We start from the raw sequence: 57,671 nt of genomic DNA on the forward strand, positions 1-57,671 counted from the left end.
AGGAGCCTTAGACAGTAAAACAGGTTATGAAATAGTAGAACTTTTAGCGGATCTTAATAGACAAGGGAAAACAGTTATTATGGTTACGCATGATGAGGATCTTAAAAGATATGCTTCACATCTTGTGTTCTTAAAAGATGGTGTGTTTATCCGAGAGGAGGAAATGTAACCTATGAATTTTAATATGCTTTTTAAAAGCGCTTTACTTTGCCTAAAGGCAAACAAGATGAGAGTGTTTTTAACTATGATAGGTATAATAATAGGTATAAGTACAGAGGTAGTTATACTTTCACTAGGAGCTGGAATAAAAGAAAATGTATCTAAGTCTATGGAAACTACAGATGTTAGCACTATGACTATACAGTTTCAAAACAAAAAAATGGTAAATCAAGGGAGTAGCCCCGTTGCCCCACCTTTTAATAAAAATGATTTAAAGAATTTAAAATCAGTAGATGGTGTCGAAAATGTAGATACAGACAAAGGCTCAGGGGGATTTGGAATTATAGGATTTGGAAATGCAAGTTATTTTGATAAAAGTGCAATGCTTGTGCTTAGAGAGGCTAAAGATGCTAAAGTTAATTTAGAGCTTGGAAGGAATATAACTGCTGAAGATAATGAACTTAAGAATAAAGTAATAATATTAACTAATAAAAATGCCAAGGATATATTTGGTGATGATTACGAAGATGGTATAGGTAAAGCAATAAAATATAATGGAGACTTTTATAATGTAATAGGGATACAAAAAGATCCTGGTGATTCTATATTTAATATAGATGCTTCTTTTGTACCAAGTTTTGTAAAGGATGAAAAAGCAGACAATGAGGATATCTATTCTATAAAGGTTAAAGTTAAACAAGGCTATAAGCTTGATGAGGTGTTTAAAGATGTTAAAGATGAATTGCAAAGACTTCATCCAGATGCTACAGGGGAATATATTAAGGTAGATTCTGATGCAATGCTGAAAGGATTTAAAACTGTTATAGATGGTATAACTGTATTTATAGCTTTAGTGTCTGGAATATCCTTATTTGTTTCAGGTGTTGGTGTTATGAATATAATGTATGTATCAGTAACTGAAAGAAAGAGGGAAATAGGTATAAGAAGAGCAATAGGTGCAAAATCTAGGGCTATACTTTCACAATTCTTAATAGAATCAGTATTGATAACTTTAATGGGGGGATTAATCGGAATACTTATAGGTTATGGATTATCTCAAATAGTAGCAGCAATATCGCCAGTTAAACCTATATTTACACTTCAAATATTTATAGGTTCATCAATAACAGCTATATTAATAGGAATAGTTTTTGGGATAGTACCAGCTTTAAAGGCTTCAAAACTAGACCCAATAAAAGCAATTTATAGATAATTTAAAAGTTCAAGAAAAGATAAGAGATTATTTTTTCTTGGACTTTTTTACATTTGGGATTTGGTATAAAAAGTTAAAAAATAAGTTGACAAAAAATACCTGAGAGAATATACTGTGCATATAAGATATATACAGTATATATAATATTAACGGGAGGTGAAATTTTGGATATAATTATTTCAAATTCATCTGGAGTAGCTATATATGAGCAAATAGTAAGACAAATAGAGACGCAAATAATCTCAGGCGATTTAAAGGAGGGAGAACCTCTTCCGTCTATAAGAAACTTAGCTCAGCAACTGAGAATAAGTGTGATAACTACTAAAAGAGCTTATGAAGAGTTAGAAAGAAGTGGCTTCATAGAAACAGTTAAAGGTAAAGGTTCCTTTGTAGCTATAAAAAATAAAGATATGATAAGAGAAATGAGAATGAAAAAGGTTGAAGAATATATTACAAAGGCTATTGATGAAGGGAAATCTATAGGACTTTCGAAGGAAGAGATTAAGGAGTTTGTAGATGTAATATATGAGGAGTTTTAGCTAGAAATGGACAATTTACAGGTGACAATGGACAATTATTTGGAAGTAGTAGAGAGTTGAAAGCTTATAAAAAGTTATAGTTGGTAATAGAAATTAATTAGAAGATAGTGATGGGGAGTAATGGAGGATTTTTGTATGGAAAATATATTAGAAATTAATGATTTAACTAGAAAGTTTAAGCATTTTGAACTTAAAAATATAAGCTTTAAGCTTCCAAAAGGCTTTGTTATGGGACTTATAGGGCCAAATGGTGCAGGTAAAACAACAACACTTAAGCTTATAATGAATTTTATGTGTAAAAATGATGGTGAGATTAAGGTGTTTGGTCTTGATAATATTGAAAATGAAAGAGAAATTAAGGATAAGATAGGTTTTATATATGGTGAAGGAATGTTTAATCCTTATGATACTGCAAAAAGTATAGGTAAAACAGCTAAAATGCTTTATTCTAGCTGGGAACAAGAAAAATACTCAAATTACTTAACAAAATTCAATATACCACAAAAGACTAAGGTAGGAGAAATGTCTAAAGGGACTCAAATGAAGCTTTCCATTGCAGTTGCATTAAGTCACAATGCGGAGCTTTTACTTATGGATGAACCTACAGCAGGCTTGGATCCTATATCAAGAAGAGAATTTTTAGATATGATATATGATTTTATGCAGGATGAGAATAAAGGGGTAATATTTTCAACACATATAACTAGTGACTTAGAAAGAATAGCAGACTATCTAACATGCATAAATAATGGAGAAATAGTATTCTCAGAATCAAGAGATGTTATCTTAGAGAAGTATGGTGTTGTTAAGTGTAGAAAAGGATTGTTAAAAGAAGAACATAGAGAGCTATTTGTAGATATACAAGAAAACAGATTTGGAGTTGAAGCTTTAACTACAAATAAGGAATTAATAAGAGAATTTTATGGTGAGGATGTAGTAATAGATGAACCTAGTATTGAAGATGTAATGTGCCATATGGTTAAAAAATAGATAAGAGGTATGAGGATATGAGAGTAGTTTTAAAAAGATTTTTTAAAAAATATGTTTATCATATAATAGTTATTTTTTTGCTTACTTTATTAAGTATATATATGGATAGTTCTGATATTTATTCAAGTATGAAGTTACAATTACAAGAAAATAAGATGTTAACTTCAACAGATATTGGTTCTTTTCCCAATTTAGCCTTTTCTTTGTTGATACTAATTTATGTAATTAAATATTTTTTAAAGGATAATACTTTAAGTATTATGCCTATTAAAAAGAATGATATATTGAATTCATCATTTCTAATTATCTTTGGGTATGTAACTTTTAACATTATTGTAGAAAGCATCATCATTGATATTATTTTAGTGAATAAAGATATAAACACTGTAGCATTTATAAGTATTTTGTTTTATTGTTGTAAGCGTGTAGCTTTAACGAGTATAATAATATCTTCATTTATTCCACTTCAGATATATCACGAAATAAATCAAGATTCTGATAGTCTTGTATATGGTAGTTTGATAGTAATATTAGAAGTTAGTTTAATAGGATACTTTTCTAAGAATATAAAAGCTATCTTAGAAATAAATAGTTATGCAATAGGGCTATGTTTAATAGCATTAGTGATTGGAGTTATATCTTATAAGGCATCAAGTATTGTCTTTAGTAGATGCTCAGTAATAAAGTGACTTTACTATAATTTAAAATGGTGGTGATAAAGTGTTTACGCTTTGCAAAATATTATATGAGAAGAATAAAGCTTTAGTAGTAATGGGAGTAATAGGTATTTTAATAATAGCTATTGTTGAGGCTACAACTAATAAATATAAAATAGATAGTATGTATACTTCATTCTATATGTACTATTGGATTCTATACTTGTGGGTTCTTATAATTGCAGAATTTAGAAAAGAGACAAGTATATTTTTTATGCCAATTAGAAAGCAAGATATAATAAAAGGATACTATATATTTTCATTATTATATTTTATAATTTTCACATTGCTAAATATATGTGTTCGTATGGTGGTATTTAAACTGTACAATGCAAGTGAAATTCCTTTTGAAAGATTAAGCATATTGGGAGTTCAGGAATTGTTATTTCTTATAAATATAGTTTGGATGATATTGCCGTTAGGAATATTGTGTAAAAGATGGATTGGGCTTATGAGTTTGTTCTTATTTTATGTTCCAATAAATTGGTTTTTAGATAATGAATTTTCAATTTTAAAAAATAACATGCTAATAAGTATAAGCTTGACAATGTTTGTTGGGTATATTTCATATAAGATAGTATTAATATTGTTTGAAAGAAAGGTTTGCATTGAATAAGCATATAGTGTTTTTTAAAGTAAAGTTTGTAGTGAAAAAATGGTGGTGATAAAATGTTTACTCTTTGTAAAGTAGTATGGGAAAAGAATAAAACCTCTAAACTTATTATGTTAATGGGACCAATAATTATTTTGACGGTCTCCCTTTTAGAGACTATAGGTAATAAAGGCAAAGTAGATAGTATATATAATGCTAGTGAATTGTTTATTTATCAGCAAATTATATTTTTTTGGATGCTTATAATCACAGAATTTAGTAGAGAGACAAGTATATTTTCTATGCCAGTTAGAAAGAAAGACATAATAAAAGAATATTATATATGTTCATTAATATATTTTGTATTTTATACATTTATAAATATGTGTGTACGTATTGTTGTATTTAAACTTTATAACGCAAATGCAGTCCAGTTTGAAAGGTTAAGTATATTAGGAATTCAAGAATTTTTATTTCTTACACTTACAGTTTTGATAATCTTGCCATTAATAATACTGTATAAAAATTGGGGGATGATATTGGCAGCTGTATTATTTTATATAGAACATCGTATTAAAATTATTAGCGTGGATTATGTATGGCTTATTGTTAAAAATAATTTATTAATAAGTATAGGACTTACAATGCTTTTAAGTTATATTTCTTATAAAATAGTATTACTATTATTTAATAAAAAGCCGTGTGTTTAATAGCTTTATGGAGGGATTTACATGGGGAAATTAATAAAAGTTTCTATTGATAGATATAAATATTCAATGATAGTTGTACCTTTAATTATAAGTATTATTACAACTATATGTTTAATTTTAATAGAGAAAAATGAATATTTTTATTTTTATATTTTTATAGAAAAATAATTATTATTTCGGGACTTGCTTATATCACTATATTTATAGGAAAGCGTAGTATGATAAGTATTAATATGCCAGTGTCAAAAATGGATAGGATAAATGCTTCATATTTAATGGGTTTTGTAAATATAGTAGTGTTTTTTATTACTGTGTTTATAGTTAGTTATTTTACTTTTAAATATAAAACAGGTGTTTATGATTTTAGAAATATCAGTTTTAATTTGTTAAAATCCACTATAGAAGGCGGAATCTTATTAAGTGTACTTAATGTTATTTATATTTTTACTAGTATTAGGATTAACTATAATTTGGGTAATGGAATAATATATTTTTTTGTAATTGTTTTTAGTAGTTATTTTAATTTTAAAATAGATGATGGTACAAGTTTAATATTATATGGTGTGTTAGCAGGTATAGGTTTAATTTTGTCATATATAATTTCGTTTAAAATATTTGATAGATATTCAGTAGTAAAATAATTTAAGATAGGAATGATTTTTATGAAAGGTCTTATTTTTAGAGATTTACAAAGATATAAAAGAGATATTTATATAATAATAGTTTTAGGTGTTTTATTTAATATTCCACTTACAGAAATGACAGCTTACTTAAGTGGAACCGACAGAGAAATTATTACTAGTTTGATTTTCTTTCAGTGGGGTATATTTTTCAATATAGGTGTAACATTTATTATTGCAAACTCACATATATCAAATGTAGAAAAAATATACTTAAATCAATATCCAGTAACTAGAGGCGATGTAATCTTAAGTAAGTTAATAAGTTGTATTATGTTTTATATAATCTTATGTGTTTCAAATTTTGTTGGAGCATATATAATTAATTTTATAGTACCTAATTATAATGTTATAATGCTAGGCTTTAACCATATATTATTTTTAGTAGGACTAGTTATTATGCTACCTATTTTTGTATATGTTTTTGGGTTAGTTTTTAAGTTTAATAAAAAAGGATTTTATTTTGTAGTCTTTTCATATCTAATATCTCCTATTATAGTGAACTTTATTTCAAGAATAACTGGCTTAAATATAAAAGAATCAGGTTATAACTTTATAGTGAATGTATTACAGAGATTATTCAATGAACAAATTTTAGCTATAACAGGTTTAATTATAGTTATTTTGGTAGGTGGATTTTTAGTATTTATAATATTAAAAAAGATATATGAGAGTGTAGATTTAGAGTGGTTATAAAATAACAGGCTTTTAAAAGTTGTTACTTAGGTAGCAACTTTTTTTATATGAAAAATTTATTTAACTATTACAATATAGTATACTTTACATTGTAAGGGTGCAGTGATATCCTAATATTAGGAGGTAGTATATGGAAATAAATAAAGAGCAATTAAAAGGTTATATTGAGAGCATAATTTTAAATTGTATTTCTACTCAAGATAGATATGGGTATGAAATTATGAAAAAAATAAAAGAATCGAGTAATGATACGTTTGAAATGAAGGAAGGAACACTTTATGTGGTGTTAAAAAGATTAGAAGTAAAGGGGTTAGTAACTTCATATTGGAATGACGATACTAATGGTGGTCGGAGAAAGTATTATAATATAACAGAAGAGGGAAAAGAACAGCTTAATATAAAAAAATCTGAGTGGAGCTTCTTCAAGGAAGTAATAGATAAGTTGATGGTTTAAAAGGGGAGAGTTTATTATGAAAAGTGTAGAAAAATACATAAATTCTATATGTAATAATTTTAGTTTGGAAGATAATGAATTAGAGGATTTTAAAGCAGAGATAAGAAATCATTTAATGGAAAATATAAAGGATTTACAAGCTAAGGGACATTCAGAAGAAGAAAGTATAAAAATAGCTGTAGACAGGTTTGGAGAAGAAAAGATTATTGGAGAATTTTCAGAAGTACTAACAGTTAGAAGGGACAGATTTATAAAGATATTAGTTTTAGCATTAACTATAATTCCTTCAATTTTAATATTTAGAGAATTAGTTCATTTAGATGGACTAAATAGACCATTTGCTTTTTTAATTTTACTTCCAATATATTTTATATATCAAGGAACTGATATATATTTAAAACATAAAAGAAATATAAAGATTGATAAGAAGATTGAAATTATAAAAGGATTGTTTATAATTTGTTTTATAAATATTTTAGGTAGAATAATATTTCCTTTAGATTGTTATGCTGACCTTAGTAAGTCAAAATATCCTTATATAAACCTAGTTCCATTTTCTAACCTAGTAGAATGTATAAAAACTCAAGATTATTATTTTTTACAGTTTGTACTTTTAGGGTTGGTAAGAACCATATTATGTTTTATACCATTAGGATTATTAACGCCTATGCTTTTTAATGAATTTAAATCAATTAAGAAAATTAGTATATTACCAATAGGAATATTTATATTTCAGGCTATATTTGAAACCTTTAAAGCTTATACTGGAAGATTTGGTGGATTCATATACACAGAGAGTCTAATTAAATATATTTTAGGTACTATTATAGGTTATGGATTATATTGTATTTTAAATAAGAAGCAGACTAATTATTTTAAAGTTAGGTAAATATTGCTTATAATATTTAAATATGATATTATGAAATTGTAAAAATAAATATTTAGGACACAGGGGGGCTGGATTTGGCCAGCTGAGATTAAGAACCGATATTCTTTGACCCTATAACCTGAACTGGGTAATGCCAGCGTAGGAAGTTGTTTGCTACTAATCTAGTATTTTGTTTTAGTAACGTAAAGTACGAATCCTATGGGTTCGTACTTTTTTTGTGGCAAAAATTCCTTAAGTGAAAAGTCAAATCTTAAGATAGAGTTAAAATTTTAATTTTACAGCATGAATTTATCTACTTGTTAATTTTGTATTTTGAATTTAAGTAGTTATGATTTGGCTATCACAGTAAAATCTTAATTGTTATTTTTACAAGTAACAAAAGGAGGAATTGTTTATGAAAACAAAAAAATTAACACTCTCGGGTTTGTTGATTGCTTTGGGGGTAATTACAGGAAATCTTATTTTCATACCGGTAGGAGGAGCAAAATGTTTTCCAGTACAGCATATAATTAATGTTTTAGCAGCTGTGATTTTAGGTCCAGGCTATGCTTTATGTGTTGCTTTTAGCATTTCATTATTAAGAAATATATTAGGTGTAGGAACTATTTTGGCTTTTCCAGGAAGTATGATAGGAGCTTTTTTAGCAGGAATTATTTATAAGAAGACTAAGAAAAATATACTAGCTGTTTTAGGTGAGGTTTTTGGAACAGGAATTTTAGGTGGGTGGGTTGCATGTTTAATGGCTAAATTAATTATGGGTAAAAGTGTAGGAGCATTATATTTTATACCACCATTTTTGATAAGTACAGTTGGAGGAAGCTTAATAGCTTATTTATTACTTAAAGCGTTAGAAGCATCTAAAGTTTTAAATATAGTTGGTTTTAGAGGAGAGATAAAATAATGATAAAAAAAGTATTAACAATAGCAGGTTCAGATAGTTCAGGTGGAGCAGGAATTCAAGCAGATCTTAAGAGCTTTAGTGCAAATTATGTATATGGAATGAGTGTCATAACTGCAGTGACTGCACAAAATACACAAGGTGTTTTTATGGTTCAAGATATAGATAAAGAGGTTGTAAAAGCACAGCTTGATGCAGTATTTACAGATATTGAAGTAGATGGAGTAAAGGTTGGTATGGTTTCAAAGATAGATACTATAGTTGCTATAAGTGAAGCTCTTAAGACTTATAAAGCTAAAAATGTAGTAATAGATCCAGTTATGGTATCTAAAAGTGGGTATTCTCTTTTAAAAGAAAGTTCTAAGCAAACTTTAATTAAAGAACTTATACCACTTGCAGATGTATTGACTCCTAATATTCCAGAAGCAGAAGAAATATTAAGTGAAGTTAAAGGTGAGAAAATTACTATAGAAACTATAAAGGATATGGAAGAGGCTGCAAGAGCATTATGTGAATTAGGCAGTAGAACTGTATTAGTAAAAGGAGGACATAGTGTAGGAGAAGCTACAGATGTTCTTTTTGATGGTAAAGATATAAGTTATTTTAAATCTGAAAGAATAAATACAAAAAATACTCATGGTACAGGTTGTACTTTATCTTCAGCAATAGCTGCAAATTTAGCTAAGGGTATGGAAGTAAAAGAAGCTATAGGGAAGGCAAAAGAGTATATAACTATAGCTATAAAACATTCTTTAGATATTGGACATGGAGTAGGTCCTACAAATCATTTTTATGAACTATACAAGAAGGGCGGAAAAAGTTGTGAATAAAACTAATGATAAACTTGGATTTTTTACTTTTGTGTTTTTATGGTTTGGAGCAGCTGTATCCATTGCAGAAATACTTACAGGAGGGCTTATAGCTCCACTTGGATTTAAAATAGGGTTAGCTACTATATTAATAGGACATCTTATAGGAACTACAATTTTTGCTTTAGGTGGAATAATAGGATATAGAGAAAAAATAACAGCTATGGAATCTACTAAAATAGCTTTTGGAAGTTATGGAAGTTATTTGTTTTCGGTATTAAATATACTTCAATTAATTGGGTGGACAGCAGTTATGATAAAGTCTTCTGCTACTTCAATAAATTTAATAACTAAAAGCCTTTGGAATGTTGATAACTTTATAGTTTGTGCTTTATTTATTGGTTTACTTACAGCCTTATGGATAGCCTTTGGTAAAGTTGGAATTGAGAAAATAAATAATATAGCTGTAATGCTTCTATTTATATTAACATTAATTTTAGGATTTGTAATATTTAAGGATGGAAGCTTGCTTAACAAAACAGTAGAAGGTCAAATGACAATAGGAGGAGCTATAGAGCTTAGTGTAGTTATGCCTCTTTCATGGTTACCTTTAATAGCAGACTATACAAGATTTGCAAAAAATGAAAAATCAGCTGGGGTAGGTAGCTTCTTAGGATATTTTATAGGTAGTGCTTGGATGTTTATTATAGGGCTTGCTTCAGCTATAATATCTCAAAATTCAGATCCTTCAGCTATTATGTTAGCTGTAAACTTAGGAGTTACTGCACTTTTAATAGTGGTTTTATCAACTGTAACTACAACTTTTATGGATGTGTATTCTGCGGGGATATCTTTTAGAAATATAACAAAGAAGTTAGATGAAAAAACTATAGGGCTTATTATGGCCGGAATAGGAACAGTTTTAGCGATTGTAGTTCAAATGGAGAATTATGAAAGCTTTTTATATGCTATAGGTTCGGTTTTTGCGCCATTATTTGCAGTACTTATAACAGAATACTTTATTATAAAATCGGATATTAAAGCTAAAATTAATATGAAGATAAATTTAGGAGCATTTTTAGTTTGGGTAATGGGTGTTGTTTTATATTATGTGTTTATAAAATTTGATTTGATAATAGGTGCTACATTGCCAGTAATGATTATAACAGGAGTACTATATAAAATTTCTTGGGAGGTTGTGAATAAATGGAAGCTTGTAAGAGAATAGCTCAGTTACTTGAGAAAGTAAGAAATGAAAAACCACTAGTACATCAGATAACAAATTATGTTACGGTAAATGATTGTGCAAATATAACATTAGCATTAGGTGCTTCACCAGTTATGGCAGATGATATTTTAGAAGTTTCAGATATGGTAAGTATAGCAAAAGCTTTAGTTATAAACATAGGAACTTTAAATAGCAATACTATAGCTTCTATGATACTTGCAGGTAAGACAGCTAATAAATTAAATATACCTGTAGTTTTAGATCCAGTAGGAGTAGGAGCTACTAAATATAGAACTGATACTGCTAAGAGAATTTTAGATGAAGTTAAGATATCAGTAATCAGAGGAAATTTATCAGAAATTAAAATTCTTAATGGAATAGAAGGAAAGACAAAAGGTGTGGATAGCACAGAAGAAATATTTTTAGAAAGTAATAATATTGAAGATATAAAACTTATGGCAAAAAGCTTTGCAAAAAATATTAAAGCCGCAATAGCTATAACAGGAGCAGTAGATATTATAACTGATGGAGAAACTTTATATACTGTAGAAAATGGACATAGTACAATGGCAAAAGTTACTGGTACAGGTTGCATGTGTACAGCTCTTATAGGTTCATTTATGGCAGCAACTAACAATAGTTTACTAGCTAGTTTGTCAGGTGTTACAGTTATGGGACTTGCAGGAGAAATAGCTTTTGAAAATTTAGATAAGGTTAATGGTGGTACTGGTAGTTTAAAGGTTGGGATTTTAGATGCAATATGCAATTTAAATGAAGAAATAATTTTAAGGAGAGTTAAGATTAATGAAGGATAATGTAGACTATAGTCTTTATTTAGTTACAGATAGAAAAATATTAAAGGATAGAGATTTAAACAAATCAGTAACTGAGGCAATAGAAGGTGGAGTAAGATTAGTTCAACTTAGAGAAAAAGATATAGATACAAGGGATTTTTATAATGTAGCAAAAGAGCTAAAGGCTATTACAGATAGTAAAAATGTACCGCTTATAATAAATGATAGATTAGATATAGCTTTAGCTATAGATACAGCAGGAGTTCATTTAGGGCAAAAGGATATGCCGCTTTTAAAGGCAAGAGAGATCTTAGGGAATGAAAAAATAATAGGGATTTCAGTAGCTACACTTGAAGAGGCTATAATAGCTGAAAAGAATGGAGCCGATTATCTAGGAGTAGGAGCTATGTTTGCAACTAATAGTAAGCTAGATACAAGAAGTGTAACTTTAGATACTTTAAAAAATATAAAGAAAAGCGTAAAAATACCAGTGGTAGCTATTGGTGGTATAAATGAAACCAATATTGAGAAATTAAAAGAAACTAATATAGATGGAGTAGCTATAATATCAGCTATACTTGGAAAAAGGGATATAATTAAAGCAAGTAAAGAACTTATGGATATATTAAAGCATAAGCTATTTTCTAAACAGTGAGTATGTTTAGAAAATAGTTAATTATATACATTATATTGTAGTTGATAGTATAATTATCATTAACAATATAATGTGTGTATATGATTCGGATTATATGAATAAGTTTAAATCTATTTACAGTGTGAACGAAAAATTTATAAATAATAATCAAACAGTTATAAGTCTACAGTCTAAAGAGTTTTATGTAAAAATGGGGGCAACTCCATGTGGAGAAGTTGAATCCCTTCTTAGAAAAGGACTAAAGTTAGCATCTAAAATTCCTATAAAACTTTAAAGTCACTTCATATTAAATTTGTATGAAGTGACTTTTTTCTGTAAGTATCATAAAAAATATTTATGGTATAATATTAAAAAATTGTAATCAATTCATATGAAGTTTCGTTTTATTAAGTGAAGATATCTTTAAATACAGAATATAAGGAGCACAAAATATGTTTTCTAGAAAAAAAGGATGTGTAGCAGAACTTAGAAAAAGAAATCCTAAAGCTATAAATTACGTTATAGATGAATATGGGAATTTATTATATAAGGTAATTTATTCAGTTCTAAAATCTTTTAAGGATGAAGGATACATTGAAGAATGTATGAATGATGTTTTACTTTCCATATGGAACAATATAGATAAGTTTAGTGGAGAAGAGGATAAGTTTAAAAGCTGGATTTGTGCTATAGCAAGATTTAAGGCTATAGATTTTATGAGAAAAAAACATAATGAAGTTAGTTTTGAAGAGGTTGAAAATGTAACTTTATTTTCTAAGGAGGATGTAGAAGATAGAATTTTGCTTAAAGAAAACAGAAGTGAATTAATAGAAACTATAAATTCTTTAGGTGAACCGGATAAGACTATATTTCTTAAAAAGTACTTTTTAGGTTATTCTTCTGAAGAGATAGCCACTGAACTTAATATAACAAAGGGCAATGTAAATACTAGACTTTGTAGAGGTCGTAAGGTTCTAAAGGACAAGCTAAAAAGTGATTTAGTGGAGGGGCTATAAAATGAAAGATATATATGAATTATTAAATGATATTGATATAGATACAAGTAAGTATGAAAAGATGGACATAAATATGCCAGAGACAACTAAAAAGAGAATTAAAAATAAACTTAGTAGTAAAATACAAAAGGATAATTTTAAAATTAAATCTTTAAAAACAATAGGTAAAACAGCAGGAGTAGCTATTTTGATTTTTGGTGTTGTAGGAATAGCAAATCCAACTTTTGCTAAAGCAATTACGGATACTATAAAATATTTTGAAGGTAGTAGAATATATAATTCAGAATTCAAAAGGTATTCTAAGGGCGTTGATTTAACTACAACAGATAATAAAATTTCAATAAAATTAAATTCAGTTGTTTATGATGGTTCTAATTTATATTTAGCTTATGAACTCGATACCGAAACACCTTTAGAATATGGCGTGAAAATATGGTCTACTGATATTACTGTAAATGGTAAAAAAATAAATGGAAATGAAAAAAGAAAACTAGAAGGTCATGAATTTGATAATGATATTTATAGCAGTTATGATAAAAGGATAGAAAAAAATGATAATAAGGAAAAGTATATAGGTACAACAAGTTGGGATTTGACAGATTATAAATTAGAGGATAATAAGGGTGAAGATATTAACATTGAGTGGAATATTAATAATATACATGGGATAGATGGTAAATGGTCTTTTAAATTCAAAGAATCTAAAAAAGAATTAATGGATAATAGTAAGACTTTTAGAGATTTAGGAGAAATAAGTTTTAATGATATTCAAAGATATAAGATAGATAAATTTACAGTAAACCCTATAGAGTCTAAAATGGAGGTAACACAAATTACAAATAAAGATAAACTTAATAAATATTTAGAAAATAATAAAGTATCTGATATAACAACTGAAAATAACTTCTCGGATAACAGGTTGATATTAGCGAACGATGAAGAGCTATTTGCATTAGGTGGTTCAGGATATGGAGTTGATAATAAGAATGGCGAAGATTTAGTTAAATCCAAACAAATTTTTTATGGATTAAAGACTATACCTACAGAGTTGAAAATAATACCTGTAAAAGCAAAGATGGGTCCAAATGAAGCTGCCAAATTTAGATTTATAAAAATAAAAGATTTAAAGACTAATATGGAACTTATGGAAGGTAAAGATAAATCTATAGTTATAAATTCTTTAGAAAATAAAGAAAATAATTTGAAAATTAATATAAGCTTTAAAGGTATGGATATTGGTAGGAGAATGGATTTAGTTATAGTAGATGATAAAGATAAATATTTAACCGCAGTAAAAAATAAAGAATTTGAAAACATAAAAATAAAGCAACCAATAGACGAATATACAGATATAAAAAATTATAATATAAAAGGTAATTTAGATTTAAATTTTGAAAATGTTAATGAAGAAGACTATTTAATGTATTTAGATTATGATAATAGTTATAGTTTAGATATGGAAAATGCAAAGAATATAAAATTAAATTAAAGAATAATTATTAAGTGATATTCTATAAAAGAATATCACTTAAATTTTATGAAGATTTTAGTTTAAGCTTTTTTCACTGGAATTTGAATTTCTGTAATGTAATCATCTGGGTTAGATTTTGACCATTCACCTTCAATATATATTTCTCTATTAGGGCCAGTAATTGTATAGCTGTTTTCTTCAATCCACTTAAGGATAGCTGTATAGGCTAAAGAAAAGTTCTCATAGCTTCCTTTATGAATTGTACAAGCCATAGTTTCAACTTCTGGCATGTCATACACTTTAACCTTATCATTTTCAGGTGTTGATGTTAGAACTTCTTTAACCACCTCAATATCAACATCTTTTTCTTTATAACCAGTATCGTGATAAATTGAAGCACATCTAGTACCTAACTTTGCGTTACAAGAATTTAAATAGTTATTAAGTTCAAACCATAAAGAATGTTGCTTACTATAATCATCTATAACATTTCTTACTGAAGCAACCTTAAAAGAATCTATATTTTTTATAACGATATCATATTTTAACATAATTGAATCATCCTCCTGAATTTGTTTCATTAATAAATTGAGCCCGGAAATCTTTGCTTTTTCCTTTTCTATGTTTTCTTCAATTTCTAATCTCTTTGAATTTAACATTGAAATTACTATATCAGAAGATAAGTCATTAGAGATTATTTCAGTAATTTCATTTAAGGAAAAACCTAAACTTTTTAATGCTACTATTTTATTAAGCCTTAAGATCTGATTTGCAGAATAGTATCTATATCCACTTTCTGTATCAATTTTTGTAGGCTTTAATAGACCTATTTCATCATAGTATCTAAGAGTCTTAATAGAAATTTTATTTAGTTTAGAAAAATCACCTATTTTAAACATTATATCTCTCCTATGTGCACATGGATTTTTTATTAAGATTGGTATACCTTACTTACAATTTAATCATAATATCTCCAGTAACGGGAGAGTCAATAAAAAATTTTATTTTACAATTTGGTAACAACTTTATTAATTTAAGTAATAACTAAATTGTAAAATAGAATTAAAGAATAGGGGGATGGATTTAAATGAATAAACTTTTTAAGAATATTATAGCTATAGTGGTAAGTTCAACTTTAATTTGCGGGTGTAGTATGAATAAAACTGTTACTTTAAGTGAAGATGTTAAGGTAGAGCAATTAGCTATTAATAATAATACAGTAAAAGTAGAAGAAAAACTTCTAGATTTAAATTTAAAAAAAGATGAAAGATTTTTTAGTACTTTTTATGATGGAGATATGTTATTAGGAACTATAGGATTAAATGATGCAGAAATAATTTATAATGGAACAAAAGAGTATGGTTTTTTAGGAGTAGCAAAACCTAATATTTATAGTTTAGATAAAAACGGAGTATTTAAAGAAACTAACAAAAAGGTAGAAAGTTTAGTAGAAGAAAATAATGGGAAACTAGTATATTCTGGTATGCTTAAAAATTACAATGAAGATAACGGAAATTCATATTTAAATTATATAGATTATGAAAAAAGTAATGAGAAAAAGCAAGTTGTTAAATTTAAGGACTTGTACAAAGAACTTTTTAACTTAAATGGAAGTTATGGAACTAGTAATTTTGAGGAAATAGTAGAGGGAAGAGAAAATTTCATTGCTGCATATAGCTTTACAGAATTTATAAAGCAAGGGAATGATAATGAAATTATTTCAAAGTTTACAGATAAAGGGAATAATAATAAAATTTTTATAAAGCTTTTGGATATGGAAAAAAATAAATTATATGAATCAGATAACATAAATACAGAGATTATAAAAATTATATATATTAAGTCTATAGATAGCTTTATAGCTATAGATAAAAATGCAAATTGTTATAAGTTAGATATAAATGATAATAAAATAGAATTTAAGAAGTTTTCTAATATAGATATTGGAGATATTGGTGAGATTAGAAGAGAACAAGTAGTTATTGTAGATGAGGATACTATAGCAATAACAAGTTTAAAGTATTCTGAAAATCAAATAATAAACTATAGTTTTAAAAATAATAAGAGTACAGTTTTAATGAAGGTTAATAAGGATGAGAACGTAACGATACAAGCTTATTATCCTAAAGAAAACTTAATAGTGTTATCAAAAAGTTATAAGATGAAAATAAAAGCTAGAGATAATAGGGAAGAGAGCAGTTACAAGGATGTGTATTTAGCACAAATGAAAAATAATAAGATAGAGATATTTCATAAACTAAAAAATATGGATAAGGAGAATGAATTATATATATGGAATAAGATCACTGTTAATAGAAAAGGAGATGAGCTATTTATAGCCAGATATTTGGCTGTTCCTGAAATAAATAGTTTAGAGAACTGGCGTACAACCTATGAATTTGTAAACATTAAAAGATAAATATACTTTCTAATTTGATTTTAAATAGAAAGAATAGTAAAATCCTATTGAAAAGAAATAATAGAAATACAAACTAATCTATTATTTTTTTATAAGGTTTGTTTGGGAGAAGTTTATGAATAATAATAAAAAGATTTTAGTTGTAGAAGATGAATATTCTATAAATGATATATTAACTATAACGTTAAATAAAGAAGGATATGAAGTTAAAAGTGTTTTTTATGGCAGAGAGGCTTTAGAGATAATTGATGATTTTAAACCAGATTTAGTTTTATTAGATTTAATGCTACCTGATATTGATGGTTTTTCAGTTTGCAAACAGATTTCGGACAAGTATTTAGTAATTATGATTACTGCCAGAGGAGATGTTATGGATAGAATATTAGGAATGGAACTTGGAGCAGATGATTATATAATAAAGCCCTTTGATATTAGAGAGGTAATTGTTAGGGTAAAGGCTATGTTTAGAAGAGGTCAAAAAAGCACTTCAATGATAGAGGATGGCTTTGAAAAGGTAACTGATAATATAAAAGTAAATGAGAAAAGTAGAATAATAATAAAAGACAATAGAGCGTTGGATTTAAAACGAAAAGAGTTTGATTTGTTTTTATACTTGTATAAAAATAGAAATGTTGTACATTCTAGAGAAGCTTTATTAGACAAGGTATGGGGATTTGAATTTGCAGGAGATACTAGAACTGTGGATGTTCATATAAGAAGGCTTAGAGCTAAATTAGAAGAGAATGAAGACAAGATTATAGAGACTGTCTTTGGAATAGGATATGTTATGAGATGATAAAAAGAGGTTTCAAATCTTTAAAAGGTAAAATAATATTTTTTAGTTTAATAGTAATAACTATTTTTCTAATAGCTTTAAATTTTATTCTTGCAGATATTTTAAATAAAAGCTTAGAAAATAGTATTAAAAAGGAATTAGAAAGTATTAAGGCTATTTTTGTAAATAATATAAATAATAAGCTTCTATTAGAAGAAAATTCAGAGTTTAGTTATGATGAAGTATGGAGATATGAAAATGATATTATTAGTAATTTTAATATTTACATTAAGTTTTCTAATAATAAATTTAAAGAAGTTAGAGGAGAAGAACTTGATAGACAAACTACTGAAGCTTTAGAAAAAGAAAGCTTTGGGAAAAAGGTTTTATTAAATTTTAAGATGAAAGATAGTAAGGCTATAGCGAGTTATATATATCCTGTTTATACTGGTGAAAAATATATTGGAAGTTTAATATTACAAAAAAGTTATGATGAAGAATATAAAAAAAATATAGATATAATAAAGAGAATTATTTATATAGAATTACTACTATTTATAATATTGATAGCCGTATTATATATTTTTTTAAATAAATCAATTAAGCCTCTGGAAAGGCTTTCTAAAAACATGGAAAAGCTTGCAATAGGGGTTTATCCAGAGGATATTATAATAAACAGTAATGATGAGATACAAAGTCTTTCTAAAAGTTTTGATTTTATGAAAAAGGAAATAGAAAGAAAAATAGATAGTATAAATACTGAAAAAGAAAAGGTTTATAACATGCAAAAGGTTACAAGAGATTTTTTCAATAATGCAACTCATGAAATGAAAACACCTCTTGCCGCAATTATAGGTTATTCAGAACTTTTAAAAGAAGATGATTTAGATTATGAAACTAAGAAAAGGGTATTAGATAGAGTTTTAATTGAAAGTAAAAGAATGAATTCTTTAGTTTCAAATGTTTTAGATATATCACGAAATGAGATAAAGCGGGAAAGAGATTTTAGTAACTTTTATATAAATAACATTATAGAGGATATTATAAATCAGATGGATATAAGAATAAAAGAAAAAAATATATCTGTGATTAAAGATCTTAAAAAAGTGATATGTTATGGTGTTGAAGAAGAAATAGTTAAGGTTATAATAAATCTAATTGATAATGCTATTAAGTATACTAGTGATAGTATTATACGGATAAGTTGTTATAAAGAAAAGAAATATGTTGTTGCGAAAATTAAAAACTCCTGTGGTATTATTCCAGAAAATATCAAAGAGAACGTATTCAGTCCCTTTATAAAGTATAATTATAATAATATAAATATAAGCAGTTCTGGTTTAGGACTTTATATATGTAAAGAACTAATAGAAAGTAACAATGGTGAAATAGGTTTTGAATTAATAGATGGAAGTATAGAATTTGTAATCAAAGTTTTTAATAAAATTAATTGATGTTTTAAATAGATAGTCAAGAGCATATTTCTAATTATCTATTTTTAAATTAATAGCAATATTTGCGGGATTTATCGGTGAAAACTTACTAAATAATGAAAAATTAAATAAAAGAATAAATATAGGAAAAGGAATTATTTTTACGTTAATAGGAATGAAAATAGCACTTTTAGAAAAGTAGTATAAACACTAGTTGAAAGTTATTAATCTTTCAATTAGTGTAATTTTTTTATTTAAAATTGAAAGAATTTCTTAAGAATTTAGTTAAAGAGTTTGAAAGAATTATGATTTATTATAAAAGCATACAAAATAATTGAACTTAATTAATTTCATGTGAGGTGATATAATAGGAGAGAAAAAAAGGTTATTTTGTTAGTAGGGGGAAAATTATGAAGTACAATGTTTTAGTAGTAGATGATGAAAGGGAGATAACTGATGCAATAGAAATTTATTTAAGTAATGAAGGGATAAATGTGTATAAAGCATATGATGGCTTAGAAGCTTTAGATTTGTTAAACACTTATGAGATTCATTTAATACTTATGGATATAATGATGCCAAAGATGGATGGGCTTAGAACTACTCTTAAAATAAGGGAAGAAAAAAATATTCCTATTATAATGCTTTCTGCAAAGTCAGAAGACACAGATAAGATATTAGGACTTAACATGGGAGCAGATGACTATATAACAAAACCATTTAATCCGTTAGAACTTATAGCAAGAGTTAAGTCCAATTTAAGAAGATATATAAGGCTTGGTAATTTTAAAAATATTGATGAAGAAAAAGAGAAGGATAGATTGATTTGCAATGGATTAGTATTAAATAAATTAACAAAAGAAGTTACTGTAGATGATGAAGCTATAAAAGTTACACCTAGTGAATATAAGATTTTAGAACTTCTTATGAGTAACTGGGGGAGAGTATTTTCGTCAGATGAAATTTATGAAAGAATATGGGGAGACGTTGGTTATAACTGTGAAAACACAGTGGCAGTTCATGTAAGAAGAATACGAGAAAAAATAGAAATAAATCCAAAAGATCCGAAATATTTAAAGGTGGTGTGGGGTGTTGGTTACAAAATTGAGAAGTAGCAAATTGGTTCGCTTCATAGGAATATTTATGGTTGCAATAAGTATTTCTACAATGTTAGCGTACGTAGCTATTTTATCAACATATAATTACGCAGATGCAAAAAGTTTTTATGAAACATCTGATTTTTATCGTCTTTTAGGTAGTGAGCAAAATTTTATGCTTAATACTTTAGACTTTTATAAAGGAAAAGAAAAGGTAATTTCTTTAGATAATATTAAGTCAACGGATTTGTTTACTGACTATGAGGTTAAAAGTGCTTTTAAAGATTATAATAAAGATTATGAAATCCATGCTTCAAATGTTAATAGGGCATATGATAGCTTAAAAAAAGAGGCTATAGAGAAAAAATATACAGATAGAATCGTAGAAATAGAAAAAGAAAGAGAAGAAGAATTAAATGATGTAAAGAAACATTATTATACTTCAGAAGAAGATGTAAGAAAAAATTTAGAAAAGTCAAAAGAAGATAACTTTAAAAGTAGTATTAGGCGTTATCATGAAACACCTGTAAAATATATAATGATAACTGAAGATGGTAGAACGTTTACTAATATTAAAGAAGCAGATGCTGATTATATAATAGATAAAACTAAATATGAATATAAAAAAAGTAATGACTTCTTTATTGTATTAAGAAAAGAAAATTTAGATGATAGTACTAAGATTAATGAAAGCAGTTATGATAAAAAAGCATTTGATAAATTCTTAAATTATTATAGTGATGATATAAATGCTCTTAAAGAAAATAAAATAAAGTTGATGGGTATATTTGTTAAAGAGGATGATTTAGCTAGAAGTGGATATGCTTCTAACAAAGATAAATATGATCTATATACTAAAAATAGTAAAGTAATAGGATATGCTGTTAAAGGAGCAGTTTTAGCATGTATACTTGGTTTAGCTATTTTGGTATTTAGTAAAGTTAAAGAAGAGAGTAAACTTCAAAAGATATACAAGTGGTTATATTTTGAGCTTGATATAGGATTGCAGTGCGGTGGAATTTATATCGGATTAATGTTTACAGAAATACTTTATAGCTTTTTTGGTTGGCGTTCAAATTGGATTCATTATGAAGTTTTAATAGCTTTAAGTTTATATATAATTTTTGAATATTATTTATTAGTATTCTTTATAAATTCACTTAAAGATATTATGAAAAGTAAAAAGTTCAAACAAAAGATATTATTATATGTCTTATTTAAGAAATGTAGAAAATTTATTAAAGATATTTTAGATTATAAAGATACAAGGTTTAAATTTATAATTTTTGCTGTATTTACTTTTATATTTATATTAATATCTTTAGTAGTTGCAAGCGAGTTATATATGTGGGGCTGGCATGATACATTGATAATTGTTTTTATACTTTATACTTTGTCATATTTTGGATGTTTGTTTCTTTATGGATTTAAGTTCATGAAACATTTAAATAAGATATTAGATGGAACTAATAAGATTTCAGAAGGTGATTTGAATTATACTATTGAAGAAAAAGGAGTAAACATTTTAGGAAAGCTTGCTAAGAATATAAACAATTTAAAATCAGGGCTTAAAGATGCGTTAGGAAAAGAAATGAAGAGTGAGAGAATGAAGAGTGAACTTATAACCAATGTATCTCATGATTTAAAAACTCCGTTAACATCTATAATTAACTATGTAGATTTATTAAAGAAGGAAGAGTTAGAATCACAAAAAGCTAATGATTATATTGCTATTTTAGATAGAAAGTCTCAAAGACTTAAGGCGCTTATCGAGGATTTGTTTGAAGCATCAAAGGCTACTAGTGGTGCTTTAGATATGAATATAGAAAAGATTGAAATAACAGAGCTTCTAAAGCAAACTTTAGCAGAATTAGATGAGAAAATAGTAACTTCGAGACTTAATTTTAAAGTGAATTTGGGTGTTGAAAAAATTTATGCCATGGGAGATGGTAGAAGAACTTATAGAGTTTTTGAGAATCTTATTCAAAATATTTTAAAATATTCTTTAGCAGGTACTAGAGTATATATTGATTTAATAAAAGAAGAAAGTTCCATTAAGCTTGTTATGAAGAATATAGCAGCTTATGAGATGAATTTTGATGCTACAGAAATAGCTGAAAGATTTAAAAGGGGAGATTTATCTAGAAACACAGAAGGGTCGGGGCTTGGTCTTGCTATAGCAAAGAGTATAATGGAACTTCAAAATGGAAAACTGGATTTAGAAGTAGATGGAGATTTATTTAAGGCTACAGTAGTATTTTATAACGTATAAAAGAAGGCGTGATTGCCTTCTTTTTGTTTTAATTTAACAGATAAAATTTTTATAAAGTTAATTGTATAAGTACATATATTTGGTTATAATAAAAGCTGAGGAAACTTTAAAAGGGGTGAAATTTTTGGATAGAGAATTTTTAGAAGCTTTAAGTAGTATGCTTGATAAAAAATTAGATGAGAAATTAGAACCTATAAAAAATGATATAGCTGACTTAAAAGAAGATGTAGGTACATTAAAGGCTGATGTAAGTATATTAAAGAGTGATGTAAGTATGTTAAAGAGTGATGTGACACATATTAAAAAGAAAGTGGATTCTGTTTATGATCAAACAGCAGATTTAACTGAGTTTAGAACTGATGTACTTTCAAAACTTGATTCGGTAGATGATGATATATCAACAATAGAAACGGTTACAGCTAGTAATTATTTATATATAAATAAACTTAAAAGAATGAAAAGTGTGTAAGGGCAAGTATTGCTTTTACACTTATTTTTTAAAAGGAGTAAAAATGGAAGAGTTTTGTAATTATTGTTTGAGTTTGCCCAAAACAATTAAAGATTATCCCTTTGGAGAAGAACCTTTAGTCATTAAAGTAAATAATAAAATGTTTGCACTTATTAATGAAAATCATGAAATATCACTAAAATGTGAACCTTTTAGAGCTTTAGAATATAGAGAAATGTTTAATGGGGTAAGACCTGGTTATCATTTAAATAAAAAACATTGGAATACTATAAATATAGATAGTGATGTTCCAAAGGAAATTATAAAAGCTATGATAAAGGAATCTTATGAAGCTGTTGTTAAAACATTTTCTAAAAAAGAAAGAGAAGAAATATATATTAAATTAAAATAGAAAATAGATAGAATATTAATGTATAACGTAGATAAAACTAGCTTTATAAAGCTAGTTTTTATTTTTGAGAAAAAAGTCCATTAAAAAGCCTTGACTTTTTATTAAATAATAATTATTATTAACACATAAAGAATATTAAATAAACGAAGCAAACTTCGTTATATATAGGAGGAATTAATTATGTCATTAATAGGAAAGAAAGTTCAAGATTTTAAAGCACAAGCATATCATGGAGGAGACTTTAAAGAAGTTACTCTTGATTCAATAAAAGGAAAGTGGTCAGTATTCTTCTTCTATCCAGCAGATTTTACATTTGTATGTCCAACAGAATTAGGAGATTTAGCTGATAATTATGCTAAATTTAAAGAAGAAGGTGCAGAAATTTACTCAGTATCAACAGATACTCACTTTGTACACAAAGCATGGGCTGATGCTTCAGAAACAATCAATAAGATCCAATATCCAATGATAGGAGATCCAACAGGGGCTTTAGCTAGACAGTTTGATGTTATGATTGAAGAAGAAGGTTTAGCATTAAGAGGGACTTTTATAGTTAGTCCAGAAGGTGAAATCAAAGCATATGAAGTACATGATGCAGGTGTTGGAAGAAATGCTGAAGAATTATTAAGAAAAGTTCAAGCATGTAAATTTGTTCATGAACATGGTGATCAAGTTTGCCCAGCTAAATGGACTCCAGGAGCAGAAACTTTAGTACCTAGTTTAGATTTAGTAGGAAAACTATAAAATTAAATTTTCAGAGGTATGATTATTAATATCATACCTCTGAATTTAACTAAAGTTATAAAAGTAAAGTTTATAAATTCTAGGTGTAGATTTTGTTTTTATAACTTAAGCAATGGAAGATATAATAAGGAGGAAAAATTATGGATAAAATATATGATTTAATTATTATAGGTGGTGGAGCTGCTGGGCTTTCAGCAGGGATATATGCAGGAAGAGCAAAGCTTGATACACTAATAGTTGAAAAAGGAAATGGTGGTGGCCAAGCAGCAACTACTTTAGATATTGTAAATTACCCAGGAGTAAGAAAAACTACAGGACCAAAACTTATGGAGGAAATGAAGCTTCAAGCAGAAGATTTTGGTGTTGAATTTTTAAAAACTGAAGTTTTAGATATGGATTTAACTAAAGATGTAAAAGATCTTAAGACTGATAATGGTTTATTGAGAACTAGAGCTATAATAATAGCTACAGGTGCATCACCAAGGGCTTTAGGATTTAAGGGTGAACAAGAATTTAAAGGAAGAGGAGTTGGATATTGTTCTACTTGTGATGGAGAGTTTTTTAAGGATTTAGAAGTTTTAGTTGTAGGTGCAGGTTATGCAGCTGCAGAAGAAGCTATATATTTAACTAGATTTGCTAAGAAAGTAATAGTGATAGCTAGGGAACCAGAGTTTACTTGTGCAAAATCAATAGGAGATAAGGTTAAAGCTAATCCTAAAATAGAAGTAAGGTTTAATACTGAAGTTATAGAAGCTAAGGGAGATGAATTACTTCGCTCAGTAAGACTTATAAACAATATAACTAAAGAAGAGTATGATTACTATCCACCTAAGGAAGATGGAACTTTTGGTATATTTGTATTTGTAGGCTATGAACCAAAAACAAAATCATTTAAGAATCATGTTAATATGGATGAGTATGGATATATAATAACAGATGAAAATATGAAAACAGATGTAAAAGGGGTATATGCAGCTGGAGATTTAAGGCCTAAATCTTTAAGACAGATAGTAACAGCAGTAGCTGATGGCGCTATAGCAGCTACAGATGCAGAAAAATATATAACTGAAGAAAAAGAAAGATTAGGAATTAAAGATATAGAAGTTAAAAAAGTATTAAAAGAAGAAGTTAAAAAAGAAAGTAAGATAGAAAATAAAGCAGGAAGAAGTTCTCTGCTAAATGAAGCCTTAAAAAATCAATTAAGGCCTATTTTTGAAAAAATTGAAAGAAAAGTAATTCTAGCATCAGTAGTAGATGCTAATAATGCTAAATCTATAGAGCTTAAAGAATTTATTTTAGATTTAGTAGAACTGGGAGAAAATTTAGAAGCTAAAATATTAAATAAGGGAGAAGATTTAGCTTTTGAAAAACAAATAAATGCAGATAAATTTCCAGTAGTTGCTTTATTAAATGATAAAAATGAATATAGTGGAGTTAAATTCCATGGAGTACCTGGTGGACATGAATTAAATTCATTTGTATTAGCTATATATAACTATGGTGGTCCAGGTCAAGCTATAGATCAAAATATATTAAAAGATATTAAAGCGATAGACAAAAAAGTTAATATAAAAGTAGGAGTTTCTTTATCTTGTACTTATTGTCCAGATGTTGTTGTTGCAGCTCAAAGGATTGCAATAGAAAATCCTAATGTAGAAACTGAAATGATAGATTTATCAAATTTTGAAGATATAAAAAATAAGTATAAACTTATGAGTGTTCCAGCAATAATAATAAATGATAAGGATGTATATTTTGGAGCTAAAAAGATAAATGAAATACTTGATATGGTAAATAGGTAAAAAAGGAGCTATGCTTAAAAATTAAGCATAGCTTTTCTTAGTTAATTTATTTGATAAACTAAGAATAGTTTCAAGTGAAAAGTCCTTGGCAAGCTTTTCAAGGGATTTTTGCATTTCATCTATCAATAAAGGGTTGATGATGAACCGATTTATGGTGGAATTTAAATCTTTTATAGATTTTAATGCTACTGCTGCACCTACGGATTCAAGAAACTCAAGGTTTTCTTGTTCTTGCCCAGGTATAGCAAAAGGGGAAACTAAAGGAAGTTTTTTTGCTATTGCTTCAGATACAGTAAGTCCACCAGGTTTTGATATTAAAATATGAGCTTTTTCCATATAATATGGTATATCTTTTGTAAAACCTAATATTTCTATATTTTTATTTTCTCTTCTGTTTCCAAATTTATTTGAAAGATTTTTTTTCAAGATTTCATTTTTTCCACATATAACCATTATGTCAAGTGGATTAGGATTATTAATGAGTTCGTTTAGAGAAGCTTCAATACCGCTTAGGCCCATACTTCCACCCATAATTAGAATTGTAAATCTATTATTTTTCTTTTGTGTAGTTTTATATAAAAAATCTTCTCTAATAGGAATGCCTACTGGATAAATTTTATTTTCAGGTACTTTTCTTATAAGCAAAGTATTTTTTGTATATTCAGTAGCTGTAATATAAGCGTCTACAGCAGGATTTACATAGGTATAATGAGCTTTAAAGTCAGTTACTACAGATATAAAAGGAACGTTAAGACCATTAGACTTTAAGTTTCCTATAATTTTAACTGCAAATGGGTGTGTGCCTATAATAAGATCAGGTTTTTCAATTAGGATTTTTTTATATACGAGATTTTTTATAGGAGATAGTAGTAGATTTAAGCTTTTATTTGTTAGCTTACTATCAGTAATTTTATATAACTTACCATAGAGCTTAGGTAAATTTTTTGCTAGGAATTCATATCCTTCTACTATAAGAAGATTTTGAAGTTTTTTTTCTTCAGGTATGAAGTCAAATATAGATACAGTATGATTTTTAGCTTTATAAGTTTTAGCAAGTGAATTTGCTGCTTGATTATGACCTTGTCCTGTAGAAGTTGTTAAAATTAATATTTTCATAATTTAACTCCCATATTTAAATTTAATCTATAAAAATATAATAGCTGAAAAATATTAAGACATTATTATTTAAATCTTAAGGTTATATTAATAATAAATAAAGTTTTTATAATATAAAAGGCTCATTAAAGAATATTAATTAAAACATATATACTTAACTATAATTTTATTAGCATATAATAATGTGAATAGTATATTAGGGGAAGAGTGTAAATGAATATGAATAAGAATGTGATTAAGGGGTTTATATTTACTATAATAATAGCTTCAATAATAATAATAGCAATATTTTTATTTACTTTTAATTATAAAACAAGACCAGACACTATTAGGGAAAATATATGGGATAAAGGAAAAGAAATTTCAGAAAAATATTTAGATTCTATAAAAAATATGGAAGATATTAAACTTGTTAAATTAGATGGAATTGAGGTTATAAATCTTCCAAGTAAAAACGTATATAAATTCATAAAAAATAATGAAGAGTATGAAAAATGGATATATGAGGATCTTTATAATATAAAGAAAAATGATGGGGTTACATTTAATGAAGATGAGAAAATGGTTTTGGAAGAAATAAGTAAGGTATATGAAGCATTAAGAAGCTGTGATGAGTCTATCAAAGAATATGATACTTTAAAATATAAAGAAAGATTAATTAATGAGGAAAGTGGTTCTAAAGATATGCTTAATTCTAGAAAAGAAAATATATTAGAAAGCATTAATAAACTGAAAGTAAAAACCTCTAAGTTAGAAAATATATATGGTTTTAAATATGGTTCTGAAATTGATAAATTAATAAAAATAATAAATCAAAAATTATAACTGTATAAAAATAGAAAAAATGTTAATAATATTAGATGAATATTATTAAAAATAAGAGGGATAAGAATGAATTTTAAAAATATAGTTGTGATTTTCCTAATACTTATTATTTTAAATAAGATTGCAGGATATTTATTAAAGCTTTTTAGTTTATCGGTTTATAGTGATATTAAAGCTAAAGGTCTTATGAATGTAAATTTATTAAATTCTATGAATAAAGAAGAGTTTTTTAGCAAAGTAACTTTATATTTAGAATATAAAAATTATAGAGATATTGAAATTTTAGAAGAAAATATATGGATTTGCTATGCTGGTGAAAATGCTTTTGGTGTATTTATTAAAAAATTAGATATAACTCAAGATGTATTAGAAGTTAAAGAGGTCTTGAGATTTATATCAAAATTAAACGAGTTAAACTTAAAGAAATCTATAATTATAACTAATGGAGTAATAGGAGATAATATATATAAGCTTGCTACAGTTATAAAAGATAAGAATATAGATATAATATGTATAAATGGAGTAGAACTTGCTTATGAAATTAGAAATCTTACTATAGAAGGTTATGATGAGGAGATAATTATATGATAATAGGAACTTTAGAATCAATGTTAATTATACTTAGTGCATATATAATTTTACTTATAGTTCAGAAGTTGGTGGATTTTGTTAAACTTATAAGATTAAGTACTAAAGAGGGTAGTGTAATAGAATCATTGAAAGATTTTACTAAAGAAGAATATATTTTTTTGTGTAAAAAGTTCTTAGAAAAAGATTGTTTTATAGATTTTGTTAATGTATATGATGATTTTTTTGTTTGCTGTAAAAATGGAATAAAGTATGGATTAATTATAAGTAAAGAAGAAAAAATGTTAAAAGAAAAAGATATAGAACATTTTTATGGTTATATTATATTAAACAATTTGGACGGAATGGTGATTATAACAAGTTATGGATATGAAGATAAAATAAAAGAAAAGGCTGAAAATGTTATGAACTTGAAGTTTATAAGTTATAGCATTGAGCAAGTTGGGGAAATTTATAATAATTTTTTTGAATTTATAGATTAGCTAATAATATATAAAATAATTGTATAAATTTTTGAAATAAAATTTATTTTGACTTAATTTTTTATTAATTTTATAAAAAATTAAAATTCTCTTAAAAACTCCAAGTATTTTGTATATAATTGTATTATGAAAGGTTATATTAAGAAGTGGAGAAGAGATATGAAGAAGAATAGATTATTGTCATTATTTATGTGTATTACAATAGCTTTTAGTTTAGTCGTTAGTAATCCAAAAAATGTACAAGCAAAATCAAAAGAAGAGATACAGTCTGAAATAGAAGCTAACAAAAATAAAATAAATAATTTAGAAAATGAACAAAAAAATATATCTGAAGATAAAGAGGAAGAAAATGCTAAGCTAAAAGAAGTTAAAAATCAAATAAAGCAAAAAAATGATTTAGCAGAAGAATCTTTGAAAAAGGTAAATGAAGTACAAGGTAAGGTTGATTCAGCTCAATATTTTGTTGATGAGATAAATAAAAATATAACAGATGTAAAAGATGATATAGAAAAAACATCTAAAGATATAGATAAAAAGGCAAAGGAACAAGCTGAAAAGAAAGAACGTCTTGGAGAAAGGCTTAGAGAAATATATAAATCTAATTTTTCAGATCAGGTAATATACATATTGATAACATCTGATAGTTTAGGTGATTTAATTAATAATTTAACTGGTTTAACAACTGTAGTACAAAATGATAATCAGCTTATTGATGAGGTAAAAAAAGCTCAAGAAGAATTGGAAAGTAATAAGTCAAAATTAAGAAGAAAAAAGGATGAGTTAGAAAAAAATCAAAAAGAAGCTGAAATAAAAAGAAATGAAGTAAAAGCTACTCAAGGTGAATTTTTATCTGCTAAGAATAAATATGATTCAGATATAAATGAATTAAAGGTGTTAGAAGATAATAAGAATCAAGCTATTAACAATATGAGTGAAAGAGAAAAACAAATACAAAGAGAACAAGAAAAATTGGGAGAAGATAATGCTAAATTAGAGGGCTTTTTTAACAATTTAAGTAAAACTGAAAGTGGACAGTCTGGCTCCTCTTCTAGTGGACAAAGTGGGAACAATGGAAATTCAGGACAAAGTAATGGGGTTAAGCCTAGTTCAGGCGGATTTATAAGACCAGTAGGAGGCTATATATCTTGTGCTTATGGACCAAGAACACATCCTGTAACAGGAAAGCAGAGCTTTCATCAAGGGGTAGATTTAGCTGTAGGAAGTGGAACACCTATTAAAGCAGCTAAAAGTGGAGTTGTAACTACAGCTACTTATCATTATATATATGGTAATATGATAATAGTGGATCATGGTGGTGGATATTCAACACTTTATGCTCATCAAAGTGGATTTAATGCTTCAGTAGGACAAAAAGTAAATCAAGGTGATATAATAGGATATGTTGGTTCAACAGGGTGGAGTACAGGTCCACATTTACATTTTGAAGTAAGAATAAATGGACAACATACTAATCCTATGCAATATATTAATTAAAAGTAAGCCAAGCTTTATTTGAAAAGCTTGGCTTATTTTTAGCTTGTTTTAATAATTATACTAACCTTAAGGTAAATATTAACTCAAGGTTAGTGTGATTTTATAATCTTATAGCTGTTTCAAGAGCTACTTCCATCATTTTAGTGAATGTAGTTTGTCTTTCCTCAGATGTTGTAAGTTCACCAGTTACTAAAGAATCTGAAATTGTAAGCATTGATAAAGCGTTAACATCAAATTTAGCAGCTAAAGTATATAATGCTGCAGTTTCCATTTCTACAGCTAAACAACCAAATTTAGGCCAAATTTTCCAAGCATCAATATCATCTCCATAAAAACTATCGGCTGTAAATACACTTCCTACTTTTGGCTCAAAGCCCTTTTCTGTTGCTACATCGTAGGCTTCTTTTAAAAGGTTAAATGAAGCTGTGGGAGCATAATCTCTTCCGCTAAATCTTATTTTATTTATAGCAGAGTCAGTATGAGCGCTCATAGCCAAAACTAAGTCTCTTACTTTAACGTCTGCTTTCATACTACCAGCAGTTCCTATTCTCATAAGATTTTTAACTCCATAACTAGTGATAAGTTCATTTACATAGATTGAAATTGAAGGAACTCCCATACCTGTTCCTTGTACAGATATTTTCTTTCCCTTATAAGTACCTGTAAAACCGTACATACCTCTTACTTCATTATAGCAAATTACATCATCTAAAAAGTTTTCTGCTATAAATTTAGCTCTTAACGGGTCTCCAGGTAGTAAAACGGTTTCAGCTATTTGTCCTTCTTTTGCACCAATATGAATACTCATAAATAGAATCCTCACTTTCTAAGATAAAAATGTTTACATAATATATTATATAATAATGGGAAAATAATATAAAGAACAAATAAAAATAAAAATTGTAATAATAGGAGAAATGATTTAGAATATAAATGAAATTAATTTTCAATAAATTATAGGTTTATTATAATTTATTAAGTATTTAATAAATATAATTTTAATTTATAAAATATAAATAGCTAGAAAGGTTGTAGAATATGGCTAAGAAATCTCTTTTAAAGAATACTCCTGATTATGAGGATTACACAGAAAATATAGTTATAATAGATGAAAATATAATTAAAGAACTTGGAATAATGGCAGGAGAGTATATAGTAAAAAAAGGTTGTTGTTCTTCAGGTGGAGGATGTTCATCGGGATGTGCAAAAGGAAATTGTTCTAGTTGTAGTAAAAAGGATACAAATACTTGTTGTAAAAATAAATAAAATTAAAATCAGTAAAAAACTTAATTGATATAGTTCTTTACTGATTTTTTATATTAAAGAAAATAGTTTAAAGTGTATTTTTTATTTATTAGATTCATTCTTCTTTATTAGTTTAATCAATAATATGGAGGCAAGTATAAGAAGTAAACTTACAGTTAAGCCTCCTTCTGGTCCAAAGGTACCACCGTTTATTAAATTATTTGATTTATAGTTTATAAACATAACTATATCACCAGAAGCATGAGTACCACTTACTAGAAAACCAAAAATGTTCCCTTGAGTAAAGTTCCATGCAGAATGAAGTGCACAAGCTCCCCAAAGGCTACCTGAATAAATAGTGTAAAGAGAAGCAAAAATTCCAAATAAAATCAAATTTAATATTGCAAGTGGTGCTATACCAGGATTTAATAGATGAAGTGCAGCAAATATAATGGAATTACCTAATATTCCAGTCCAGATACCAAAGCGTTTTGAAAGAATTGGTAACATAAAACCTCGTAATAAAATTTCTTCACTAGCACCTTGAATTAGCCAAGCTAATATAACTAAAAGAAAAGGAAACATTCTTGAAAAGGTAAGTGTTCCAGGGGTAATTTCAACATCGCAAGTGATAACTATAATTAATGCGCTTAAAGCTAACATTAGGAAACCAAAGAAAAAACCTATTAAATATTTATTAAAAGCATTTTTTTTATAGAAACCTAATGTTTTTAAATTTCTTTTTTCATAAAATTTAACCCATAAGAACACAGCGAGTATAACAAAACCTGTGTTTATAATCATAGATATTAAATTAAAATTAGTATTTTCAGCATTACTTTTTAAAAAGGGATTAATATTGAAAATAGTAAAGCCGATTAAGATATTTATTAGAGTTGCTGGAATTCCAGAAGCTAATAAAAAAAGTATTGGCGAAAGAATAGTAAGAATTAAATTGGTAATTCTTTTACCACTAAATACATCTTCAACCATTCTAAAAGATTTTCCAATAGTGTTTAAGTTCATAATATAAAACCTCCATTATAGATAATAATATAAATATAATACCATGGAAAATTATGTATATTCAATAGAGGTGGAAATTTTAAGGTTATTATATGCTTTTATATAGTAAAAAAATCAGCCATGAAGTAATGACCGATTTTTTATATTTTAATTATCTTTTTTGTTTGGCAACTTCTATGTTTATTTTTCTTCTGTTTAGTTTTTGTCCAGAACAATTATCCATGATTCTAGCATAAGCATCTTCAGCAACATTTACAAAACAGAAATTTTCTAGAAGGTCAATATCACCAATTTGATTTGAACCTACTCTAGCAGTGTTTTTGATGAAGTTAACCAATGTTTTAGGAGTTATTCCATCTCTTCTACCTATAGATAGGAATAATCTAACTTCAGCAGATGCAGGAGTTTCTAAAGAATTTTGTGAATAATCAAAAGAAGTTTGTTTGTCAAATAGCATTTTCATTAATGCAGCAGCCACATCTACTAAGTTGTATTCTTCGTCAAGTTCAGTAGCTATTGGAACAAAGTTTGCAAAATCTTCTTCTTCGATAGTTTCTTTTACATCATTTATAATATTTTTGAACTTAGTTTCAAATATTTCATCAGCAGTAGGAACAGCTTTTCTATGAATAGTGCTCTTTGTAGCTTTTTGTATTTGCTTTAAAGATATATATTCTCTTGGAGTCACAAGTGAATAAGCTATTCCTTCTCTGTTAGCTCTTCCTGTTCTACCTATTCTATGAACGTAAGATTCATTATCTTGTGGAAGATCATAGTTTATAACATGAGTTACACCTTCAACGTCTATCCCTCTTGCAGCAACATCTGTAGCAACTAAGAAATCTAGGTTACCTTCTTTGAATTTTTTTAAAGTCATCATTCTGTGGTTTTGAGTCATATCACCATGCATACCTTCGACAACATAACCTCTTGATTGCATAGCTTCAACTAATTCATCAACACCTTTTTTAGTTTTGCAGAAGATTATTGCAGCATTTGGTTCATCGAAGTCTATTATTCTACATAGAGTTTCGAATCTATCTTTATGTTTTATTTCAAAATAATATTGAGATATCTTAGAAACTGTTAAAGAATTTTTCTTAATGCTTATATGTTGTAAATCTTTTTTCATATATCTTTGAGCAAGATTTTTAATTTCTTTTGGCATAGTAGCTGAGAATAAAAGAGTTTGTCTTTCTGATTTCATTGATTTAACTATTTCTTCAATATCCTCAATAAAGCCCATGTTTAACATTTCATCAGCTTCATCAAGAACTAAGAATTCTATTTCATCTAATTTTAAGCTTCCTCTTCTTATATGGTCTAATATTCTTCCAGGAGTACCAACAACTATATCAACGCCTTGCTTTAAAGCTCTAAATTGTCTATCTATTGGTTGACCGCCATATATAGGTAATACAGATAATCTTTCGTGTTTACCAAGTCTCACAAGTTCTTCGTTAACTTGTATAGCAAGTTCTCTTGTAGGAGCAAGTATTAGAGCTTTTGGAAGTTTTCTATTTGGAGTCATATTATTTATTATAGCACAACCGAATGCAGCAGTTTTACCAGTTCCAGTTTGCGCTTGACCAATTATGTCAAAGCCTTGTAGAGCTATAGGAATGCTTTCAGCTTGTATTTGAGATGGCTCTTCAAAGCCCATATCTTTTATAGCTTTAAGTAGCCCTTCTTTTAATCCTAAATCTTCAAATTTTATATTGTTCATTCTTTACCTCTTTCTGTATTTAAATTTAATCATATCAAATTTTAGCACAAATGTTATCATATCATATTATGTTCAGTTAAGCAATTAATTATTAATTTGAAAAATAAGTCAATAAAAAATGCAATCGTATAAGTTGTTCATATATCTAAAATTTTTAAATTATAAAAAAATATGCACCTTATAAAAACAAGATGCATATTTCAATAAATATATATTATAAAAAGAATAGTACTATAAATATTATAAATAATATAATAAAGCCTAGAGGAACTCCAAATCTAATCCATTCTTTACTTTTAATTTTTAGTTTATTAGCAGAAATAATATTTGGAATGTTTCCTGGTATCATCATACCACCACTTATTAATAGCCCCATTAAGATAGCTTTAATTTGTAATGCGGACATTTGAGGACTTATTTCGGCTGAAGCAAGTGTTGCATTATCAAGTACAGCAGACAACATATTTACCCAATAAAGAATTTTACCATCTAATGTTAATACATATTCATCTATTATAGGTTTAAATCCTTGTCCAAGTAATTCAAGTGCAAAAATAAATATAAATACTTTTACAGCACGAATAACAATATCCTTGTTAGATTCCTCCTCATTAATTATATTTTCAGAAGAATCATCTTTATCTGTATCTACTACAGCAAAGAAAGCACCTAAGATACCAAGAATTATTATTATAGGTATTATATATATACCTATAAGATTGAAAATATACATAAAACCTACATTTAATTTAGATACAATTATTGTAGAAAGTGGTTCGCCGATAGGAGTTAGTGCAGCACCAAGACCTATGGAGTAACAAGCAATTATATTTATAATTATTTTATTTTTTCTTTTTAATGGTAAGAAATGAATAAATTCAACTAATAATAAAGCTGCTATTATTGCTGTAATTACACTTGATAAAAGTCCAAGAACAACTATTAAAGTAAATACTATTATTTTAATAGATACCTTATTTAACAAAATATCAAAAAATTTAATTACTGAATTTCTAAAATAATTAAATAATAAACCTCCAATTAAAACAGTAAAAGCTATTATATATAAGAACTTATTCTCAAAAATATGAATTATAAGATCAATAGTTAAAGTTTTTGATACTATAACACATAAAAAGCCCATTATAAGTAAAAATATTTCTAAGTTACTTTCTACTTTTTCAGAAATTAAAGGTAGTATGAAGATTGCTAATAATAATATAGTTAATAAAATTAACATAAAGATTCCTCCTTGTGAAAATATATTTAAAAAGTAAAAAAGGATAATATTTTAAGCATTATTTCACTTTTTAAATACCAAATTATAATTTTAATACTCAGTAAATAGTATTAAATACTATTTTGCATTATGTAATTGTAGCATTATTATGTAAAATATGCAAGCAACGTCGCAAAACTGTTAACAAAATATTAAATTTAAAAATGGTCAATATTTATACAAATATATTGACTATTTATACATTGGATATTACAATAGCAAAGGTTAGAATTTTAATAAAAAAAGTTCCGTTATATATTAACTTTTAAGTTTAAGTTAAAAAGGTGTTGAGATTAGAGAAATAAGTAATAATTGATGGAGTTAAGAAAGGGAAAAAGTATTGGAAGAAAGATTTGAATTAAAAAAAGAATTAGGACTGTTTATGGCAACGGCTTTAGTAATTGGTAATATGATAGGATCAGGTATATTTATGCTTCCATCTACCTTAGCTAGGACATCTGGTCCTGGTGCAACAATGATAGCTTGGGGAATAACAGGACTAGGATCAATATTTTTAGCACTATCTTTTGGAAAATTAGGATCAGCAATACCTAAAACAGGAGGTCCTTATGAACATTCTAAACTAGCTTTTGGAGATCTTACTGGTTTTTTAAATGCTTGGTTATATTGGAATGGTTGTTGGATTGGAAATGCAGCTATTATAATAGCTGTAACTAGTTGTATAGCATTTGTTTTTCCAGTTGTAGGTTATAATAACTTAATAGGATTTGTAGTATCTACATGTATATTATGGGGTTGTACTATAATAAATATATTAGGGGTAAAAACAGCATCTAAAATACAATCTACAAGTACTGTTATAAAAATGAGTTTGTTTTTAGTATTTATAATAGTAGCCGCGAGGAATTTTGATTTTAATAATATAAGAAATATATTTCCACAAGGTAAGGGCGTGGGTACTATACCAGCAGCGGCAACAGCTACATTATGGGCATTTACTGGACTTGAAACAGCCACAGTGACAGGTGGAGAAATAAAAAATCCAGAAAAGAATATAAAAAGAGCAACTATATTAGGTATATTAATAGCAACAGTTTTTTATATGGCAATAAGTTTTTTTGCTATGGGAGCTATGAAAAGTGATGCCTTAGCGCTATCAAATACTCCTATTATAGATATACTTGCGATTGCATTTGGTGGTAAAGTAGGAAAATATATAGCTGTTTTATCTTTTGTAAGTATAGGGGGAACTGCTATAGGGTGGTTATTATCTACAGCTAGAATTTCATATGCAGCATCAATGGGAGGAGTTTTTCCTAAATCTTTCTCGAAAATACATAAGAAGTTTAAAACACCATATATAAGTTTAATTATAGGAAGTGTTTTAGTTAATATACTTTTAATTATGAATTTCACAAAAGGATTAAGTGGGGCTTTTTCTTTTGTAGCTTTATTTGCAACATTATCATATTTACCTGTATTCGCTATAGCTTGTGCAAATGAAATATTCTTGTTAAATGTTATAGATGGTAAAGTCACTATATTCAAATTTATAAAGAAGAATATATGCCCTATAATAGGCTTTGTTTATGCTATGTGGACTATATATGGAGCAGGAGCAGAAATAGTTATGTATGGATTTCTTCTTATACTTATGGGAATACCTTTTTATTTATATATGCATGAGAAAAATAGAACTTCAAAAAATGAAGAACAGGCGCAGAATATAGCATAAAGGCTGTATCTTTAAGTAATTTTATAGTTAATAAAATAAGAAGCATATTAAATTAATTTTTAATTTAATATGCTTCTTATTAATGTATATAAAATATTTATTGTTATAAAATCTTCGAAGATTCATTAGTAAGTTCCAAAGTTTCCAAGTCATCTGGAACTATAATATTTTTATTAAAGAAATATCTTCCTTCGGCAGAATAGAACTCTTTTCTGTTTTCTATATGTTTATCTTCTGTATGCAAGAGGATAATGTTATCTACATTAAGTTCAGTTGCATTTTCACAAGCTTCTTTTACTGTTGTGTGAGATTTTTCATAAGGTTTAAAGATTTCTCTTTCTTCATATAAGCAGTATGCTTCATGAATAAGATAGTCCGAATTATTACAGTATTTAAAAAGATATGCTTTATAAGGTTCATCACCTATAAATGCCAAGCTAATATTATCATTTGTCATTAGCTTGAAACCAAACTGTAGCCTCTTAGTGCTATCAATATTAAAAAAACTTATTTTATAGTTTAATATTTCAATGTCATTATTATCTGAGATTTCAATAAATAATATTTTGTCATCAAAAAGGTTTGTGAATTTTTCTTCAAGTAATAGGTGGCATAATGCTTTGGCTACATCTAATACGGTCTTATGACCATAAATATTGAGAGTGCCTTTATATTGGTCCTTTAATATAGCTTCAACTACAGCTCTTATAATAAAAGTAATACCATTTATATGGTCATTATGAGAGTGTGATAAAAAAAGATTATGAATTTTTGATATTGATATATTCAAATTCTCAAGTTGAGTAAGTATTGAGTTACCACCACCAGTATCTATTAAAAGGTGTTCACCATACTCATTTTCTATGGTAAAACAAGTATTATAACATTTTGTTACCATAGCATTACCAGTTCCTAAAAAATTGATTTTAGTCATATATCCTCCAATAAGTATTAAATCAATATATTTGAGTTAATTTTTATAAACATTATACAACATATAAAATAATAATACAAAAATATATTATTATTTTGATAAAGAATGAGTTATAATAATATTTGATACAATATGATACAATATATAGAAGACTTGGAGGGATATGAGTTTGAGTAAGCCTAGTATATTTAGTAAAGAATATCAAAGAAAAATGAAGAGAAGAAAGCTTACTATTTCGATTGTTATAATCTCAATTTTAGTAGTTGGAGTTATATTTTTTGTAGTTAAGCCAAATAACTTGGGAAATATTAAAAACTCAGTAGCTAAGATTTGGTCAAAAGATAACAGTAAAACTAAAGATGTAGAAAAGAAACCTAAGGAAATAGAAAAAAAGGATGAAGAGAGTAAGGAAGCTGTAAAAAAGGAAAAAGAAGAACCGAAAGAAAAATATTATGAGATAAAAATGTCTTCAGGTAACAATGTGAAAATAACTTATAGTGAAGAGGCGGGAGTAAAAAAAATACTTACTATTGATAATAGTAGTGATTATTCAAGTTACGATATAAATAAGTCCCAAAGTAATTTGGTACTTGTAGATAGTAAAAATCAAGATTTGTTGGTTGTTAATTCAAATGGAGAAGTTAAGAATATAGTTAAAAAGGGTTATGAATCTAAGTCATATGGAAAAACTTATTCAAAAGAAGAGATGCTGAAAAGCTATCCTAATTTAATTTGGACTGCTGAAGCAAAATTCATAAACGATAATACTATAGCTTATATAAGTAATTTGCCTTATTTCGGAAATCAACAAGATTTAGACAAGTATCTTTGGATTTGTGATATAGAAGGTCAATCTCATAGGACTATATTTGAAGCTAAGGGTAAAGATGTAAAGTTAAATAAAACAAGTGTAGATGTTTTAGAGGTAAGTGTAGATGGAAATATAAAGCAAGTGAATGTGGATGGAACACTTACAGCAAAGCAGTAATAAGGAGAAACATATGAACATAGGTATATCGTCGGCTTGTTTTTATCCTATTATTGAGTTAGAAAAGTCTATATCTTATATGAAAAACTTGGGGTTTAATAGCGGTGAAATATTTATTAATACTTTTTGTGAATTAGAACAGGATTTTTTGTCAATAATTAATGAAGAAAAACAAAAACATAATTTTACTATAAATTCTGTTCATTTTTTTTCAAGTATGTATGAACCATTTTTGTTTGATAATTATAAAAAGAGAAGAGACGATTGTATAAAAGTATTTAAAAAAATTTGTAAAGCTACAAATTTTTTAGGAGGGAAATATTATACTTTCCATGGAATGAGATTCTCTGATTTTAAATATATTAATCGTTCATTAATATTAGATGTATATAAGGAGTTATGTTATATAGCTTCTGAAAACAACATAAAACTTGCCCAAGAAAATGTTTCTTGGTGTATGTCAAAAGATTTAGATTTCTTGAAATTCTTAAAAGAAGAGCTTAAAGGTGAACTTTATTATACTTTTGACATAAAACAAGCGTATAAAGCGTTAGAAAACCCCATGAATTACTTAGATATTATGGGCAAGGATTTAGTTAATTTCCACATAAATGATAGAAGTGATAAAGAAATATGTTTACTACCAGGAAAAGGTGATGTAAACTATAAAGAGATTTTTAAAAAACTAAATGATATCAATTACAAGAATTCAATAATAATAGAAGTGTATAATGAAAATTTTAAAAGTACAAAAGAAATTATAGAAAGTAAGTCGTTCTTAGAAAATTTAATATGTTTTTAGAAATATTTAAAAATGTTTTTAAATAAATTTTAATAAACATTTGAAACAAAAAGGACTAATATGGTATAATAACCTAGTTACTAGAACAATTAGTAGTTTACACTATTTTAGGAGGAATATACGAATGGAAGTTAAAATGGAAAAAATAGAAGTTAATGTAGTTAAATTTGAGGTGAAGGTTGAAGCAGCTAAATTCAATGAAGCTTTAAATAAAGCATTTAAAAAGAGTGCTCATAGATTCAATGTGCCAGGATTCAGAAAAGGTAAAGTGCCAATGGCAATGGTTAAAAAATATTACGGAGTTGAAGTTTTATTTGAAGAAGCTTTAAATATTTGTATAGATGAAACTTATCCACAAGTTATAAAAGATAATGCAATAAGACCAGTAGATTACCCACAAATAGAAGTAGTTGATTTAGGTGAAGGAAAAGACTTAGTATATACTGCAAAAGTTACTGTATATCCAGAAGTTGAACTTGGAGAATACAAAGCAGTAGAAGTTAAAAAGGTTTCATATGAAGTTTCAGAAGAAGAAATTTCAAAACAATTAAAAGCTATGCAAGAAAAAAATGCTAGAGTTGAAACTAAGACAGAAGGAACAGTTGAAAATGGAAACATAGCTGTTATAGATTTTAAAGGATTTGTAGATGATGTTGCATTCGAAGGTGGAGAAGGCTTTGACTATCCACTAGAAATAGGTTCAGGTACATTTATAGGGGATTTTGAACCTCAATTAGTTGGACTAAAAGTTGGAGAAAACAAAGAAGTTAATGTAACTTTCCCTGAAAATTATGGTAAAGAAGAATTAAATGGAAAAGCTGCTAAATTTGAAGTTACAGTAAAAGAAATAAAAGTTAAAGAGTTACCAGAACTTGATGATGAATTTGCAAAAGAAGTTTCAGAATTTGATACTATAGAAGAAGTTAAAGCTGATATAGAAAAGAAAGTAAAAGAACAAAATGACGCTAGAGAAAAATCAGAGTTTGAAGAAGCAGTAGTAAACAAGGTTGTTGATAATGCTAAGGTTCAAATTCCAGAAGTAATGATAGAAAAAGAAGTTGATGCGATGATAAAAGACTTAGAACAAAGACTTAAATATCAAGGATTAACTTTAGAACAATATTATCAATTTACTGGAAATGATAATGAAAAAATGAAGTCATTTATGAAAGAAAGAGCAGAAAGAAAAGTTAAAACTGATTTAGTTTTAGATGCTGTAACTAAAGCTGAAAAGATGGAAGTAACTGAAGAAGAGCTAAAAGCTAAAGCTTTAGAAGTTGCTAAAATGTATTCAGCTGGAGAAGAAGAAAAAATGGTTGAACTTATTTTAAATGCTCAAAAAGAAATGTTAAAATTGGATGCATTAACTGCTAAAACTGTAAAATTCTTAGTAGAAAATGCAAAGGTAACTGAATAGTATATATAATAATGATTGCCAGAATAAAGTTTCTGGCAATTATTTTAAATTAATAATTAACAAATTGCTAAAAATCTTATATAATTATTCTAAAGAGATAAAATAAATAGATATTAAATTAAGGAGTGAGAATTATGAGTTTAGTGCCAATGGTAGTAGAACAAACAAACAGAGGAGAAAGAAGTTACGATATATTTTCAAGGTTATTAAAAGATAGAATAATAATGCTTAGTGGAGAAGTTAATGATGTTACTGCAAACCTTGTAGTTGCACAACTTTTATTTTTAGAAAGTGAAGACCCAGATAAGGATATTTATTTATACATAAATTCTCCAGGAGGTTCTATAACTTCAGGGATGGCAATTTATGATACAATGCAATATATTAAACCAGATGTATGTACTATATGTATAGGAATGGCAGCATCTATGGGAGCATTTTTGCTTTCATCAGGGGCAAAAGGTAAAAGATATGGTCTTCCAAATAGTGAAATAATGATTCATCAACCATTAGGTGGCTTCCAGGGTCAAGCAACAGATATTGATATTCATGCTAAGAGAATATTAAAGATAAAAGACAATCTAAACAAGATATTAAGTGAAAATACAGGTAAACCATTAGATAAGATAAAATTTGATGTGGAAAGAGATTATTTCATGGAAGCTAGCGAAGCGCTAGAATATGGATTAATAGATAAAGTTATTAATAAGAATGAAATCGGTAAAGATAAGGCATAATAGTTTTATTAAAGCCTAAAAGTAGAGGTGAAATGGATGGCAAAATATGATGATAAAAAGCAACTTAGATGTTCTTTTTGTGGCAAAAACCAAGATCAAGTAAGAAGACTTATAGCAGGACCTGGTGTATATATTTGTGATGAGTGTATAGAATTATGTTCAGAAATAATTGCAGATGAATTTGAAGATGGAGTACAATTTGATTCTACAACATTACCAAAGCCATCTGAAATAAAAACTTACTTAGATCAATATGTAATAGGTCAAGATACAGCTAAAAGAGCGTTAGCTGTAGCAGTTTATAATCATTATAAAAGAATAAACTCTAATGAAATTGATGATGAAGTAGAACTTCAAAAGAGTAATATACTTTTACTTGGACCTACAGGATCAGGTAAGACTTTATTAGCACAAACTCTTGCAAAATATCTTAATGTACCTTTTGCAATTGCAGATGCTACAACATTAACAGAAGCAGGTTATGTTGGAGAAGATGTTGAAAACATACTTTTAAAACTTATCCAAAATGCTGATTATGATGTGGAAAGAGCAGAAAAAGGTATTATCTATATAGATGAAATAGATAAAATAGCAAGAAAGTCAGAAAATCCGTCAATTACAAGGGATGTATCTGGTGAAGGAGTTCAACAAGCTCTTTTAAAGATTTTAGAAGGAACTACAGCTTCGGTACCACCTCAAGGTGGAAGAAAACATCCTCATCAAGAGTTTATTCAAATTAACACTTCAAATATATTATTTATTTGCGGTGGAGCATTTGATGGTGTTGATAAAATAATAGAAAAAAGAACTAGAAAGAGCTCTATTGGATTTGGAGCTGATATTCAGTCTAAAGAACAAAAGGATGTTGGTAAGCTTTTAAAGGATATAATGCCAGGAGATTTATTAAAGTTTGGCTTAATTCCTGAATTTGTTGGAAGACTTCCTATAGTTGTTACATTAGAAGCCTTAGATAATGAAGCTTTAGTTAATATACTAAGTAAGCCAAAAAATGCTTTGGTAAAACAATATAAAAAGTTATTTGAACTTGATAATGTAGAGCTTGATTTTGAAGATACGGCACTTGAAGCTATAGCTGATGAAGCTATAAAAAGAAGTACTGGAGCTAGAGGTCTTAGAGCTATAGTAGAAGAATTAATGACAGATGTAATGTTTGATATTCCTTCTAAAGAAGATATTATTAAGGTTAAGATAACTGAAGATAATATTAAGAATAAAACAGCACCGGTTGTTGAGATACTTCCAGAAGGTGAAAAAAGACCAGTATTAAAAACAAAAAAATCAAAACCTAAAAAGGGTATTGAAACAGCATAAATAAAAAAAGCTTTAGGTATGACCTAAAGCTTTTTTTGCAATTTTATAAATAAAATTGTGAGCTTTTATAAAGTTCTTATTATTATAAAAGGAGTTGAATTAATTATTTATATATTAAAATATCTGGATTGTAAAGTCTTTACTGAAATAAAATTTTATATTTGGGATTATAGTAAAAATGTATATTGATTCTGCATTTTAAATAGAAAAATTATTAATAGTTTATACACAATATTTGGAGAGATTGGAGAATATAATATTGTTTAAATGTCAATAATAAAAATGAAGGAAAGAAGGGAGGTTAAATACAGATATGGATATGACAAATTTATTGATTTTTATTCAAATAGTAGTTATGGTTATGTTTTTTGTTTACTTAGTTTCTAATACAGGTCAAAATAAAAATAACAAGGTAGTTATAGATAAAGAAAATCATAAAGAAATGGAAAAGTTGAGAAAGCTAAGAAATATTAAACTTACGGAACCATTGACAGAAAAGAGTAGACCAAAAGCTTTTGAAGAAATTATAGGACAGGAGAAGGGGATAAAAGCATTAAAGGCAGCATTATGCGGACCTAATCCGCAGCATGTTATAATATATGGACCACCTGGGGTTGGTAAAACTGCTGCTGCAAGACTTGTTTTAGAGGAAGCAAAAAAGATGAAGAATTCTCCGTTTAAGGAAAATTCTAAATTTGTAGAAATAGATGCTACAACATTAAGATTTGATGAGCGAGGAATTGCAGACCCACTTATAGGTTCTGTTCATGATCCGATATATCAGGGTGCAGGATCGCTTGGCATTGCAGGAATACCACAACCAAAGCCAGGTGCTGTTACAAAGGCTCATGGAGGTATGCTATTTATAGATGAAATAGGAGAATTACATCCTATAGAGCTTAATAAATTATTAAAGGTATTAGAAGATAGAAAAGTATTTTTAGATTCGGCATATTTTAGCTCTGAAGATCCTAATATGCCAATGTATATAAAGGAAATATTTGAAAAAGGATTGCCAGCAGATTTTAGACTTATTGGTGCTACCACAAGGGGAGCTGAGGAAATAGTTCCAGCTATCCGTTCTAGATGCGTTGAAATATATTTTAGAGCACTTTTACCAGATGAGATAAAAAAGATAGCCGATAATGCTATTAAAAAGGTTGATCTTTATATAGAAGAAAAGGGCTTAGATATTATAAGTAAATATTGTACAAATGGAAGAGAGGTTGTAAATCTTGTTCAACTTTGTTCAGGATTAGCTATAACTGAGAATAGAACTAATATAACTGAGGAAGATATTGAGTGGGTAATTGAAAATGGAGAATATTCTCCAAGAATAGAAAAGAAGATAAATAAATCACCTCAGGTTGGAGTTGTAAATGGCTTAGCTGTATATGGTGCCAATATTGGGGCTGTTATGGAAATTGAGGCAACTGCACGAAAGGTATCTAATAGAAGAGGAAACTTAAAAATATCAGGAATAGTTGAAGAGGAAGAGATAAGTAGCTCAAATAAAAAGGTTAGAAGAAAAGGTACGGCATATTGTTCAGTTCAAAATGTACTAACAGTTCTTGATAATTTATTAGATTTAAATACTGAAGACTATGATTTACATGTGAATTTTCCTGGGGGATCTCCTGTAGATGGTCCATCAGCTGGTATAAGTATAGTTACAGCTATATATAGTGCTATAACGAATATTCCGATTTCAAACAAAGTAGCAATGACAGGTGAAATATCAATTCAAGGTTTAGTTAAGCCAGTTGGTGGAGTAAATGCAAAGATAGCAGCAGCTAAGAAAGCAGGAGCTACTTTAGTTATAATACCAGAAGAAAACTGGAGTGAATCATATGAAAGTTTTGAGGGAATAGAAGTTAAGGCTGTAAAAACTATAGATGAAGTAATAAAAATAGCGTTAATAGAAAAAGTAGATTTAAATAAGGAAGAGATATTAGATCAATCTGTAGATGTATTATATGCAAAATCTATGAACTCATAAAATCTAGGATTAAGTTATAAGTTTAACTTAATCCCTTTTTAGATTATAGGATTAAATCATATATAATTATAGTTTTTTTGAAGTAAATTTTAGAGCTTTATAAATGGAATAAATAATGTTTAAGATATTATGAAAACTGTAGAATAATTATTTGTAGTTAAAGAGAATTAATAGAATTATTATATGAATAAGCGTTAAGTGTTTAAGTTTATATTGAAGAGAATAAGAAAATTTATACAACTTCATCTTTTTACATATTGAAAATTAGTCATATTATGTGTATACTTTATTGAGACTAGATTTTTACAGGTTGGAGGGGTTAAAAATGGAGAAAGAAATCTTAAATATTCCTCTAATTCCTTTAAGAGGTATGACTATATTTCCAAACATGGTAATGCACTTTGATATAGGCAGAGAAAAATCCATAGCTTCATTAGAACAAGCTATGTTAGAAAATCAGAAAATTTTATTGGCTACTCAAAAAGATGCTACCATTGAAGAACCAACAGTTGATGACATATATTCTGTGGGAACTATATGTGAAATAAAGCAAATGATTAAATTACCAGGAAATTTAATTAGAGTTTTAGTTGAGGGAATAGAGAGAGCTAAATTGATTTCCATAGATAATAATAATCAATTTTATGTTTCAGAGGTTATCAAGCATACAGATGAAAATTTCTCTGATGATGATAATGAAATTGAAGCATTGGTTAGAAGTTTAAAAACACAATTTCAAATATTTGATGAAGTGTCAGGTGTTATTGGTCAAGATGTTATAGCATCTTTAGATGAAATTGAGAATCCAGGTACATTAGCTGATATATTAGCATCATATATGTCAATAAAACAAGGTGTAAAACAAGAAATTTTAGAAGCTTTTGATGTAAAAGAAAGAATAGAAAAATTAATTATATTAATAAAAGATGAAATAGAAATTGTAAAAATTGAGAAGAAAATAGGTCTTAAGCTTAAAACAAATATTGACAAGCTTCAAAAAGAATATTATTTAAGAGAACAATTAAAGGTTATACAAGAGGAATTAGGGGAAGATGATGAAAATAAAAGAGAGATTAAGGAATATGAAAGTAAGATAAAAAGTGCAAAACTTCCTAAAGTAGTTAAGGAAAAAGCTATGTATGAGCTTTCAAGACTTAAGGCAAATGGATCATCTTCAGAATCAGGAGTTATAAAAACATATTTAGATTGGATATTAGATTTACCTTGGAATAAATCTAATAAAGATAATATAGACATAAAAAAGGCTAGAGCTATTTTAGAAGAAGAACATTATGGTTTAGATGATGTTAAGGATAGAATTATAGAATATCTTGCAGTTAAAAAGATGAGTAGTAGTTTAAAAGGACCTATACTTTGCTTAGTTGGTCCACCAGGAGTTGGAAAGACTTCTATAGCTAAAAGTGTAGCTAAGGCTTTAAACAGAAGTTTTGTTAGAATATCGCTTGGTGGTGTAAGAGATGAAGCAGAGATAAGAGGGCATAGAAAGACTTATGTAGGAGCTATACCAGGGAGAATAGTATATTCGTTAAAACAAGCTAAGTCAAATAATCCATTAATTTTGTTTGATGAAATTGATAAAATGTCTTCAGATACTAAAGGTAATCCTGCAGATGCGCTACTTGAAGTTTTAGATGGAGAACAAAATCATGCATTTAGAGATCATTATTTAGAACTTGAAACTGATTTATCAAAGGTTATGTTTATAACAACGGCAAATTCTTTAGATACGATTCCAAGACCTCTTTTAGATAGAATGGAAATCATAGAGGTTTCAGGTTATACTTATGAAGAAAAATTTAATATAGCTAGGAAGCATTTAATTCCTAAGATACTTAAAGAAAATGGAACAGACTCTGAAACCATTAATTTATCAGAATCATCTATTAGAATTATTATTGAAAATTATACTAAGGAATCAGGTGTTAGAAGTTTAGAAAGAGTAATTTCTAGTGTTATAAGAAAAGCTATAAGAGATATATTTGAAAAGGATAAAAAAAGAGTAAATATAACTACTCAAGTTGTGGAAAAATATTTAGGACCCAAATATTTTACTTATGATAAAATAGATGAAGAAGATAAAATAGGAGTAGTTACAGGTATGGCTTGGACAGCTTATGGTGGGGATACGCTTCCAGTAGAGATAACAGTCATGGATGGGAGTGGAAAACTTGAGCTTACTGGACAGTTAGGCGATGTTATGAAAGAATCAGCGAAAGCTGCTTATTCTTATGTAAGAGCTAATTCGAATAACTTAAATATAAAAGATGCTTTTTATAAGAAAAAAGATATTCATATACATGTGCCAGAGGGTGCAGTTCCTAAGGATGGTCCCTCAGCAGGCGTAACAATGGCAACTGCGTTAGTTTCAGCATTAACTAAAAAGCAGGTTAGACATAATGTAGCTATGACAGGGGAGATAACACTGACAGGTAGAGTTTTACCTATAGGAGGACTTAAGGAAAAATCTTTAGCTGCTTATAGAGCGGGAATTGATACAATAATTATTCCAAAGGCTAATTATAAAGATAGTCTAAAAATTCCTAGGACAATAAAATCAAAGCTTAATATTATACTTGCAGAAAAAATAGATGATGTACTTAAGAGTGCATTAGTTGGAGAGGATAAAAATGAAAATTAAAACTTCAGATTTTGTAACATCGGCAGTAAAAAGAGAACAATATCCAGATACTGATATAAATGAAATAGCATTTGTAGGCAGATCTAATGTTGGAAAATCTTCTATAATTAATTCATTGACTAATAGGAGAGGGCTTGCAAAAGTTAGTCAAACACCTGGAAAAACAAGGCTTATAAACTTTTTTATAATAAATAATGAATTTCATCTTGTAGATTTACCTGGTTATGGATATGCTAAGGTATCAAAGACTGAAAAGGCTAGTTGGGGGAAGATAATAGAAAACTACTTAACAGATAGACCACAACTTAAGAAGGTTGTTTTATTAGTAGATTCAAGACACAAGCCTACAGAAGATGATATACTTATGTATGATTGGATAAATCATTATGGATATGATATAGAAGTTGTAGCCACAAAGAAAGATAAGATAAAAAATAGCGAATTTAGAAAATGTGAGAAACTTATAAGAGAAACTTTGAAATTACCATCAAATAAAAAACTTCACTTTTTCTCATCATTAAATAAGATTGGAAAAGAAGAACTTTCAGATATATTATTTAGTGATTTAGTAGATGAAACTCATAGTAATTAATTTTCATAGGAATGAGTCAAAGTAGTTAAGTCTTAGATTTTAATTTTTGTTTAAATCTAAGACTTATATCATTAATTAAAAGAAGAACAATAAAAAAGAGTTAGAAATTTTAAAAAAATTTCTAACTTTTTTTTACTTTTAAGAATATAATAAATAAGATTTTTAGATATCAATTATATTCCTAGTAACAACACAATATTACAAAAATAAGTGTCAAATTCAAATTAATGGAATAGTATATACTATAAAACAACTAAAAATTTAAAAATAAAGGAGGATCTATCATGGACGTTAATGAAATTTTAAATGGATTAGGTGGAGGAGATAATTGTTGTAGACCAATTAACAATTGTGATCCTGTAAGACCTGGTTTTGGCGGTTGCGGATTTGGTGGAAATTGGATTTGGCTAATATTATTATTCTGGATGTGCGGTGGATGCGGATGCGGAGGTGGATCTGGATTTGGTGGCTTCGGCGGATACAATAATAATTGCTGCTGTTCAAGGAGAAGGAATTGCTGCGATAATAACTGCTGTAATAGTGGATGTTCTTGTATAATTTATCTAATCATAATTGCAGTTTTATGCGGTGGTTTCGGTAGTGGACGTGGTTGTGGTGGAGGATGTTCTCCAGTAGCTGGATCAGTTTGTAATTAATTCTTATAACAAAAAGCCTTAAGTATATTTCTAGCATACAATATACAATATAAATCTTATAAGTAATTCCATTATATACTGTGATATAAAAATAAAAAGTAAGCTTTTTGTGAGATAATAATATTAAATGTTAAAGCGATATTAAGAGGTCTAAAAATAATAAGTGTTATCAAAATTTGCGGATTTCAATTCTTACTACCTTATTAATTCTCAAAAAATCTGGACTGGTATGTGATAACAGAGAGTATATACTAGTTATTCTATTCTTATTATGTGGCTGACTTGGTAGAAGATGATGCTAAAAATTAAAGATAAAGAAAGGAGCGATCATTATGTCTAAGAAAAAGAATTCAGAGTGCTGTAATAATTTCAATCCATGTACAGCATTAACAGCACTTCTTATACTATGCAAATCTGGATTGTTATGCAACGATAGAGCATTTATACTAATCCTTTTATTCTGGTTATGTGGTGGCGCAAATAGAACTTGTTGCTAGAATAGTGGTTGGAGGGCCTTTGGCCCTCCAAAAAAATATATAATCATATACATACAGAGTATGATTTAAGGAGGAACTTTAATGTCTAGACATAAACATAGAAGTAGAGAATTTAATGGCTCAGGCAATAATATGATGAATAATTTAGGGATAAATCCTCAAATGCTTGAAATGCTAGGTCTTGGGAATATAGATATGAATCAATTATCGGGTCTTTTTGGAAACATGGGGCAAGAAGGGTTTAATATTAATAATTTAGGTGCTCTTGCAGGAAGTTTTGGTCTTGGTAATACTAATAACGGAAGTAATCAAAGCCCTATGGGAGGGATGAATCCTTTAGATCTTTTAGGAAGTCTATTAGGAGGAGATCAACGTAATACTAGTTCAGGCAATACAGGTGGCTTTAATAGTAATTTGAATTTCAATCAAGGTTTTACAACTTCTAATAATAGTTATAGTAAAGAAAGTGATCCTAATATAGCTATGTTAAAAGCTATAAGAAGCATGGTTAATTCGGATAGAGCAAAATTTTTAGATAAGGTAATGGAAATGTATCAAAATGGAGAGATAAAATATTAAAAATTTTTATTTAATTGTATAAAAATATGTTTAGGGGGTAATAATACTAATGTAAAAGGAGATTATATCTCCTTTAGCTAGATGAAGAAAATCTTCGTTAAAGCTAAACCCCCCCATCCCCCTTTTGGGCCACATAGGTGGCCCTTTTATTTTTGTATGGATTTAATTTTACTTATAAGATAACCAGAATTATTTTTTGATATTTCAAGTTTAATATTGAGTCTATCTATATTACTTATATTAGTTTTATTTGTTCTTTTAAAATTCATATTCCAAGAAATGGTTTCAGTTTTACCATCCTTATCCCATTTTGTATCTGTAAAGAAAGCATCTTCTAATACATAAGAAAAGTTGTCTTTATCAAGACGCCATAAAATTGAAAAATCATTACTATTTATATTTTCTGAGAATATACTAGGTGGCTCAGCGATTACATATGGACTTTCTATTAAATTTACAAATCTTTCTATACTATTAATAGCTGGAATTTGATAATTTTCATAAGATATATTTTTAATTGTATTATCAATAATCATATAATTTTGTATCTCTGAAATTCCGTTTTTTATACTAAGCGAAAATAGCTTAGGTGTTTTGTTATTCTTTGAATCTAAGATACCAATAATATTATTAGTTGATGAGTAGATATCCTGAAATTCATTATTATTATAGACAAAAATATGTTGAACTGGTGAATTGTCTTGTGAGCTTTGAATTATTAGCTCTGGTTTTTTATCACGGTTTAAGTCTATAAAACTTAAACTCATAGGCCAGTAAGGGTAACTATATCCAAGTGTATTTAATTGTTTATTAGGATTTAAAGCCAATGTTTTATTATTAATGCTAGCCTCTAAATAATATTTTCCATTTTTTGAGGCTATGTATAAAAGATCCTCATTTCCATCACCATTTAAGTCCTTTTTTATAGTATCATCATCTTTTGTATTTGACATGGTAACTACTGTAGCTTCATTAAAATTAACATAGTCAGAATTTGCATCATATTCTCTAAAAAAAACTACCATTATACAAAATAGAATAATTGATGAAAAGAAAAGAAAAACATGATTTTTTTTAATTATAAATACGTTTAGTTTCACAAATAACCCTCCAGTTTACATAGTATTATGTGTAATATACTACACTAATAAATTATATGTGAAATTTACATAATTATTTATTGAATTTAAAATTATTTGATAAAAAATATAAGATTATTGAGTTATATTTGGAAAAACAGAAATTATAAGTATGAAGAAAAATTTTTGAAGAGATTATGTATATAAGTTCAAATTAAATTGCTACATTGAACTTATTCAAAATTTATAGATTAATCTAATAATTATGGATATAGATTATTTATTAAAACTTATATATATTGCAATTTTAAATCTACATTTATTTAAATAAAGTCTTTATAGCTTATTTAAAGGTAATATTAAATTTAATTTGTAGAAATCATATTACAATATATATATATACCCAAAAATAAAAAAAAGCTACATTCAAAGTAGCTTTTAAAAATATTATTGACAATCCTTACAGATACCGTAGAAATAAACTTTATTTGAAAGTATTTTATAATCGCAATGTTTTTCAGCATCTTGATTTAAATTGCTTAGATCAAGTGTGTGTAAGTCATTTACTTTTGAACAATTTACACATTGAATATGTGGGTGGGGAGAACAATTGCCATCATATCTAAAATTTCCTTCACCTACATTTATTTCCTGAACCAAGCCAACTTCAACTAGAGTTTTAAGAGCTTTATAAACAGTAGCTAAACTCATAGTAGGATATTCGTCTTGAAGAGCTTTGTAGATTATTTCAGCTGAAGGATGTTCTGTTGTACTTTTTAAATATTTATAAACTGCAATTCTTTGAGGGGTTAATTTTAGTTTTTTCTCTCTAAAAATAGTAGTTATATTATCCATAACTAGAAACCTCGCTTTCATTTTTGCTTTTATTATATAATAATAGTTATCTCTTGTCAATAGATATTAATTAATATAACATTACCAAATTAGAAATTTAGTGTTAATATAAACTTTTAAATTAAAAAGCTTGTAAAATTTAAAGAGGTATGCTAGAATAAAGATAAGGTTGTTAATTACTTAACAAAGAATTAAAGAACGTGTTCATTTTTATATCTACAATTTATTTGAAGAACAGTAAAAACTGTTCTTTTTTTTATGTTTAAATATAATTTAATGTATCAATTTTTTGATATAAAATGAAATGATAACGGTTAAAGCATAGTCAAATATTAAAAAAAATACTTGAGAAAGTAAAATTATATAAATAAAAGGAGTACTAATATTAAAATAAGATAATAATAAATTATTGTATAAAAAATAACAAATTGTTAATATACTATTAAAGAATAATAGCTTTAAAAAGATTTCTAAAAACATATTCTTAAATTTTTCTATGAAATTTTTAATTAATCCATAATTACCGAAAAACAAAATATATATAATAGCTATCGATTTAGAGACAAGAAAAAAACTTAAAATACTAGAAGCTATATAAACTAAAATAGCTGTTTTAGTATTAGTTTTTACTAAAGTTAAAGGTATTATAGATGATACTACGGCTAATAAGGTTATCTTACTAGTTGGAATTATTGAAGAAATATAGAGAAGTATAATTATCATAGTTACAAAAAGACTACCAAGAGTTAAATTTTTTGTTTTCATAAAAACCTCCAATTTATTATAAAGTTTAAAAGCAGGGTAATTGACCCTGCTTTAGTTATATTACAGAAAATAATGAAGCAGTATATTATCTGCTTTATATTATTTTTTGTAATAGGCCTTAATTTTTAACAACAAGAAATTAAATCACCACCACAGCATTCACAAAGTGTATCTGCACACCAAAGCTTTATGCAACAATCACAAAGATCATCTCTGTCATTTCTTCTATAGTAATTGTTAGTATAGTTTGTAGTTCTTTGACCAAAAGAATTTAGCGCTTGCTTATATTCAAAATTATTAGGGTCTAAAGAACAAGCTGTTTGTATATAAGTATAAGCACTGTCATGCCAGCCTTTTTTTGTAAGCATTATACCATACAAAAAGTTCCATTCAGCATCTCTCATAGTTATAGAATTTAGTTTAGCTTCAGCATCTTGATATCTACCAGAAGATAAATCTCTTCTAATTTCTTCATAAGAATAATTTGATGAGCTTGATGAATTAAACGAAGAATTGTTGTAATTTGGGTTTTTTGTAATAGTTTCATAAGCTTCATTGATTTCTCTCATTTTTTCTTCTGCTAATTCTCTTAATGGGTTACTTGTATATTGGTCTGGATGATATTTTTTTGCAAGCTCTCTATAAGCTTTCTTTACTTCATCCAAGGATGCGCCTTGTGTTATACCTAAAACTTCATATGGATTTCTCATAATAATTTACTCCTCACACTTACAATTATTTTGACAATATTTATTTAAAATTTTATGGTTTTTATCCATTAAACCAAGTGATAAAATGTTATCTAAAATATCATAATTTTTATTAATTTTTAAATTTTTAAAACTTTCATATGCAGATGCACTAGAATTTAAAAGTGTAAATTCAATTCTATTCTTTATTAAAGGTATAAATTCATCTGCCGTTAAAGAATTATTATTAAAAAGATGATTTATTGGATTAAATTTTTTTTTCAAAATATCTTCTTTTAAATCATCAAAAGCGTCTATTATATATATCCATTTACCTAAATTATAGCCTAGAATATAAAGTTCATCCCTAAGTTCTAAAGTATCGTTTATAAGTTCATTAGGATAAGCTTTAATAAGCATACCTGTAAGATGGGCAAAAGGATGACTAATCTCATCTATAGAATTAAAATTTAATGAGTTTTCAAGTTTTTTTAAATTTTCAAGCTCATTTACAATAATTTTATTTACAATAGAATATGAAAGAGAAAACTTTTTTTCTTTATGTTGAAAGAATAGTGAACCTATTTTACCTTTTAAACTTTTATCATCCATTACATCATCTACAAGTTTAAAATAGAATAATGCAACATTAATAGAAGAAGCATAATCTAATGCAGAGCTATCAATTATAATTGCTTTATTTTCAGTTATATGTAAAGGACAATGAATTTTTTTTACTGATGTTTTATCATAACTTAGACCATCTAATAATAAACCTAAAAACGTCATATCAAAGTTTAGAGATATTCTAGAAAGATTACCATAATTTTTTTTTATTTCATGACATAAGCCACAATAATAGGCTTTAAACCTTTCATAATCTTTAATTTTCATTTCCATTTTCATAGGAGTAACATAACCAAACAAATATCCACACTCCTTAATTTTAATCTTTTGTATATTATAACAAAAAAAAAGTAATGTATAAATAATATATAAAAATATTAAGATATAATTAATAATAAGTGATTTATGGGGAGAAAATAATATACATAATTAATAGTAATAGCTAATATAGATTACTTAATACTTTACTAAAAAAACTTATAGTGGTAATATTTAATATAGTAATAATTTCTATAAATTAATAATTTTATTAACGGCACTTTCAGAGGAGGAATAAAAAATGGCAAAGTATAAAGTTGGAGATGAACTTATAATAATTAAGGATCCTAGTGAGGAAAAACAAAAACTAAAGGAGTTAAGTAGATTAAATATAGATGGTGATTATGCAACGTTAACATGGGGATTAAAAGTTATAAACGTTGAATATGATAAACCAAATGTTATTTTAACGTATAGAAATGTAAATGGAGATATTCAAAAGGTATTTGCTGTATGTAGTGATATAGAAAACTTTGATCAAGAAAAAGTTTTAGAAAAAGCATTATTAAAGGCATTCCAAAATGAAATAATAAATATATCTGTTATGAGAAATACAGGTTGTAAATTATAATAAAAATATGACTGTATTAAAACTATTTTTTGTAAAATAGCAATTTAAAGTATAAAAAACATAAGGTTATTGGTAAATTTAATTTTACCAATAGCCTTATGTTTTTTGTTAATATGATGATATAGTTTGTAATTTTAAATTAAACTTATTGATTAGTTCATATTCAAGTTATTTTAATACAACACAATTTTTAAAATAAATATTAAATTTTTCTTAAATATAATAAAATGCTTTATTTTTAGAGAGATATGAAATATAATATCAATTAAATGGATTAATTTTACAACAGGGTATAAGGGAGGAAAATATGAGTAACTGTATATTTTGGTCTAGCCAAAAAGAAACTGTAAGTTGTTATGCAGAGTGTCCTATATTAGGGCTTAAGGGAAATGAAGATGAATGTGTATTCAAAACCTTTATTAATAATTCAAATGTCCATTTTAAAGGAGTAAAATTGATGGATAAGATTGATGAAGAAGAATTAGAGGATACTTTTATAAAACGTTTTAAAGTTAATTCTAGTTATTAAAAAATTCTGAAAATAATAACTTAAATTTATTTATATTATCATATTATTTTTTATATGTGTTAATTAAAAAAGCCAAGTTTAACTTGGCTTTTTTAAGTTTATTTATATATATTAGAATATTGATGTAATAAGCTGTGTTTTAGGCCCCACAAAGAGCTAGATAAATCAACATAATAACTATGAGGGTTTTCAAATCTAAGAACTTCCGGCCAAAGTTTTTCAGTTTCCTGTTTAGAGTATTCTTTTATTTCTAGCACAGATGGACTAGTATAAACTAAATTACCCTTGTCAAATATTTTCTCCATAAGTGGTTTTACGTAATAGTTTGTAAGTTTTTTTCTCTTCCAAGTATAAACAGGATTGAAAATTTCTAAAGCACTATTTTCATCTATTTTTTCATCATGAAGAGTTATAAGGTCAGCTGTGGCTGTATTTGTTTCTTTATCAAAAATTCTATATATTTTTTTAAACCCTGGGTTTGTAATTTTTTCTTCATTTTCGCTAAGTTTTATTCTAGGCAATATTTTTTTATCTTCTTCTACAGCAACTAATTTGTAAACACCACCAAATACTGGCTCAGATTTTGCTGTTATAAGACGTTCACCAACTCCAAATGAATCAATTTTAGCACCTTGACTTAAGACGTCTCTAATTATATGTTCATCTAAGGAGTTAGAAATTATTATTTTGCAATCTTCATATCCAGCTGCATCAAGTAATTTTCTACATTTTTTTGTAAGATAAGTGATATCACCACTATCTATTCTTATTCCTTTAGGTCTACATCCTAAAGGTTTTAAAATTTCATCAAATGTTCGTATAGCATTAGGTATACCAGACTTTAATACATTATATGTATCAACGAGTAAAACACATTCATCTTTATAAATATTAGCCCAAGCCTTAAAAGCTTCAAATTCATCACCGTAAAGTTGAACCCAACTATGGGCCATAGTGCCAATTGCAGGTACATTAAACATCTGTTCAGCAATAGTACATGCAGTTGAAGAACAACCACCTATTATAGAAGCTCTAGCACCATAAATAGCTCCATCATAACCTTGGGCTCTTCTTGAACCGAATTCCATAACAGGTCTTCCGTCTGCAGCCCTACAAATTCTATTAGCTTTTGTTGCTATTAAAGTTTGGTGATTTACTGTTAGAAGGATCATAGTCTCTATAAATTGGGCTTGTATAACAGGACCTCTTACAGTTACTAAAGGCTCATTTGGAAAAACAGGGTTTCCTTCAGGTATAGCCCAAACATCACAGGAGAATTTAAAATTTTCAAGATAATTTATAAAATCTTCTGAAAAAAGATCCTTCTTTCTTAAATATTTTATATCATCTTCAGAAAAACTAAGATTTTGAAGGTATTCTATAAGTTGTTGTACGCCAGCCATTATGCAATAGCCACCACCATCAGGAACTCTCCTAAAGTACATATCGAAATAAGCTATTTTATCTTTTAGACCATCTTCAAAATAACCGTTACCCATAGTAAGCTCATAAAAATCTACAAGCATAGTAAGGTTTCTAGAATTTCTGACATCAAATTTATAATCCATATTAAAAAAATCTCCTTTAAGAGTAATATTAAGTAAAATAGTATACTAAAACTATTGTAACTCTAGGATTTAATTATTACAATAGAGTAGTTATTAATCTTTAGATTTGGC

The 57,671-nt window shown here is 27.2% G+C and carries 61 protein-coding genes and 1 riboswitch (1 of these 62 only partly in view); of the genes, 48 read left to right on the forward strand and 13 right to left on the reverse strand.

Annotated features, from left to right (window positions below):
* The 20 genes from BUB01_RS04055 to BUB01_RS04140 form a co-directional block, all read left to right on the forward strand.
* Nucleotides 1–169, forward strand: the end of a protein-coding gene (locus tag BUB01_RS04055) for an ABC transporter ATP-binding protein (RefSeq protein ID WP_072985412.1). 518 nt of this gene lie to the left of the window's left edge; only the last 169 of its 687 coding nucleotides appear in the window; its start codon lies off the left edge, out of view; the stop codon is at nt 167–169.
* A gap of 3 nt (nt 170–172) precedes the next feature.
* Entirely contained in the window at nt 173–1,372 is a 1,200-nt protein-coding gene (locus BUB01_RS04060) for an ABC transporter permease (RefSeq protein ID WP_072985413.1), read from the forward strand.
* Between the two features lie 164 nt (nt 1,373–1,536).
* Complete coding sequence (locus BUB01_RS04065) at nt 1,537–1,911, forward strand: GntR family transcriptional regulator (protein ID WP_072985414.1); 375 nt, start codon at nt 1,537–1,539, stop codon at nt 1,909–1,911.
* 135 nt (nt 1,912–2,046) lie between these two features.
* The gene (locus BUB01_RS04070) at nt 2,047–2,901 is read left to right on the forward strand and encodes an ABC transporter ATP-binding protein (protein WP_072985415.1); all 855 of its coding nucleotides are present in this window, start codon (nt 2,047–2,049) and stop codon (nt 2,899–2,901) included.
* A 17-nt stretch (nt 2,902–2,918) separates the two neighbouring features.
* Nucleotides 2,919–3,590, forward strand: coding sequence for a hypothetical protein (locus BUB01_RS04075; RefSeq protein ID WP_072985416.1), 672 nt, complete (start codon nt 2,919–2,921; stop codon nt 3,588–3,590).
* 31 nt (nt 3,591–3,621) lie between these two features.
* Nucleotides 3,622–4,233: a hypothetical protein gene (locus tag BUB01_RS04080; RefSeq protein ID WP_072985417.1), complete on the forward strand. Its 612-nt coding sequence runs from the start codon at nt 3,622–3,624 to the stop codon at nt 4,231–4,233.
* A 53-nt stretch (nt 4,234–4,286) separates the two neighbouring features.
* Nucleotides 4,287–4,919 (forward strand): hypothetical protein, encoded by a 633-nt coding sequence (locus BUB01_RS04085; protein WP_072985418.1) that lies wholly within the window; start codon nt 4,287–4,289, stop codon nt 4,917–4,919.
* 21 nt (nt 4,920–4,940) lie between these two features.
* Nucleotides 4,941–5,087: a hypothetical protein gene (locus BUB01_RS23080; RefSeq protein WP_159433204.1), complete on the forward strand. Its 147-nt coding sequence runs from the start codon at nt 4,941–4,943 to the stop codon at nt 5,085–5,087.
* Between the two features lie 50 nt (nt 5,088–5,137).
* Nucleotides 5,138–5,560, forward strand: coding sequence for a hypothetical protein (locus BUB01_RS04090; protein WP_072985419.1), 423 nt, complete (start codon nt 5,138–5,140; stop codon nt 5,558–5,560).
* A gap of 21 nt (nt 5,561–5,581) precedes the next feature.
* Nucleotides 5,582–6,295, forward strand: coding sequence for a hypothetical protein (locus BUB01_RS04095; protein ID WP_072985420.1), 714 nt, complete (start codon nt 5,582–5,584; stop codon nt 6,293–6,295).
* A gap of 130 nt (nt 6,296–6,425) precedes the next feature.
* Complete coding sequence (locus BUB01_RS04100) at nt 6,426–6,749, forward strand: PadR family transcriptional regulator (protein ID WP_072985421.1); 324 nt, start codon at nt 6,426–6,428, stop codon at nt 6,747–6,749.
* A 16-nt stretch (nt 6,750–6,765) separates the two neighbouring features.
* Nucleotides 6,766–7,638 carry a VanZ family protein gene (locus tag BUB01_RS04105; protein ID WP_072985422.1) on the forward strand — a complete coding sequence of 291 codons (873 nt, stop codon included), beginning with the start codon at nt 6,766–6,768 and terminating at the stop codon, nt 7,636–7,638.
* Nucleotides 7,639–7,689: 51 nt separating this feature from the next.
* Nucleotides 7,690–7,801, forward strand: a riboswitch (TPP riboswitch).
* A 231-nt stretch (nt 7,802–8,032) separates the two neighbouring features.
* Entirely contained in the window at nt 8,033–8,539 is a 507-nt protein-coding gene (gene thiW / locus BUB01_RS04110) for an energy coupling factor transporter S component ThiW (protein ID WP_072985423.1), read from the forward strand.
* Between the two features lie 2 nt (nt 8,540–8,541).
* Nucleotides 8,542–9,366, forward strand: coding sequence for a bifunctional hydroxymethylpyrimidine kinase/phosphomethylpyrimidine kinase (thiD, locus tag BUB01_RS04115; RefSeq protein ID WP_072985751.1), 825 nt, complete (start codon nt 8,542–8,544; stop codon nt 9,364–9,366).
* Entirely contained in the window at nt 9,359–10,573 is a 1,215-nt protein-coding gene (gene cytX / locus BUB01_RS04120; RefSeq protein WP_072985424.1) for a putative hydroxymethylpyrimidine transporter CytX, read from the forward strand. Before thiD ends, cytX begins: the two co-directional genes overlap by 8 nt.
* Complete coding sequence (gene thiM / locus BUB01_RS04125) at nt 10,552–11,388, forward strand: hydroxyethylthiazole kinase (protein ID WP_072985425.1); 837 nt, start codon at nt 10,552–10,554, stop codon at nt 11,386–11,388. Before cytX ends, thiM begins: the two co-directional genes overlap by 22 nt.
* Entirely contained in the window at nt 11,378–12,022 is a 645-nt protein-coding gene (thiE, locus tag BUB01_RS04130) for a thiamine phosphate synthase (RefSeq protein WP_072985426.1), read from the forward strand. The genes thiM and thiE overlap by 11 nt, the downstream gene beginning before the upstream one ends.
* A gap of 70 nt (nt 12,023–12,092) precedes the next feature.
* Nucleotides 12,093–12,296: a hypothetical protein gene (locus BUB01_RS22840; protein ID WP_143152449.1), complete on the forward strand. Its 204-nt coding sequence runs from the start codon at nt 12,093–12,095 to the stop codon at nt 12,294–12,296.
* 157 nt (nt 12,297–12,453) lie between these two features.
* On the forward strand, nt 12,454–13,017 hold the full coding sequence (locus BUB01_RS04135; RefSeq protein ID WP_072985427.1) for a sigma-70 family RNA polymerase sigma factor: 564 nt from the start codon (nt 12,454–12,456) through the stop codon (nt 13,015–13,017).
* A gap of 1 nt (nt 13,018) precedes the next feature.
* Nucleotides 13,019–14,506: a DUF4179 domain-containing protein gene (locus BUB01_RS04140; protein ID WP_072985428.1), complete on the forward strand. Its 1,488-nt coding sequence runs from the start codon at nt 13,019–13,021 to the stop codon at nt 14,504–14,506.
* A gap of 62 nt (nt 14,507–14,568) precedes the next feature.
* Here BUB01_RS04140 and BUB01_RS04145 read toward each other — a convergent pair whose 3' ends face one another.
* Nucleotides 14,569–15,387, reverse strand: a complete 819-nt coding sequence (locus tag BUB01_RS04145) for a MerR family transcriptional regulator (RefSeq protein ID WP_072985429.1) — start codon at nt 15,385–15,387, stop codon at nt 14,569–14,571.
* A 188-nt stretch (nt 15,388–15,575) separates the two neighbouring features.
* On the opposite strand from BUB01_RS04145, the gene BUB01_RS04150 reads away from it, so the two are divergent.
* From BUB01_RS04150 to BUB01_RS04190, 9 genes are all read left to right on the forward strand, one after another.
* Nucleotides 15,576–16,907 carry a hypothetical protein gene (locus BUB01_RS04150; protein ID WP_072985430.1) on the forward strand — a complete coding sequence of 444 codons (1,332 nt, stop codon included), beginning with the start codon at nt 15,576–15,578 and terminating at the stop codon, nt 16,905–16,907.
* Between the two features lie 115 nt (nt 16,908–17,022).
* Nucleotides 17,023–17,703 carry a response regulator transcription factor gene (locus tag BUB01_RS04155; RefSeq protein ID WP_072985431.1) on the forward strand — a complete coding sequence of 227 codons (681 nt, stop codon included), beginning with the start codon at nt 17,023–17,025 and terminating at the stop codon, nt 17,701–17,703.
* Nucleotides 17,700–19,136: a HAMP domain-containing sensor histidine kinase gene (locus BUB01_RS04160; RefSeq protein WP_072985432.1), complete on the forward strand. Its 1,437-nt coding sequence runs from the start codon at nt 17,700–17,702 to the stop codon at nt 19,134–19,136. The genes BUB01_RS04155 and BUB01_RS04160 overlap by 4 nt, the downstream gene beginning before the upstream one ends.
* 386 nt (nt 19,137–19,522) lie before the next feature.
* A complete protein-coding gene (locus tag BUB01_RS04165; RefSeq protein ID WP_143152450.1) occupies nt 19,523–20,230 on the forward strand; it encodes a response regulator in 708 nt (235 codons plus the stop codon).
* On the forward strand, nt 20,208–22,484 hold the full coding sequence (locus BUB01_RS04170) for a HAMP domain-containing sensor histidine kinase (protein ID WP_072985434.1): 2,277 nt from the start codon (nt 20,208–20,210) through the stop codon (nt 22,482–22,484). Before BUB01_RS04165 ends, BUB01_RS04170 begins: the two co-directional genes overlap by 23 nt.
* Nucleotides 22,485–22,608: 124 nt before the next feature.
* The gene (locus BUB01_RS04175; protein ID WP_084108337.1) at nt 22,609–22,953 is read left to right on the forward strand and encodes a hypothetical protein; all 345 of its coding nucleotides are present in this window, start codon (nt 22,609–22,611) and stop codon (nt 22,951–22,953) included.
* Between the two features lie 43 nt (nt 22,954–22,996).
* Nucleotides 22,997–23,344, forward strand: a complete 348-nt coding sequence (locus BUB01_RS04180) for an MmcQ/YjbR family DNA-binding protein (protein WP_072985435.1) — start codon at nt 22,997–22,999, stop codon at nt 23,342–23,344.
* 180 nt (nt 23,345–23,524) lie between these two features.
* The gene (ahpC, locus tag BUB01_RS04185) at nt 23,525–24,088 is read left to right on the forward strand and encodes an alkyl hydroperoxide reductase subunit C (protein WP_072985436.1); all 564 of its coding nucleotides are present in this window, start codon (nt 23,525–23,527) and stop codon (nt 24,086–24,088) included.
* Nucleotides 24,089–24,228: 140 nt separating this feature from the next.
* Complete coding sequence (locus BUB01_RS04190; protein ID WP_072985437.1) at nt 24,229–25,890, forward strand: FAD-dependent oxidoreductase; 1,662 nt, start codon at nt 24,229–24,231, stop codon at nt 25,888–25,890.
* A gap of 21 nt (nt 25,891–25,911) precedes the next feature.
* Here BUB01_RS04190 and BUB01_RS04195 read toward each other — a convergent pair whose 3' ends face one another.
* Complete coding sequence (locus BUB01_RS04195; RefSeq protein WP_084108340.1) at nt 25,912–27,006, reverse strand: MGDG synthase family glycosyltransferase; 1,095 nt, start codon at nt 27,004–27,006, stop codon at nt 25,912–25,914.
* Nucleotides 27,007–27,219: 213 nt separating this feature from the next.
* Here BUB01_RS04195 and BUB01_RS04200 point away from each other — a divergent pair, with 213 nt between their 5' ends.
* The 4 genes from BUB01_RS04200 to BUB01_RS04215 all read left to right on the forward strand — a co-directional run bounded on the left by BUB01_RS04200 (nt 27,220) and on the right by BUB01_RS04215 (nt 30,395).
* Nucleotides 27,220–27,831, forward strand: coding sequence for a hypothetical protein (locus tag BUB01_RS04200; RefSeq protein WP_072985439.1), 612 nt, complete (start codon nt 27,220–27,222; stop codon nt 27,829–27,831).
* A 66-nt stretch (nt 27,832–27,897) separates the two neighbouring features.
* A complete protein-coding gene (locus BUB01_RS04205; RefSeq protein WP_072985440.1) occupies nt 27,898–28,419 on the forward strand; it encodes a hypothetical protein in 522 nt (173 codons plus the stop codon).
* Nucleotides 28,416–28,901 carry a hypothetical protein gene (locus BUB01_RS04210; protein ID WP_072985441.1) on the forward strand — a complete coding sequence of 162 codons (486 nt, stop codon included), beginning with the start codon at nt 28,416–28,418 and terminating at the stop codon, nt 28,899–28,901. Before BUB01_RS04205 ends, BUB01_RS04210 begins: the two co-directional genes overlap by 4 nt.
* Before the next feature lie 159 nt (nt 28,902–29,060).
* Nucleotides 29,061–30,395: a murein hydrolase activator EnvC family protein gene (locus BUB01_RS04215; protein ID WP_072985442.1), complete on the forward strand. Its 1,335-nt coding sequence runs from the start codon at nt 29,061–29,063 to the stop codon at nt 30,393–30,395.
* A 100-nt stretch (nt 30,396–30,495) separates the two neighbouring features.
* Here BUB01_RS04215 and deoD read toward each other — a convergent pair whose 3' ends face one another.
* Nucleotides 30,496–31,203, reverse strand: a complete 708-nt coding sequence (deoD, locus tag BUB01_RS04220; protein ID WP_072985443.1) for a purine-nucleoside phosphorylase — start codon at nt 31,201–31,203, stop codon at nt 30,496–30,498.
* Between the two features lie 230 nt (nt 31,204–31,433).
* Between deoD and BUB01_RS04225 the strand changes: the two genes are divergently transcribed.
* A complete protein-coding gene (locus BUB01_RS04225) occupies nt 31,434–31,661 on the forward strand; it encodes a hypothetical protein (RefSeq protein WP_072985444.1) in 228 nt (75 codons plus the stop codon).
* Nucleotides 31,662–31,742: 81 nt separating this feature from the next.
* Here BUB01_RS04225 and BUB01_RS04230 read toward each other — a convergent pair whose 3' ends face one another.
* The 3 genes from BUB01_RS04230 to BUB01_RS04240 form a co-directional block, all read right to left on the reverse strand.
* On the reverse strand, nt 31,743–32,666 hold the full coding sequence (locus BUB01_RS04230; RefSeq protein WP_072985445.1) for a CPBP family intramembrane glutamic endopeptidase: 924 nt from the start codon (nt 32,664–32,666) through the stop codon (nt 31,743–31,745).
* 151 nt (nt 32,667–32,817) lie between these two features.
* On the reverse strand, nt 32,818–34,392 hold the full coding sequence (locus BUB01_RS04235; protein ID WP_072985446.1) for a DEAD/DEAH box helicase: 1,575 nt from the start codon (nt 34,390–34,392) through the stop codon (nt 32,818–32,820).
* A 214-nt stretch (nt 34,393–34,606) separates the two neighbouring features.
* On the reverse strand, nt 34,607–35,632 hold the full coding sequence (locus tag BUB01_RS04240) for a DUF1646 family protein (protein ID WP_072985447.1): 1,026 nt from the start codon (nt 35,630–35,632) through the stop codon (nt 34,607–34,609).
* Between the two features lie 379 nt (nt 35,633–36,011).
* Between BUB01_RS04240 and BUB01_RS04245 the strand changes: the two genes are divergently transcribed.
* A complete protein-coding gene (locus BUB01_RS04245) occupies nt 36,012–37,367 on the forward strand; it encodes an APC family permease (protein ID WP_242958365.1) in 1,356 nt (451 codons plus the stop codon).
* Nucleotides 37,368–37,470: 103 nt separating this feature from the next.
* Here BUB01_RS04245 and BUB01_RS04250 read toward each other — a convergent pair whose 3' ends face one another.
* Complete coding sequence (locus BUB01_RS04250; RefSeq protein WP_072985448.1) at nt 37,471–38,301, reverse strand: MBL fold metallo-hydrolase; 831 nt, start codon at nt 38,299–38,301, stop codon at nt 37,471–37,473.
* Between the two features lie 169 nt (nt 38,302–38,470).
* Here BUB01_RS04250 and BUB01_RS04255 point away from each other — a divergent pair, with 169 nt between their 5' ends.
* The 11 genes from BUB01_RS04255 to BUB01_RS04305 all read left to right on the forward strand — a co-directional run bounded on the left by BUB01_RS04255 (nt 38,471) and on the right by BUB01_RS04305 (nt 50,559).
* Nucleotides 38,471–39,289 carry a hypothetical protein gene (locus BUB01_RS04255; protein ID WP_072985449.1) on the forward strand — a complete coding sequence of 273 codons (819 nt, stop codon included), beginning with the start codon at nt 38,471–38,473 and terminating at the stop codon, nt 39,287–39,289.
* A 13-nt stretch (nt 39,290–39,302) separates the two neighbouring features.
* Nucleotides 39,303–40,091, forward strand: a complete 789-nt coding sequence (locus BUB01_RS04260) for a sugar phosphate isomerase/epimerase family protein (protein WP_072985450.1) — start codon at nt 39,303–39,305, stop codon at nt 40,089–40,091.
* 124 nt (nt 40,092–40,215) lie between these two features.
* The gene (gene tig, locus BUB01_RS04265; RefSeq protein WP_072985451.1) at nt 40,216–41,508 is read left to right on the forward strand and encodes a trigger factor; all 1,293 of its coding nucleotides are present in this window, start codon (nt 40,216–40,218) and stop codon (nt 41,506–41,508) included.
* A gap of 134 nt (nt 41,509–41,642) precedes the next feature.
* Entirely contained in the window at nt 41,643–42,245 is a 603-nt protein-coding gene (gene clpP, locus BUB01_RS04270) for an ATP-dependent Clp endopeptidase proteolytic subunit ClpP (RefSeq protein ID WP_072985452.1), read from the forward strand.
* A gap of 36 nt (nt 42,246–42,281) precedes the next feature.
* On the forward strand, nt 42,282–43,577 hold the full coding sequence (gene clpX, locus BUB01_RS04275; protein ID WP_072985453.1) for an ATP-dependent Clp protease ATP-binding subunit ClpX: 1,296 nt from the start codon (nt 42,282–42,284) through the stop codon (nt 43,575–43,577).
* 319 nt (nt 43,578–43,896) lie between these two features.
* Complete coding sequence (lonB, locus tag BUB01_RS04280; protein ID WP_072985754.1) at nt 43,897–45,576, forward strand: ATP-dependent protease LonB; 1,680 nt, start codon at nt 43,897–43,899, stop codon at nt 45,574–45,576.
* 325 nt (nt 45,577–45,901) lie between these two features.
* Nucleotides 45,902–48,235 carry an endopeptidase La gene (gene lon / locus BUB01_RS04285; RefSeq protein WP_072985454.1) on the forward strand — a complete coding sequence of 778 codons (2,334 nt, stop codon included), beginning with the start codon at nt 45,902–45,904 and terminating at the stop codon, nt 48,233–48,235.
* The gene (gene yihA, locus BUB01_RS04290; protein WP_072985455.1) at nt 48,225–48,827 is read left to right on the forward strand and encodes a ribosome biogenesis GTP-binding protein YihA/YsxC; all 603 of its coding nucleotides are present in this window, start codon (nt 48,225–48,227) and stop codon (nt 48,825–48,827) included. The genes lon and yihA overlap by 11 nt, the downstream gene beginning before the upstream one ends.
* 284 nt (nt 48,828–49,111) lie before the next feature.
* Nucleotides 49,112–49,483, forward strand: a complete 372-nt coding sequence (locus tag BUB01_RS04295; protein ID WP_072985456.1) for a hypothetical protein — start codon at nt 49,112–49,114, stop codon at nt 49,481–49,483.
* 332 nt (nt 49,484–49,815) lie between these two features.
* Entirely contained in the window at nt 49,816–49,980 is a 165-nt protein-coding gene (locus tag BUB01_RS23085; protein WP_159433205.1) for a hypothetical protein, read from the forward strand.
* Nucleotides 49,981–50,061: 81 nt separating this feature from the next.
* Nucleotides 50,062–50,559 carry a hypothetical protein gene (locus BUB01_RS04305; RefSeq protein WP_072985458.1) on the forward strand — a complete coding sequence of 166 codons (498 nt, stop codon included), beginning with the start codon at nt 50,062–50,064 and terminating at the stop codon, nt 50,557–50,559.
* A gap of 146 nt (nt 50,560–50,705) precedes the next feature.
* On the opposite strand, the gene BUB01_RS04310 is transcribed toward BUB01_RS04305, so the two are convergent.
* From BUB01_RS04310 to BUB01_RS04330, 5 genes are all read right to left on the reverse strand, one after another.
* Nucleotides 50,706–51,659, reverse strand: coding sequence for an FG-GAP repeat domain-containing protein (locus tag BUB01_RS04310; RefSeq protein WP_072985459.1), 954 nt, complete (start codon nt 51,657–51,659; stop codon nt 50,706–50,708).
* A 426-nt stretch (nt 51,660–52,085) separates the two neighbouring features.
* Nucleotides 52,086–52,493: a transcriptional regulator PerR gene (gene perR, locus BUB01_RS04315; RefSeq protein ID WP_072985460.1), complete on the reverse strand. Its 408-nt coding sequence runs from the start codon at nt 52,491–52,493 to the stop codon at nt 52,086–52,088.
* 273 nt (nt 52,494–52,766) lie between these two features.
* Nucleotides 52,767–53,258 carry a hypothetical protein gene (locus BUB01_RS04320; RefSeq protein ID WP_072985461.1) on the reverse strand — a complete coding sequence of 164 codons (492 nt, stop codon included), beginning with the start codon at nt 53,256–53,258 and terminating at the stop codon, nt 52,767–52,769.
* Nucleotides 53,259–53,383: 125 nt separating this feature from the next.
* Complete coding sequence (locus tag BUB01_RS04325) at nt 53,384–53,968, reverse strand: J domain-containing protein (RefSeq protein ID WP_072985462.1); 585 nt, start codon at nt 53,966–53,968, stop codon at nt 53,384–53,386.
* Nucleotides 53,969–53,974: 6 nt separating this feature from the next.
* On the reverse strand, nt 53,975–54,874 hold the full coding sequence (locus BUB01_RS04330) for a DUF5685 family protein (RefSeq protein WP_072985463.1): 900 nt from the start codon (nt 54,872–54,874) through the stop codon (nt 53,975–53,977).
* A gap of 259 nt (nt 54,875–55,133) precedes the next feature.
* Between BUB01_RS04330 and BUB01_RS04335 the strand changes: the two genes are divergently transcribed.
* Nucleotides 55,134–55,463 (forward strand): hypothetical protein, encoded by a 330-nt coding sequence (locus tag BUB01_RS04335; protein ID WP_072985464.1) that lies wholly within the window; start codon nt 55,134–55,136, stop codon nt 55,461–55,463.
* 307 nt (nt 55,464–55,770) lie between these two features.
* Nucleotides 55,771–55,992, forward strand: a complete 222-nt coding sequence (locus tag BUB01_RS04340) for a hypothetical protein (RefSeq protein WP_072985465.1) — start codon at nt 55,771–55,773, stop codon at nt 55,990–55,992.
* A gap of 98 nt (nt 55,993–56,090) precedes the next feature.
* Here BUB01_RS04340 and BUB01_RS04345 read toward each other — a convergent pair whose 3' ends face one another.
* A complete protein-coding gene (locus BUB01_RS04345) occupies nt 56,091–57,560 on the reverse strand; it encodes a nicotinate phosphoribosyltransferase (protein WP_072985466.1) in 1,470 nt (489 codons plus the stop codon).
* Between the last annotated feature and the right edge of the window lie 111 nt (nt 57,561–57,671).

The organism is Clostridium cavendishii DSM 21758 (assembly GCF_900141845.1).
Lineage (GTDB): Bacteria > Bacillota > Clostridia > Clostridiales > Clostridiaceae > Clostridium_AG > Clostridium_AG cavendishii.

Excerpts from the sequence above, each read along its gene's own strand:
- BUB01_RS04060 (WP_072985413.1), top strand. The coding sequence starts at position 173 with ATGAATTTTAATATGCTTTTTAAAAGCGCTTTACTTTGCCTAAAGGCA.
- BUB01_RS04070 (WP_072985415.1), top strand. The coding sequence starts at position 2,047 with ATGGAAAATATATTAGAAATTAATGATTTAACTAGAAAGTTTAAGCAT.
- BUB01_RS04075 (WP_072985416.1), top strand. The coding sequence starts at position 2,919 with ATGAGAGTAGTTTTAAAAAGATTTTTTAAAAAATATGTTTATCATATA.
- BUB01_RS04085 (WP_072985418.1), top strand. The coding sequence starts at position 4,287 with ATGTTTACTCTTTGTAAAGTAGTATGGGAAAAGAATAAAACCTCTAAA.
- BUB01_RS23080 (WP_159433204.1), top strand. The coding sequence starts at position 4,941 with ATGGGGAAATTAATAAAAGTTTCTATTGATAGATATAAATATTCAATG.
- BUB01_RS04090 (WP_072985419.1), top strand. The coding sequence starts at position 5,138 with ATGATAAGTATTAATATGCCAGTGTCAAAAATGGATAGGATAAATGCT.
- BUB01_RS04095 (WP_072985420.1), top strand. The coding sequence starts at position 5,582 with ATGAAAGGTCTTATTTTTAGAGATTTACAAAGATATAAAAGAGATATT.
- BUB01_RS04100 (WP_072985421.1), top strand. The coding sequence starts at position 6,426 with ATGGAAATAAATAAAGAGCAATTAAAAGGTTATATTGAGAGCATAATT.
- BUB01_RS04105 (WP_072985422.1), top strand. The coding sequence starts at position 6,766 with ATGAAAAGTGTAGAAAAATACATAAATTCTATATGTAATAATTTTAGT.
- thiW (WP_072985423.1), top strand. The coding sequence starts at position 8,033 with ATGAAAACAAAAAAATTAACACTCTCGGGTTTGTTGATTGCTTTGGGG.
- thiM (WP_072985425.1), top strand. The coding sequence starts at position 10,552 with ATGGAAGCTTGTAAGAGAATAGCTCAGTTACTTGAGAAAGTAAGAAAT.
- thiE (WP_072985426.1), top strand. The coding sequence starts at position 11,378 with ATGAAGGATAATGTAGACTATAGTCTTTATTTAGTTACAGATAGAAAA.
- BUB01_RS22840 (WP_143152449.1), top strand. The coding sequence starts at position 12,093 with ATGTGTGTATATGATTCGGATTATATGAATAAGTTTAAATCTATTTAC.
- BUB01_RS04135 (WP_072985427.1), top strand. The coding sequence starts at position 12,454 with ATGTTTTCTAGAAAAAAAGGATGTGTAGCAGAACTTAGAAAAAGAAAT.
- BUB01_RS04140 (WP_072985428.1), top strand. The coding sequence starts at position 13,019 with ATGAAAGATATATATGAATTATTAAATGATATTGATATAGATACAAGT.
- BUB01_RS04145 (WP_072985429.1), bottom strand. The coding sequence starts at position 15,387 with ATGTTTAAAATAGGTGATTTTTCTAAACTAAATAAAATTTCTATTAAG.
- BUB01_RS04150 (WP_072985430.1), top strand. The coding sequence starts at position 15,576 with ATGAATAAACTTTTTAAGAATATTATAGCTATAGTGGTAAGTTCAACT.
- BUB01_RS04155 (WP_072985431.1), top strand. The coding sequence starts at position 17,023 with ATGAATAATAATAAAAAGATTTTAGTTGTAGAAGATGAATATTCTATA.
- BUB01_RS04160 (WP_072985432.1), top strand. The coding sequence starts at position 17,700 with ATGATAAAAAGAGGTTTCAAATCTTTAAAAGGTAAAATAATATTTTTT.
- BUB01_RS04180 (WP_072985435.1), top strand. The coding sequence starts at position 22,997 with ATGGAAGAGTTTTGTAATTATTGTTTGAGTTTGCCCAAAACAATTAAA.
- ahpC (WP_072985436.1), top strand. The coding sequence starts at position 23,525 with ATGTCATTAATAGGAAAGAAAGTTCAAGATTTTAAAGCACAAGCATAT.
- BUB01_RS04190 (WP_072985437.1), top strand. The coding sequence starts at position 24,229 with ATGGATAAAATATATGATTTAATTATTATAGGTGGTGGAGCTGCTGGG.
- BUB01_RS04195 (WP_084108340.1), bottom strand. The coding sequence starts at position 27,006 with ATGAAAATATTAATTTTAACAACTTCTACAGGACAAGGTCATAATCAA.
- BUB01_RS04200 (WP_072985439.1), top strand. The coding sequence starts at position 27,220 with ATGAATATGAATAAGAATGTGATTAAGGGGTTTATATTTACTATAATA.
- BUB01_RS04205 (WP_072985440.1), top strand. The coding sequence starts at position 27,898 with ATGAATTTTAAAAATATAGTTGTGATTTTCCTAATACTTATTATTTTA.
- BUB01_RS04210 (WP_072985441.1), top strand. The coding sequence starts at position 28,416 with ATGATAATAGGAACTTTAGAATCAATGTTAATTATACTTAGTGCATAT.
- BUB01_RS04215 (WP_072985442.1), top strand. The coding sequence starts at position 29,061 with ATGAAGAAGAATAGATTATTGTCATTATTTATGTGTATTACAATAGCT.
- deoD (WP_072985443.1), bottom strand. The coding sequence starts at position 31,203 with ATGAGTATTCATATTGGTGCAAAAGAAGGACAAATAGCTGAAACCGTT.
- BUB01_RS04225 (WP_072985444.1), top strand. The coding sequence starts at position 31,434 with ATGGCTAAGAAATCTCTTTTAAAGAATACTCCTGATTATGAGGATTAC.
- BUB01_RS04230 (WP_072985445.1), bottom strand. The coding sequence starts at position 32,666 with ATGAACTTAAACACTATTGGAAAATCTTTTAGAATGGTTGAAGATGTA.
- BUB01_RS04235 (WP_072985446.1), bottom strand. The coding sequence starts at position 34,392 with ATGAACAATATAAAATTTGAAGATTTAGGATTAAAAGAAGGGCTACTT.
- BUB01_RS04240 (WP_072985447.1), bottom strand. The coding sequence starts at position 35,632 with ATGTTAATTTTATTAACTATATTATTATTAGCAATCTTCATACTACCT.
- BUB01_RS04250 (WP_072985448.1), bottom strand. The coding sequence starts at position 38,301 with ATGACTAAAATCAATTTTTTAGGAACTGGTAATGCTATGGTAACAAAA.
- BUB01_RS04260 (WP_072985450.1), top strand. The coding sequence starts at position 39,303 with ATGAACATAGGTATATCGTCGGCTTGTTTTTATCCTATTATTGAGTTA.
- tig (WP_072985451.1), top strand. The coding sequence starts at position 40,216 with ATGGAAGTTAAAATGGAAAAAATAGAAGTTAATGTAGTTAAATTTGAG.
- clpP (WP_072985452.1), top strand. The coding sequence starts at position 41,643 with ATGAGTTTAGTGCCAATGGTAGTAGAACAAACAAACAGAGGAGAAAGA.
- clpX (WP_072985453.1), top strand. The coding sequence starts at position 42,282 with ATGGCAAAATATGATGATAAAAAGCAACTTAGATGTTCTTTTTGTGGC.
- lonB (WP_072985754.1), top strand. The coding sequence starts at position 43,897 with ATGACAAATTTATTGATTTTTATTCAAATAGTAGTTATGGTTATGTTT.
- lon (WP_072985454.1), top strand. The coding sequence starts at position 45,902 with ATGGAGAAAGAAATCTTAAATATTCCTCTAATTCCTTTAAGAGGTATG.
- yihA (WP_072985455.1), top strand. The coding sequence starts at position 48,225 with ATGAAAATTAAAACTTCAGATTTTGTAACATCGGCAGTAAAAAGAGAA.
- BUB01_RS04295 (WP_072985456.1), top strand. The coding sequence starts at position 49,112 with ATGGACGTTAATGAAATTTTAAATGGATTAGGTGGAGGAGATAATTGT.
- BUB01_RS23085 (WP_159433205.1), top strand. The coding sequence starts at position 49,816 with ATGTCTAAGAAAAAGAATTCAGAGTGCTGTAATAATTTCAATCCATGT.
- BUB01_RS04305 (WP_072985458.1), top strand. The coding sequence starts at position 50,062 with ATGTCTAGACATAAACATAGAAGTAGAGAATTTAATGGCTCAGGCAAT.
- perR (WP_072985460.1), bottom strand. The coding sequence starts at position 52,493 with ATGGATAATATAACTACTATTTTTAGAGAGAAAAAACTAAAATTAACC.
- BUB01_RS04320 (WP_072985461.1), bottom strand. The coding sequence starts at position 53,258 with ATGAAAACAAAAAATTTAACTCTTGGTAGTCTTTTTGTAACTATGATA.
- BUB01_RS04325 (WP_072985462.1), bottom strand. The coding sequence starts at position 53,968 with ATGAGAAATCCATATGAAGTTTTAGGTATAACACAAGGCGCATCCTTG.
- BUB01_RS04335 (WP_072985464.1), top strand. The coding sequence starts at position 55,134 with ATGGCAAAGTATAAAGTTGGAGATGAACTTATAATAATTAAGGATCCT.
- BUB01_RS04340 (WP_072985465.1), top strand. The coding sequence starts at position 55,771 with ATGAGTAACTGTATATTTTGGTCTAGCCAAAAAGAAACTGTAAGTTGT.
- BUB01_RS04345 (WP_072985466.1), bottom strand. The coding sequence starts at position 57,560 with ATGGATTATAAATTTGATGTCAGAAATTCTAGAAACCTTACTATGCTT.